The following is a 55,265-nucleotide window of genomic DNA, read 5'->3' as shown; positions in this document are numbered from 1 at the left end:
TCCACTGTGGTCATCGTGGCGTTCGTCGCCGGGGTGGTGCCGTTCGCGTTCCACACCTGGGCGGCGCTGCACGGGAGTTTCGCGCAGGACGACTTCGTCGTGACCTACCGGGCCGCCGCGGCCGGGCCGTTCGACCTCGGCTACCTCTTCCAGGACTACCACGGGCACCTGCAGCCCGGCGGGTTCTTCCTCGCCGCGGTGCTGACCTGGTGGGCGCCGCTGAACTTCGCCCTGCTCATGGCGCCGCTGCTGCTGATGCGGGCCGCCGCGACGGTGTTGTTCTGGTGCGTGCTGGTGCGCTGCTTCGGCCGCCGGTGGGCGATCCTGGTGCCGTTCACCGTGTTCACGGCCTCGACGCTGCTGCTGGTCCCGACGCTGTGGTGGGCCTACGGCGTCCAGATCGTGCCGGTGGTGCTGGGGGCCGCCGGGGCCCTGTACTGGCACGTCCGCTTCCTGCGCGAGGGCGGCCGCTGGTGGATCGGCACCTTCGCGTGGACGCTGTTCGGCCTCGCGTTCTACGAGAAGGCCGTGGTGGTCCCGGTGCTGCTGGCCGGCGTGACCGTCCTGCTCGGACAGTCCTTCCGGGAACGGTGGCGCTACTGGGCGGGGCACGCGGCGCTGCTCGCCGCGTTCGTCGTGGGCTACCTCGCGCTGACGTCGAGCCAAGTGGCCTCCGGCGGCCCGCCGATGACCGCCGGGACCGTCGCCGACCTGACCGGCCGGATGCTCGGCGACACCTTCCTGCCCGGCCTGGCCGGCGGGCCGTGGTCGGGGCCCGGGCCGGGGGCGACCTGGGCGCCGTCGCCGTTCGCCGTCGTGGTCCTGCTGTTCGCCGCGGCACTGGGCCTGCTGATCGCCGGCGCGCGCGTGGGCGGCCGCCGGGCGTGGCGGGCGTGGGCGCTGCTCGGGCTGCTGCTCGCCCTGGACGTCGGGCTGCTGGCGTTCACGCGGCTGCGCGAAGTCGGCCCGGCCGCCGGGGACGACCCGAGGTACCTGGCCGAGCTGGCGTTCGTGGCCGCCCTTTGTGGAGCGTTCGCTTTCCTGCGGCCGGGGGAAGTTGCGCCGTCCGGCGGAAAGCGTGAACGGCCGATCGCGCTAATCGCGTGCGTGCTTCTGCTCGTCAGTTCCGTGATCGGGTTTTCAAGGCTCGCCCCGGCCCTGCGGTTCGAGCATTCCGGGCAGTACCTCGCAAACGTCCGGGCGGCCGTGGCGGAGGACCCGGATCTGGTCTTCTACGACACCTTCGTGCCGTCCGATGTGGTCCACGAGTGGTTCGGCGTCGACTCCCAGGCGTCCCGGGTGGCCGGCCTGATCCCCGGCACGCACTTCGACCAGCCGACGAACCGGATGCACCTGCTCGACACGACCGGCACGCCGCACGCGATCACCGGGGTGGCCGCGGAATCCCGCGGGGTCCAGGGGCCGGTGCCGAACTGCGGCTACACGGTCGGCGAGACGCTGGTGCGCGTCCCGCTGGACAAACCGGTGCTCGGCAGGCACCTGCTGAAGATCGACTACTTCACCTCGGACGGCGGCGAAGGCCTGGTCGACCGGACGCCGGTGTGGTTCCAGGCCGGGCTGCACTCGCTGTACCTGCCGGTCGACGGCCTCTTCGACCACATCGGACTGCGGCTGTCGAGCCCGGGCGCGCCGGTGTGCGTCGCGAAGGTCGAGGTCGGGAAGCCGGTGACTCAGTAGGGGTCGTACGGGCTGTCGTGCCCGAGCAGCCGCGCGACCGGCCGCAACCGCAGGCGCAGCAGCACCTTGATGACGACGTTGCGCAGGAACCACGGCAGTTGCGCGAGCACGCGCACGCGGTCCGCCGTGGACGGTGGCTTCAGCGTGAACCGCGCCAGGGACGTGGCTCGGTCCACATAGGTGTACCGGCGTCCGAAGAGGACTTTCGCGATCGTGCCGAGCGTGACGCCGATCGAGGAGAAGCAGTCGTGCACCAGGATTTCCGCGCCCGGCGGCAGGTGGTCCGACCAGCGCAGGTCGTCGGTGTAGGTCCAGTAGTCGTGCTTGCCGTCGATGTAAAGCAGCTGTAGGGGCCGGTCCCAGTCAGGGCGCAGTTCCGTGCTGTAACCGGCGACGAGCTCGACGACGTCGTCCAGCCCGGCCTGGCGGATGTTGCGCTCGAACAGCTGCCGCGTCGGCGATCCGCCGAACAACCGGCCGTCGACGAAGGGGTCGACGGCGATCACCGTCGCGCCGGCCGTGCGGGCCGCCGAGCCGAGGACGATCGTGGATCTGCCCTGGTGGCTGCCGATTTCCAGGACGACGTCGCCCTTCTCCAGGCGGCACACGGCGTTCCACAGCGCTTCGCCCTGCGCACGCGTCATCCAGCCCTTGACGGGTTCGGCCAGAGCCCAGGCGTCTTCGAACGAGATGGCGCACCTGCCAGGGGTTCGGAAATCGGTTGGCACATGGTAGCCAGGTTTCGGCCTAGTATCTACCGGATGGTAACCGCCACCCGCGAACGGTCCCGGGACGACGCCCCGCCCTCGAGCGGCGCCCGGAAGTTCTCGGTGGGCGCGTTCGTGCGTCGGCCGAGCACGTGGATCGTGCTGGCGCTGACCACGTTGTCATTCCTGCAGATGCCGGGGAAGACGACCTTCGACACCAAGCTCGACCTCGCCGTCGATCCGCTCGCGTTCCTCGGCCGCGCGCTGCACCTGTGGAACCCGCAAGCCACGGCGGGGGAGCTGCAGAACCAGGCGTACGGCTACCTCTTCCCGATGGGCCCGTTCTTCGCGCTGTGCCAGGCCGTCGGCGTGCCGGCGTGGATCGCGCAACGCCTGTGGGGCGCCATCCTGCTCTCCGCCGCGTTCGGCGGCGCGCTGCTGCTGGCGCGCGCGATGAAGCTCGGCACCGAACGCACGCGGCTGATCGGCGCGCTCGGGTACGCGCTCGCGCCGCGGATGCTGACCGAAATCGGCGGTCTGTCCGCGGAAATGCTGCCCGCGGTGCTGCTGCCGTGGGTGCTGGTGCCGCTGGTCCGGGCCGGGACGATCGGTTCGCCGCGCCGGGCCGCCGGGTTGTCCGCGCTCGCCGTGCTGTGCATGGGTGGGGTCAACGGCGCGATGGTCGTGATGGCACTCGTCCTGCCCGGGCTGTGGCTCCTGACGCGCAAGTGGACACGACACCACGTGCGGCTCGTCGTCTGGTGGTGCGTCTTCGTCGCCGGCGCGACGCTGTGGTGGATCCTGCCGCTGCTGCTGCTCGGCGAGTACAGCCTGCCGTTCCTGGACTACATCGAGTCCGCGACGAACACCACCGCGCCGATGTCGCTGTTCGAGGTGCTGCGCGGGACCAACCAGTGGGTCGCCTACGTCGTGCAGGGCACGCCGTGGTGGCCGGGCGGCTGGTCGCTGATCGACAACCCGGTGCTGATGCTCGCGACCGGGCTCGTCGCCGGCGTCGGACTGCTCGGCCTGACCCGCCGCGGCCTGCCGGAACGCCGGTTCCTCGTGCTGGGTGTCCTCACCGGACTGACGCTGCTGACCATCGGGTACGTCGGCACGCTCGACAGCCCGGTCGCCGAACAGGTCCGGCACCTGCTCGACGGGCCGCTCGCCCCGCTGCGCAACGTTCACAAGTTCGAGCCGGTGCTGCGGCTGCCGCTGATGCTGGCGTTCGTGCACGGCATTTCGAGCCCGGTCCGGGTGAAGTCCGCGCGCCGGTTCCTGCGGCCGGCGCTGGGACTGCTGCTGGTGCTGGTGATGGCCGCGCCGGCGTGGCTGCTGAACCTGCGCTCGGGGCCGGGCTGGGACGAGGTTCCCGGTTACTGGTACGACGCCATGGGTTACGTCGCCAAGGCCGACCCGAACGCGCGGACGCTGCTGCTGCCGGCCACCGGGTTCGGCGAATACGACTGGGGCCGCACGGTCGACGAACCCGCGCAAGCCATCGCGAGAAGCCCGTGGGCGGTGCGCAACCAGGTGCCGCTGGGGTCCGAAGGCAACACGCGGCTGATGGACTCGGTCGACGCGGCGCTGGCCGACGGCCGCGGCGACCCCGGCCTCGCCGCTTTGCTCGCGCGCTCGGGCTACCGGTTCTTGCTGCTGCGCAACGACATCGACCGCGACCGGACGAACGCACCGCCGATCGCGACCCTGCGGGCCGGCCTCGCCGGCTCGCCCGGGATCGGCAAGGCGGCGGAGTTCGGGCCCCTCGAGATCTACGAGGTCCGCAAGGCCGTGCAACTCGCCACGGCGACGGCCACCACGGACGTCCCGACGGTCAGCGGCGGACCGGAAAACCTGTTGCCACTCATCGATTCCGGCCAGCTGGACCCCTCGACGCCGACAGTGCTGACCGGTGACGGCGGCTCGCCAGGCGGGCCGCGGCTGGTCACCGATGGGCTTCGCCGCGCCGAACGGAACGTAGGCGGCGTAAGGGACAACCTGAGCCAGACCCTCACCGCCGGCGAGGCGTTCCGGCAGCAGCGCGCGGCGGGGGACGTGCTGCCGTTCCCGGGCGAGGAGCACCAGACCGTCGCCGCCTACCGCGGCATCCGCGCGGTGACGGCGTCGACGGCCGCGTCGTTCGCCGACGCGTTCGGCGGGTCCGACCCGGGCCACCAGCCGTTCGCCGCGATCGACGGCGACCCGCGCACGTCGTGGCGCTCGTCGTCGTTCACCGGCCCGATCGGCCAGTGGCTCGAGGTCGAGCTGGACACGCCGCGGCTGGTGAACTCGGTCAACCTGGAGATGGTCGACGACCTGCGCGTCGGCTGGCCGGCGACGCGGGTCCGGATCACCACCGACAACGGCTCGGTCGACCAGCAGGTGATCCGCGGCGCCGGGCCGCACACCTACTCCGTGGCCGCGGGTGTGACGCGCAAGGTGCGGATCACGTTGCTGTCGCTGGTGGTCGGGCGGCAGGACGGGAACGTCGGCATCGCAGAGCTGAAGATCCCCGGCACGGAACCCCAGCGCGCGCTGGAAGTCCCGGCCGACCTGCCCGCCGGGCCCGCGCCCGGGTTCGCGTTCACGCGGGGTGCCGCGCCGCGGTACGCCTGCCTGCCCGCCGAGGGCGCGGTGCGGTGCGACGCGTCGACGGTGCGTGACGGCGAGGAACCCGACGGCATCCGGCGCCTGTTCAGCACCCCGGCCGAGCAGACGTTCCTCGTCGGCGGCACGGTGCTGCCCGCGGGCGGCGGCAAGAACCCGGTCGCGCTGCCGGGGGTCACGGTGGCGTCGACGTCCCAGCTGGGCGGCGACCCGGCGGCGGGCGGCTTCGCGGCGGTGGACGGCGACGCGGGCACGACGTGGCGCCCCGACGTCACCGACCTGCGGCCGACGCTCACCCTGAACTGGACGGCCCCGAAGCGGATTTCGGGGCTGCACATCGGAGTCGCGCCGGCGAGCGGGGCTCGCGCGCCGCGTCAAGTGGAACTGGTGGGCCGGTCCGGGTCGCGCACGGTCGAGCTCGACGCGAGCGGGTCGGCGTCCTTCGAACCCCTGGACACCGACCAGCTGCAGCTCGTGCTCCCGGGCGACGACGACGATCCCGCCGCGCGGGCCGTGGTGGGCATCGGGAGCCTGGAACTGTCCGGCACCGAGGGACTGCTGCCCGGGCCGGACCCGGCGTTCACGGTGCCGTGCGGGTCCGGGCCGAACGTCCACCTCGACGGGCTCGACTACCGGACGTCGGTGCAGGGAACGCTGTCGGACATCATCGCGCACCGGCCTCTGGAGCTGCGGATGTGCCGGGATTCGGAGGGCGGGATCTCGCTGCCGTCCGGCGGGCACGAGCTGCGGACGGACCGCTCGGACTCGTTCGTCGTCCAGGACCTGTGGCTGCGGCCCGCGGTCGAGCCGGCGCCGCCGGTGCACCGCGCGGTGCAGGTGGGGAAGTGGGACGCGGCTTCGCGGTCGGTGACGGTCGCGCCGGGCGCGGAGGCGGTGCTGGCGGTCCCGGAGAACGCGAACGCGGGCTGGGTGGCCACAATGGACGGTCGCGAGCTGGCCCGCACCAGAGTCGACGGCTGGCAGCAGGCGTGGATCGTCCCGGCCGGCGCGGGCGGCGTGGTGTCGCTGTCGTTCACCCCGGACTCGGCGTACCGGCTCGCGCTGCTGATCGGCGCGTGCGCGGTGCTGGTGCTGCTGGTGGGAGTGTTCTGGCCGGCGCGGCGGCGGCCGTTCGCGGTGCGTCCGGGCGGGTCGCTGGTGCCGGTGGTCCTGATCGGGCTGCTGGTCGCGCTCGGCGGGATGCTGCCGGTGGTGCTGCTGATCGCGTGCCTGCTGGCCCGCCAGTTCTGGGACCGCGCGCCGAGGTACCTGGCGTTCGGCGGAATGGCCGTGGCGGCGGTGGTGTCGGTGACGGGCCGCGTACTGGGCCACGGCCAGGAGTGGGCGTACGGCCCGGTCACGCAGGCGGCCCTGCTGCTGGCGGCGGCCGCGACGGTGGCGACGTGCGTGGACTGGTTCACCCGTGGGGACAACCCGACCGAACCGGCGACCTAGGCACCGGAAAGTGTCGGTGCTCCCCGGTAGCGTGGAAAACGGGGGCTGCTCAGGCCGGGAACGTCATGAAAGGGTCGTTCATGGCGTCTGGTGACATGAAAGGGTCGTTCATGGCGTCTGGCGCGCCCGCAACTCCAAAACCGCGCCGGCCACCGCCAACCCACCCGCGCAACAGGCGGCGACCGTCACCACCTGCGTCGCCGACCCGTGCAGCCAAGCCGTGATCAGCAACGCTTCCACCCCGACAGCCGCCCACATCAGCACCGCGACCCGGCGATCCCCATCAGCCAACCGCGCGTACAACAGGATCTGCACCAAAGCCAGCATCGACCCCGCCACCGCGAACGGCCACACCGGCATCGTGCTCCCGGAGTACCGCGCACCGCCGATCACCACGAGCAACGACGGCCCGAGCACCACCGAAACCAGCACCACGAAGGCATCCAGAAAAGCGCAAACCGCCAACGCCACCGGCAGTGCCTGCCGACGTCCGGAAGAAGCCGCGAACCGCGGCAACACCAGCACGCCCACCGCCTGCGGCAGCCAATAAGCGATCTTCGTGACGATCGCCCCGAGCGCGTACTCCCCGGCGGAAGCCGACGGCAGCGTGTGCCGTGCCAGCACCAGATCCAGGTTCACCAGCAATACCAAAGCCAGCATCGCCTGCGCCGTGTGGAGTACTTCGACGCCGTGCCGGTCGGCCCAGCGCGGACGCGGCCGGCCGCACACCCACCAGCCCGCGACGACCACCGCCAGCGACCCCAGAGCCGTCCCGGCCAGCGCGCCCGTGGGAGAGCCCGACACCAGCAGGCCCACCAGCGAACCACCGACCTTGCCCGCTCCCTCGAGCGCGATCAACCCGGCCAGCAGCGCGAACCGGTGCGCGCCCTGCAGCAGCCCGTGGAACACGCCCAGCAGCGTCAACGGCCCGAGCGCGGCCGTCACCAGCAGCGCCGGCGTCAGCGACCCCAGGTGCAGCAGGAGCACCAGCAACGGGCTGAGCGTCAACGCCGCCGTCGCGACGATCGCGCTCGTCATCAGCCCCAGGGCGAACAGCGAACCCTGCGTCAGCGACGGCGAACGCGCGACCCGCAGCGCCACCACCGTCTGCAGCCCCATCGCCGGGACGACGCCGACGACCAGCACCGCCAGCAGCGAGCTCAGTTCCCCGAACGCCCCCGGCGCGAGGATCCGCGCGGCCGCGAGGCTCAGCACGTAGCTGCCCGCGTTGTTGCCCGCGAGCGCGAGCGAGACGAGGATCGCCGCGACCCGGTTGCCGGTCCGGGCCGGCGCTTCGGTGGCTACGCTCAACGGCGGGCTCCCATTACCGGCGGGTAATTTCCAGGGACCCTAACCGCGCGGACACCGGAAAGGAAGGGCCGTGGACACCACGGGCAGACGGCTCGCGCTCCCCGTGGTGTCCGTCCTGCTCGCGTTCGCCGTCTGCGCCCCGCTGCTCGGGCGCGGGTTCGTCCTGAGCTACGACATGGTGTTCGCGCCCCGCCAGTACTTCGTGCCGGACGCGTTCGGGATCGGCAGCACACTGCCGCGGTCCGTCCCCGCCGACGCCGCCGTCGCGCTCGCCACGACCGTGCTGCCCGGCGACATCGTCCAGAAAGTCGTGCTGCTGCTGGCGATCTTCGCCGCCGCGCAGGGCGCCGGCCGGCTCGTCCCGACCGAACACCTCGGCACGCGGCTCGTCGCCGCGATCGCGTACGCCTGGACGCCGTACGTCGCCGAGCGGCTCTTCATCGGCCACTGGCCGCTGCTCCTGACGTATGCGGCGCTGCCCTGGATCGTCCGCGCCGGACTCGCCGCGCGGAAGCACGAACCGAACGCGCTGCCGAGACTCGTGATCGCCTGCGCCCCCGCCGTCCTGACGCCGCCGGGTGGCGTGCTCGCCGCCGTCGTGATGGCCGTCGCCGGAGGTTCCCGCCGCCTGTGGCAGACCCTCGCCATCGCGATCGTGCTCAACCTGCCCTGGCTGGTCCCCACGTTCCTGAACGCCGGCGGCACGTACTCCGACCCGGCCGGCGTCACGGCGTTCAGCGCCCGCGCCGAAAGCTGGGGCCCCGCGCTGCTCAGCGTCCTCGGCCTGGGCGGGATCTGGAACGCCGAAACGGTTCCCGGCAGCCGGGCCATGCCGCTCGTCCCGGTGCTGACGCTCGTGGTCGTCGCCATCGCGGTCGCCGGACTCAAGCCGCTCACCCTGCGTTGGGGGAAAGCACCGGCACGGTCCCTGTTCGCCCTCGGGGCCGCGGGCGTGCTGCTGGCGTCACTGGCGACGCTGCCGGGCGGGGACGCGCTGCTGACCGCCGCCACCCGTCACCTGCCCGGTGCGGGACTCCTGCGGGACGCCCAGAAGTGGGTCGCCTGGTGGGCGTTGCCGCTCGCGCTGGGTTTCGCGCTCGCCATCGAAGTCGCCGCGGCCAAGCTGAAAACCGAACGCGGGCGCGTCGCGCTCGTGACCGCGGCGGCCGTCTTCCCCCTGCTCACCCTGCCCGACCTGGCGTGGGGCGGCTGGGGACGGCTCGCCACCGTCCGCTACCCGGCGGACTGGCAGGCAGTGTCCGAAGTGCTCGGTGACCGCCCCGGCGATGTCCTGACGCTGCCGCTGTCGGCGTTCCGCGGGTTCGCCTGGAACGACGACCGCACGCAGCTCGACCCGGCGCCGCGCGTCCTCCCGAAACCCGTGCTGATGGACGACACCCTCCAAGTGGGAGCGGACCGCGTCGCCGGCGAAGACCCGCGCATCGGCGACGTCCGCGCCGCGACGTCCGCGCGTGAGCTGACCGAGGCGGGCATCGGCTGGATCCTCGTCGAGCACGGGACACCCGGCGACGTCGACGAGCGGTTGCTCGCCGGCGCGACGCCGGTGTGGTCGGGTGACTGGCTGACGCTGTACCGGACCCCGGGTGAGCCGGCGGTGAAACCGATTTCGTGGGCGCCCGCGTTGGTGGCGAACGGAGTAGCGCTCGCGTCGCTGTGCGTCGCACTGTTGTGCCGCATGTTACCGATGCGTACATTGGGCCGCGGCAGGAATTCCCCGCCGCGGAAGGAGTGACACGTGGGCACGGTCATCGGCGTGGTCGCCGCCGTCATCCTCGGAGGCGGTCTGGCGACCGGAGCGGGCTTCGCCCTCACCAAGAGCGCGGACCCGGACAGCTCCGCCCAGGTGCAGGAAAAGCTGAACGCGCAGGTGAAGTACAACCCCGCCGACCACCCCGGCAAGATCTACGGGAACCGCTGACGCGTGACCCGGCTCGCCTCCGACCACGCCCACCGCGTCGTCGGGCTCTACGGCGACCCCACCGTTTCCTGGAGCATCCTCCTCGAAGCGGAACTCGGCGTGGCCGCACCGGAACCGGAGAAGCTCCGCGCCCGGCTGGCGGCCGCCGTCCAGCAGTACCCGCACCTCGGTGCCGTGCCGGACATCGAGCAGGTCACCGACCTGCCGTCCACACGCGACCACTTCGCTTCGGCGCCCTACGAACGCGGTGCGCCGCTCCTGCGGGTCGCGGTCGGTGAACCGACCCTTCTCGTGGCCGCGCACCACGGCGCGCTCGACGGCCTCGGCCTGCTGTCGGTGCTCGGCATCCTCCTCGACGTCCCGGTTTCTTCGGGTGCGCGGGGGATCGGGGAGCGCGCCGGCGGGAAACCCTTTGCGCTTTCGGCCCTCCAGCGGCTCGCTGAGGCGCTTTTCGCGCCTCCCGGCCGGATTGCGCCCGATCGGGCCGTGCCGGACGCGGGTGACGTGTTCTGCGCCCGGCACGAGCCACGGCTGCGGCTCGGGGCCGCGGGATTCGTCTCGGCTGCCGTAGCTGCCACTGAAAGCTGGAACCGCGCGCACGGCGCCCGCACTGCGCGGGTCGTGGCTGCGCTGGGTGCGTCGTGGCGGTCCGGGGCCGCGCCGGAACCGGTGCACGACAGCGCGTTCTTCCGGCTGCGGCTGCGTCCGGGTGTCGACGCCGCCGCGGTATTGGCGGCCCAGCCGCCGGAACCCGATTTTCCGGCGCGCAGCAGCAGGCTGGCCCGGCTGGGTACGCGGCTGCTGGCGAGCCGGCTCGGCTCGACGTTCCTGGTGTCCAACCTGGGTGTGGTGTCCACGGGGGATTCCGTGCGCTGGCTGGCGTTTTATCCGGCGGCGAGTGGGCGGTCCGGGGTCGCTTTTGGGGTCGCGACCACTGGGGACGTTACAACTGTGACGGTGCGGGCTCGTCGGCGGGACTTCGACGCGGCGGCGGCGGAGCGGTTGCTGGAGGAGTTCCGGGCCGCGGTTCACGAGGCCAGCGCTTCACCCCGCTCCACTTGACCCAGCACCCGCGGCCGGGGCGCCGGAAGCCCGGAGACCTCCCTGACCAGGGCCTCGAACTGCCCCGCACTCGCGTCCCAGCTGTACGTCCCGGCCCGCTCGGCGCCGGCCAGCCCCATCTCCGCGCGCCGCAGCCCATCGGCCAGCAGACCGTCCACCTGGGCCGTGAAGTCCTCGAAGTCCTCGGCCAGGAGCCCGGTGCGGCCCTCCACAATGGACTCCGCCACCCCGCCCGCCGCGCGGTAGGCGACCGACGGCACGCCGTGCGCCGCCGCCTCCATGATGACGATGCCCCAGCCCTCCTTGACCGACGGGCACAGGTGCAGCCACGACCGCGCGAGGATCTCGTGCTTGGCCCGCTCGTCGACCCAGCCGTGCAGGACCACGCGGTCGGCGACCCCGCGCGAAACCGCGTGCGCGCGCAGCACTTCGTCCCACGGCCCCTGCCCGACGACCTCGAGCCGCAGCTCCGGCCAGCGCCGCGCGAGCCGCGCCACGACGTCGATGGCGTGCTCGATCCGCTTGTGCGGCACCAGTCTGCTCACCGCGACCAGCGTCGGCGTGGCGTCCCGGTCGGACACGCACGCCGGCGGCGCGTCGAGCCCGTTCGGCACCACGGTCACCCGTGCGCGCTCGACGCCCAGCCCGGCCAGCTCGGCCTTGGTGACCTCGGAGACCGTGACGTACCGGCACTTGCGGAACAGCCACGGCGCCAGTCGCGACTCGATCCACCAGCCGACCCGGCCCAGTGTCTCGCCGAGCGCGCTGATCCACTGTTCCTTGTGGACGTGGTGCACGAGCACCAGCACGGGACACCCGGCGACGAGCTTGGCGAAGAAGGGCATGCCGTTCTGCACGTCGACCACGAGGTCGGCGCGGGCTCGACGAATCGCGCGCAACGCGTGCGCGTACACGCCGAACTTGTTGCCGCGGCGCCGGTAGCGGACGCCGTCGCGCCACTCGCCCGCGGTCGCGCCCGCGTAGGCGGCGCACTGGATCTCGACCCGGTACCCGGCTCTCGCGAGCCCTTCGGCCATCCGCTCGACGTACCGCTCCGACCCGCCGCCTTCGGGGTGGCCGGTGTCGCGCCAGTTGACGAGGAGCACACGAGGACGTTCCATCGGGTTATCCAAACTGTAGCGACGATGCTAGGTTACCGGTGCGTACACAGTAGAGGAACGCAATCGGGAAAGCGACGGTTCAATGGTGGGTAATTCTGTTGTCGACTTGCCGCATCGCGCCACGCTCGGCCGTTCCGTGACGCTCTTCCGCACGTTCCTCACCGAGCAGAGCGACCCGGACGGCTTCTATTCCGCGCTGGCCGCCGACTCGGTCCGGCAACTGGCGGCGCACACTCCGCTGTCCGGGCGCACGGTGCTCGACGTCGGCGGCGGGCCCGGGTACTTCTCCGACGCGTTCCGCGCGGCCGGCGCGGTCTACCTCGGCCTCGACCCGGACGTCGGCGAACTGTCCGCGCGCGGCGAGCCCGGCGAGAACATGATCCGCGCCAGTGGCACGGAACTGCCCGTGCGCAACGGATCCGTCGACGTCTGCTACTCGTCGAACGTGCTGGAGCACGTCAGCCAACCGTGGGTGATGCTCGAGGAGATGTGCCGGGTGACCAAGCCCGGCGGCACGGTCTTCGCGTCGTTCACGCCGTGGTTCTCCCCGTGGGGCGGCCACGAGACCGCGCCGTGGCACTTCCTCGGCGGGTACTACGCCCGGCAGCGGTATTCCCGGAAAGAGGGGAAGCAGCCGAAGAACAAATTCGGTGAAAGCCTGTTCCCCGTTTCGGTCGGCGCCGCGCTCCGCTGGGCGAAGACGACGCCGATCGCCGATTTCGTGGCCGGGTACCCGCGTTACCACCCGAGCTGGGCGATGTGGATCGTGCGGATTCCCGGCCTTCGCGAAATCGCTTCGTGGAACCTGGTCCTGGTCTTGCGGAAACGGTGATCAGGTGCGGGCGAAAACCACCTGGCGCCGCTGCCGCGGGGCCGGCGGCTCGGCCGGACGGCGGCGGACCAGCAGGAAGATCGCGACGACGATCAGCACGCCACCGCCGATGCCGAGCCAGAGCGGGCCGGTGCTCGACAGGAACTCCAGCTTGCCCTTGTTCGCGTTCACCTGGTCGACCATCTGCGAGATCGTCTTGCCGTTGTAGGCGAGCGTCCCGTCGAACACGACCGCCGCGCTGGTCAGGGTCCGCAGCTCCTGGTGCTGCTGTTGCTGCTGCTTGACCTCGATCCCGGTGACCGGCTCCACCCACAGCGTGTTCACGCCGCGGTAGTAGAGGTCGGCGTCCACAGAGGACTGGGCGGAGCCGACCAGCGCGCCGGGCACCTTCTTCGAGTCGAGCTTCGTGTCCGGGATCTCCTGGACGAACTTGTAGGTCTCGATCCCGTTCACCGTCTCGGTGCCGAGGTAGCGCGCGGTGACGGCCGCGCCGGTGTTGTCGTCGTAGACCTTGTAGTCCTTCTGCTCGGTGCCGAAGGGGAACTTGAAGTTCAGGCCGGGCTGCGCCTTCTCGATGTTCGTCTCGGGCGGCTTCTGGCCGTCCTTGTCGGCCTTGTCCTTCAGTTCGGTGACGTAGCTGCTGTTCGCGGCGCACGACGGGTCGGTCGCACCGCGCGGGTCGTAGCCCTCGCCGGTGCGCCGGTCGAAGCAGACCTGCCGCTTGCTCGCGCTCAGCACCGTGCCGTCGGCGTCGTCGGTGACCTGCACCGCGAGCAGCCAGACCGCGTAGTCGGTGTCCTGGTGCATCTCGGGCGCGGCGAAGTTCGCCTGCACGTGCGCCACCGCGGTCAGCTTGGCGTTCTCGCGGATGTTCGAGACCGGGCCGGAGCCGTCGTCGGTGACGGCGAGGACCTTGCTCGCGGTGCCTTCGAGCACCGACGTCGAGTCCTGGTCGAGGGGCACCTTGGCGAGTTTCGGGTAGACGTACGTGGGGAGGAGCACCGCCCCGGCGACGGCGAAGACGCCCAGTGCCAGCAAGATCAGGCCGAAAGCACGTCGCAACGGTCCTCCTGGGTCGTCCTCGTCGACAGCACAAATTACCCGGCGGTAATCAGTGCTGCGGATAGTGGCCCGCGCCACGCCGCGCGTCAAAGTGTGACCGGCGGTCACAGACACCCGGTGCCACCGGAAGGTCGCATGTACGCGGCCGTTCGGACCAAGGGACCAAACATGTTTGTTCCCGGGCACAACGGGCGCGGGCCCACCATCGGACGATCCCCAGTCCGCCGCGCCGTACCGCGAAGGAGCGAATTCCTTTTGCCCCAGGACCCCTCGATGGTCGCGATCGCGGCCACCGCGCGCTGGCGGGCCCGGATCGTGGCGGCGGCCGCGAGCGCGGGGATCACGCTGACCGACCCGCTGGCCGGCGTGCCCGGCATCCGGCCGCTCGCCTGCACGCTGGGCGACCTCGGCGTGATCGTGCCGAGGCTCGGCGGCGAGCCCTCCCGGGCGGCGATCGGCGCGCATTCGGACTCGATCGCCGACCGCGAGCTGAGAGACGCGGTGGCGGACGTGGCGGCACTGCTTTCCCTACACGGCAACGTCGTCCTCGACCTCGACGCGGGCGGCCGCCGCGGCCCGGCGGCCCGTGCGGACGTGGTCGTCTCGGCCGGTGTGGACCGTCCCCAGTGGACGGAGCCGGCGGTGACCCTCCCGGTGGGCACGGACCGGCGCGGGGGTCCGCTCACGGTGGCGCTCACCGCCGGTCCCGGTTTCGAAGGGACGTTGCTGGAACTGGCGAGGTTGGTGGAGGCCGACGCGGCTTGACGCACTGGTCCGACCAGGTGACGCTCCGGCCGGCGGCTCAACCGGCCCGTCCCGGCGGCGTGGACGTCGGGTACCCGTCCACGACGCCAGGAGGCAGGAACGATGAAGTCCCGCACCGTGAAGACCTTGTTCGCCGCGACGCTGACGGCCGTCGGGCTGGCTGTGCCGATGGCCGCACCCGCTTCCGCTGCGCCTGCTTACTGCAGCGCCTCGCAGTCGGGCAACGGCGCGAAGGCCTACTGCTACGCGTCGGCTTCGGGCACGCAGTTCCGGGCCGTGGCCTACTGCAAGTACGTGACACCGACCGGCAGCGTCGACTACTCGAACTTCTACGGCGCTTGGCGGGTCCAGGGCGACCCCAGCTGGTCCACCGCGCCGTGCGGTCTCGGCTGGAGCTTCCTGTCGCCCAACGCCCAGACGAGGTGACGCCCCGCCCGCCGCGGACCCCGATCCGCGGCGGGCTATTCGTCCACCCACTCCAGCAGGTCGCCGGGCTGGCAGCCGAGGACCCGGCACATCGCCTCCAGCGTGCTGAACCGGACCGCCTTCGCCCGGCCGTTCTTCAGCACCGCCACGTTCGCCGGTGTCAGGCCGACCTTCTCGGCGAACTCCCCGACGCTCATCTTGCGCTTCGCCAGCTCGACGTCGATGCGCACGACGATCGCCATCAGATGACCGCTTCCATGTCGGACCGCAGCGTCGTGGCCTGGCGCAGCAGCGCGCGCATGACCACCATCAGCAGGCCCAGCACCGTGATCCCGACGGTCACCAGGAACAGCAGCATCGGCATCCCCGGGTCGTCCGCATTGAACCCGACGAACAGCAGCATGCCGACGAACACCAGCCACGCCGCGCCGATCGCCCAGACGATCGCGTCGACCCACTTCAGCGACGCCGTCGTGAAGATGCGGTCCTTCTTGACCAGCGTCAGCAGCTGCCAGGTCGCGACGAGCACCACCTGGACGCACAGCACGAGGAACACCGCGATGGCGGTCAGCGGCCAGCGCAGCGGAGCGTCGTGCGGGTTCTGCTGCGTGTGGTAGGCGATGCCGCCCGGCAACGACAGCGTCTGGAAGACGACGAGGACGCCGAACAACACGACGAGGAACACTCTGAGCGCGCGAACGGCCCACTTCTCGGAAACCATGCGATGACTATCGCTCGATATCTATCGAAAGTCAATCGGTCGAGTCAGGATCGAGACGTACCGACTCCAGCGCGACGTACAGCTCGCCGATGTCGGCGGGGTCGGTCAGGTCCCTCTTGGTCAGGTCCTGCACCCGCCGCAGCCGGTAGCGGACCGTGTTGGGGTGCACGAACAAGCGGTCCGCGGCTTCCTTCGCCGAGCCGTGGCCGGCGAACCACGCGAGCAGCGTGTCGAGCAAGACCTTCCGTTCCGCGCCGGGCAGCGCGAGCACGCCGGCCAGCGCCGAGCGGACGACGTCGCGGGCCATCCCCGGCGCCGCGGCGACCAGCGTCGTCACCGGCGAATCGCCGAACACGACGACACCCGCCGTCGCCGACGGGAGCGAGCGGCGCGCGATCCGGGCGCGGTGCAGGGCGTCCGGGACGTCGGGGAAGCCGCTGAACGGCTTGCTCATCCCGGCCGCGACCGGCAGCGAGCCCAGCACTTCGCGCAGGCGCCGGACGTCCTCGATGCGGTCGATCGCGACCAGGCCGGCCTCGCCGCCCGGCCGCCACGCCGACCGCCAGCGGCGTGCCCGCAGCAACGCCTCGACGGTGTCGTGCTCGTCGGGTTCGACGCGCTCGGTGACCACCGCGACGAACATGCCCGCGGTCGGCAGGCCCAAATCGCGGGCGGCCGCCTCCATGTCGGCCTGGCTCGTGAGCCGGCCGCGCAGCAGGTCGTCGAGCAGCCGCACGTTGGCGTGCGACGGCTCGGCCGCGACCTGTTCGTACGCCGTCGTCAGTGCGTCGGAGTAGAGGTCGATCGCCTTCCAGACGTAGGAGTTGATCTCGATCGTCCGGGTCGGGTTGAGGAACTCCGGACCGGCCAGCTCCAGCAGGGCTTCGTAGACGAACGTGCCGCCGATCCGGAAGGCGCGCAGCACCGCGGGCAGCGGGATCCCCTGGCGTGCCTGGACGAGCCCGGTCTTGCGGGCCGCGTCGAGGGCGAGGCCGCGGCCTTCGGCCAGTGCGGACAGCGCGCGTTCGAGGTTGGCGTGGCAGACCTGCCGCAGCTCGTCCGGCGCGACGTGGTCGACCTGCCGGTAGAACTCGTCCTCTTCACTCAGCAGCCGGGCCAGGCGATCGGCGAACTCCGGCAGCCTGGCCAGCATCTCGCGCACGAGCACGCGGTGTTCGCGAGGTACCGGCCTGGCCAGAGCTTCGATGCCCATCCCTCACTTTAGCTCGGGTCCCCGGCCCGGGACATGCACGAACTTGAGCAAAATTCATGTCCATCGGGTGATCGTCCCGGTGACCGGTTGACGCCACGATCGACTCACGAAGGGCGGCGCGCGGTGAGGTAGACGTGCGGCTCGGGCCCGGCTTCCGGGTGGTCCGGGACGAACACCGCCTGCTCCTCGCGGACGATCTCCAGTCCGGCGGCACCGAGCTTTTCCTTCAGTACCTCGGCGGTGAAGCTGCTCGCGCGGACCGGGTGTCCCATGAAGACGATGTCGACGCCGTCCACGTCGGTGGGCACGGTCGCGAAGACGAGCAGCCCGCCGGGCTTCAGCCACGCCGCCATCCGGCCGATCATCGTCTCCTGGTCGGCGCGGGGGAGCTGCAGCATCGAGAAGAACGCCGTGATCGCGTCCCATGAGCCGTCCTCGAAGGTCAGTTCGCGCATGTCGCCGGCCTCGAACCGCGCCGACGGCACCTGGGCGCGCGCGATCTCGACCATCTTGGGCGCGACGTCGTACCCGGTCACCGCGTAGCCGGCGGCGGCGAGCGCATCCGCGGCGGGGCGTCCGGTGCCGGAGCCGAGGTCGAGCACGGTCGCTCCGGCCGGCAGCCGTTCGGCTAGCGCCGTGAGCGCGGCTTTTTGCTCGGCCAGGTTCCGGAAGGCGTGTTCGTAGTCGGTGCCGAGGGCGTCGAAGACTTCGGCGGCGGTTTCGGGACGCGTCATGCGCCCACCCTGCCAGACGTCCGGTTGCGCAACTTCCGTATCGAAACGCGCAAGTACAGAGTAAGTTCGCGAAAAACCTTGTGGTGTGCGCGAGCGGCGACCTACTCTTCCGCGGCACTCCTTCGAGAATCGAGGTCCGCGATGGCGCGCCGCACCTTCGGAACCGTGCTCGTCGCGGTCGTCACCCTGCTTTCGGTGGCGGCCCCCGCGTCCGCCGCCGCCGCGCCGGTGGTGACGCGGGCCGCGCTCGACCCGGCACTCGTCGCCGGCCGCGGCGCCGACGTCCCGTTCCTCGAGCAGGAGGCGGAGAACGCGCGCACCGACGGCGTCGTGATCGGGCCCGACCGCTCGGCCTACACGCTGCCGTCGGAAGCGTCCGGCCGCCGGGCCGTGCAACTGGCGCCCGGGCAGTACGTCGAGTTCACGCTGCCGGCCGCGGCGAACGCGATCACCGTCCGCTACAGCATCCCGGACGCCCCGCGCGGCGGCGGGATCACCGCGCCGCTCGACGTTACCGTGAACGGCGCGCACCGGCAGCGGATGACGCTGACCTCGCAGTACTCCTGGCTGTACAACCAGTACCCGTTCACGAACGACCCCGACGCGGACCTGCTGCACCCGGACTGGTGGATCACCGAGTGCTCGTGCGTGCCCGCGGCGACCACGCCCGCGCCGGTGATCGCGAAACCGTTCCGCCCCAGCCACTTCTACGACGAGCAGCGGCTCCTGCTCGGCCGTTCGTACCGGGCAGGGGACAAGGTGCGGCTCACGGCGTCGGCCGGTGCCGCGTGGACGGCCGTCGACCTGCTCGACTCCGAATCGGTCGCGCCGCCGCGCGTGCTTCCCTTCGCGGCCAACGCACTGCTCTTCGGCGCCGACCCGACCGGCCGCCGCGACTCGGCCGACGCCTTGGACCGCGCCATCGCCTTCGCGCGGCGCGCGCACCTGAAGGTCTACCTGCCGCCCGGCACCTACCGGGTCGACCGGCACGTCATCGTCGACGACGTCACGATCGAAGGCGCGGGCAGCTGGTACACGATCGTCAAGGGCCACGGCGTCGGCATCTACGGCAAGGAAGCCAGCGCCGGCGGCAGCCACGACGTCCACCTCTCCGGGTTCGCGGTCGAAGGCGACGTCCGCGAGCGCGTCGACACCGACCAGGTCAACGCGGTCGGCGGCGCGCTCAGCGACTCCACTGTGGACTCCCTGTACCTGCACCACACGAAGGTCGGCCTGTGGTTCGACGGGCCGATGTCCGGCACGCGGATCACGAACAACGTCATCGCCGACCAGATCGCCGACGGCCTGAACTTCCACACGGGGGTGACGGACTCGGTGGTGGCGAACAACTTCCTCCGCAACACCGGCGACGACGGCCTGGCCATGTGGTCGGAGAAGGCGCAGGACGCTCGCAACACGTTCGACCACAACACGATCCAGACGCCGGTGCTGGCCAACGGGATCGCGCTCTACGGCGGCGTGGACAACGTCGTCTCGGGGAACCTGGTCGCCGACCCGATCCGCGAGGGCAGCGCGATCCAGGTGGGCTCGCGGTTCGGCGCGGAACCGTTCGGCGGGACGCTGCGGATCGCGGACAACACGACCGTCCGCGCGGGAACGTTCGAGCTGAACTGGAAGATCGGGCTCGGCGCGATCTGGTTCTACGCGCTGGAAAAGGACATCGCGGCGGACATCTCGGTGACCGGCGACCACTTCCTCGACAACACCTACAACGCGATCATGCTGGTCAGCGACTTCCCGGTGAAGGACGAGTACTCGATCACCGGGCTGCGGTTCGCGGACCTGCGCGTCGACGGGACGGGGACGTCCGTGGTCAGCGCGCGGTCGGCGGGGTCGGCGTCGTTCCGGAACGTGGCCGCGCGGGGTGTCGGCGCGGTCGGCGTCAACAACTGCGGGTCGTTCACCTTCCCGGCGACGGGGTCGGAGTTCGCGCTGACCGACCTCGGCGGCAACGGGAGCTGGCTGGCGCCGTGGCTGCTGCCGAACACGATCACCTGCGACGACCGGCCGCCGGTCGTGCCGCCCCCGGCGCCGTCGAGCTGGTGACCGCTAGGGTTTCGCCGTGGCTGGTTTGCGGGGTGTCTTCGCCGGGTTCGGCAAGAGCAGGGCGTTCGCGGTGCTCGGGCGGGCGCTCGTGCCCGCCGACCGGGTGCTGCTGCGGGTGACCGGGGGCCGGGTCGGGGTCGGCGCGGCCGTCGGGCTGCGGACGCTGCTGCTCACGACCGTCGGCCGGCGCAGCGGCGAGCCGCGGCAGGTGCCGCTGCTCTACGTCGAGCGCGGCGGCGGGTACGTCGTCATCGGCTCGAACTGGGGCGGCGAGGCGCACCCGGCGTGGTCGGCGAACCTGCTGGCCCAGCCGAAGGCGACGGTCGCGATCGGCGGCCGGACCGTCGAGGTCGCCGGCCGGCTCCTGACCGGGGACGAGCGCCAGGAGATGTGGGACGCCGTCGCGTCCTACTGGCCGGCGTACGACCGCTACGCCGTGCGCGCCGGCGACCGCGAGATCCGCGTTTTCCTGCTGGAGCCGGTCAGTCGATGAGGTCGGTGTGCCGGATCCGGTACACCTGCAGCCGCAGGTTGTAGTACTTCTCGGTTTCGCCGACCCACTGCATGCCGAGCCGCTTGGCGACGGCGATGGCGCGCGAGTTGTTCGGCCGCGCGACGGCGAAGAGCTCTTCGGTGTCCTGGGTGAACGCCCACTCGATGAGCGCGGTCGCCGCTTCCGAGGCGTAGCCCTGACCCCAGACGCCGGGGGCGAGCTGCCAGCTGAGCTCGAGGTCCTCTTCGAACGGCGGCAGCAGCCGGATGCCGAGCCCGCCGATCACGACGCCGTCTTCCTTGCGTTCGACGGCCCACCGCCCGCGCGGCGGCGGCAGGTTCGGCTGAGCTTCCTGCCAGGCCGCCAGCACCGAGCGCATGGCGCCGACGTCGCCGACGCGGTCCATGGCCGGGGTGAGCCAGTGCGTGACGTCTTCCGCGCCGTAGATGCCGTACGCGGCTTCGGCGTCGTCCGGCGTCCAGTCCCGGATCACGAGCCGGTCGGTGCTCAGCGGGGTCTCCATACCAGGACGCTACGCCGGGCAGGCCGCGATTGTTCCCGTTGCGGACGGACGTCACTCCCGGCCTACAGTCACCCCGTGGACGAACTGCGTGACCTCCTGGCCCGCGCCGCCGAACTGGCCGCCGACCACCGCGCCGGTCTCGACGATCGCCCGGTTGCCCGGCCCGTCGACCCGGCAACCCTGCGCGCGGCCTTCGGGGAGCTCCGCGACGCCCCCACCCCGCCCGCCACCGTCCTCGAAGAACTCGCGGAAGCCGCCGAGCCCGGGCTGGTCGCCACCGCGGGCCCGCGGTTCTTCGGGTTCGTCGTCGGGGGTGCGCTGCCCGCCGCCACCGCCGCCGACGTCCTCGCCGCCGGGTGGGACCAGAACGCCTTCAACGCCGTTCTCTCACCCGCCGCGGCCGCCGCCGAACGGGCCGCCGGGGACTGGCTCAAGGACCTGCTCGGCCTCCCCGCCACCGCGTCGGCCGGCTTCGTCACCGGTGGGCAGGCCGCGAACACCGTCGGCCTGGCCGCCGCCCGGCACCACGTGCTGGCCGAAGCCGGCTGGGACGTCGAGCGCGACGGGCTCGCCGGCGCCCCGCGCGTCCGCGTCGTCGCGAGCGAAGAGCGGCACGCCACCGTCGACCGCGCCCTGCGGCTGCTCGGCTTCGGCACCCGGGCCGTCGTTCCGGTGAAGGCCAAACCGGACGGTGCCATCGACGTCGACGACCTGGCGACCAAAGTCGACGGACCCACCATCGTCTGCCTGCAGGCGGGCAACGTGAACACCGGCGCCTGCGACGACATCCGGGCCGCCCGCGCGGTCGCGGGCAACGCGTGGATCCACGTCGACGGCGCCTTCGGGCTCTGGGCCGCCGCCAACCCCGGCACGAAAGCGCTCCTCGACGGCGTCGAGCTGGCCGACTCCTGGGCGTGCGACGGCCACAAGTGGCTGAACGTCCCGTACGACTCGGGGTTCGTCTTCTGCGCCCGCCCGGACATCCACGCCGAGGCGATCTCCTACCGCGCCGCCTACCTGACCGGCGCCGGCGAGGTGTCCGGCATGGGCGACCTGACACTGGAATCCTCGCGCCGCGCCCGCGGCTTCGCGGTCTGGGCCGCGCTGCGCGAGCTGGGCCGCGACGGCGTCGCCGAGCTCGTCGACCGCTGCTGCCGGCTGGCCCGCCGCTTCGCGCGCACCCTCGAAGAAGGCGGCGCCGAAGTCGCGAACGACGTCGTTCTCAACCAGGTCCTGGTGTCCTTCGGCGACGATCGACGCACCGACGCGCTCATCGAGCGGATTCAGCGCGACGGCACCTGCTGGCTCGGCGGAACCACCTGGCGTGGCCGCCGGTACCTGCGGATTTCGGTGTCCGGCTGGACGACCACGGAGGCGGACGTCGACCGCTCGGCGGCGGCGATCCTCCGGCTGGCCGCTCAGTAGCCTTCGCGCACCGAAAGCGGGTCCGTCCGCCAGCCGATCTGCTTCTCCGCACCGGTCGGCCAGCTCGACGACAGCCGCCGCCGGACGCTGCCGAGCGCGCCCAGCCGCACGAGGTCGACGCGGGAACCCTGCGCCGCCAACGATGTCACCTCGGCGGGGGTGAGCGGCACGAAGTCGAAGTACTGCGCGTCCTCGCCGCCGGACCAGTCGACGAACTCGGTGAAGATCGCGGCGAACCCCTGGCGGCATTCCGGGCATTCGCGCAGCGAGATGCCGAAGTGGGACTGCTCGACCAGGCGGTGGGTTTCGCGCAGGCGGGTCGTGCAGAAGGCCAGCGCGGTGAGGGCGTCTTCGCCGCAGCAGCGGGCGCAGCCGAACTCGGTCATCGTCCGATCATGCCACGTCGTGAATTCGCGCCGGGCTGCGGTGCCATCGCGAAACCTTTGCCCACAACGTTTCGCCCTGGTCCGCAGTGGTCTGGACCTGTTAGCCTCACCGCGCCACCCAGTCCGCAGGCCGGAAGGGAATGTCGTGCTCCGCATGAGAAAGAGCATCGCCGTCGCCGCACTCGCGCTCGCCGGGGCCACCGTCGTGGTGCCGTCCGCCGAAGCGAGCCAGCCGCCGGGCAAGGTGATGGCCTACTTCGCCGATTGGGACGTCTACGCCCGCAACTACCACGTCAAGGACATCGAGACGTCGGGGTCGGCGGCGAAGCTGACCCACATCAACTACGCGTTCGGCAACGTCACGGGCGGCGGGTGCGCCGTCGGCGACCCGTGGGCCGACCACGACATGCCCTACGACGCCACGATGAGCGTCAACGGCCAGGCCGACAGCGGCACCCTGCACGGCAGCTTCAACCAGCTCCTCGAGCTGAAGAAGCTGCACCCGAAGCTGAAGGTGCTGTGGTCGTTCGGCGGCTGGACCTGGTCGGCCGGCTTCCCCGAGGCGGCCAAGAACCCCGAGGCGTTCGCCGAATCCTGCTACAACCTGGTCAACGACCCGCGCTGGGCGGGCGTCTTCGACGGCATCGACGTCGACTGGGAGTACCCGAACGCCTGCGGCGACACCTGCGACACCAGCGGGCCGAAGGCGTTCACGGCACTGGTCAAGGCGCTGCGGGCGAAGTTCGGGCGCCAGCTCGTCACCGCCGCGATCACCGCGGACGGTTCGAAGGGCGGCAAGATCGACGCCACCGACTACGGCAGCGCGAGCCGGTACCTCGACTGGTACAACGTGATGACCTACGACTACTTCGTCGCGGGCGGCCAGCCGACCGGGCCCACCGCGCCGCACTCGCCGCTGCGGTCCTACCCGGGCATTCCGCACGCCGGGTACTACGCCGACGCGGCCGTCCAGAAGCTGCGCCACCAGGGCGTTCCGTCGTCGAAGATGTTGCTGGGCCTCGGGTTCTACGGCCGCGGCTGGGACGGCGTGACGCAGAAGCAGCCCGGCGGCACCGCCACCGGCCCGGCGCCGGGCACGTACGAAGCCGGCGTCGAGGACTACAAGGTCCTCAAGACGACGTGTCCCGCGAACGGCAAGGTCGCCGGTACGGCGTACGCGAAGTGCGGTTCGCAGTGGTGGAGCTACGACACGCCGGAGACGGCGTCGGCGAAGGCCGGTTACGCGAAGTCCCAGGGGCTCGGCGGGGTGTTCGCCTGGGAGCTGTCGGGTGACACCGCGAACGCGGAACTGCTGCGGGCCATCGCCGGCCGCTGCTGAACCCGCTGTTCGAAGAAGCTGGAGGGCCCGGGCGCGAACCCGCCCGGGCCCTTCGTCCACTCAGGATGCCCGCGGGAAGCCGTGCCGCCGCGCGCCGAGCACCACGGCGAGCACCGGCAGCAGGAGCAGCAGGAGCGTCCAGGGGAAGGACGCGGGGCCGGCGGCGTCGAGCAGGACGCCGCCGAGCACGCCGCCCGCGGCCATCGCCGCGTTCCACAGCGTGACGAGCATGGCCTGCGCGTTGTCCGCCGCGTCGCCGCCTGCGTTGCCGGCGGCGGTCTGCAGGAGCGTCGGGACGCCGCCCCAGCCGAGGCCCCACAGCGCGACGGCGGCGTAGACCAGCACCGCGCTGCCCGCCGCGGTCGCCAGGATCGTCGCGGCCACCGCGACCAGGATGGTGCTGAGGACGGTCAACGTGCGCAGCGCACGGTCGATCCGCGCGCCGACGAGCCAGATCCCGGCCATCGACGCGATGCCGAAGACCAGCAGGACGACGTCCACCGCGTCGCCCATCCCGGCGTGGCCGAGGAACGCGGCGACGTAGGTGTAGAGCACGGTGTGGGCCAGCACGAACACCAGCGTCACGGCCAGCACCGGGGCGACGCCGGGCACGGACAGCGTGCGCAGGACCGGCAGCCTGGTGCCCGACTGTCCCGGCTGGTCCGGGACTTTGAGGACGATCCAGGGGAGGAGCGCCACGGCGATCGCGGACATGACGCCGAACGCCGAGCGCCAGCCCAGCAGGCCGCCGAGGAACGTCCCGGCCGGGATGCCGAGCGACAGGGCCAGCGGGATGCCCGCCATCACGACGGCGATCGCCTTGCCCTGGTCGTCGGGCGCGAGCCGCCGGGCGTACCCGGCCAGCAGCGCCCAGACGACGCCCGCGGCCACGCCGGCGACGAACCGGGCGACCATGGTCAGGGGGTAGTTCGCGGACAGCGCCGTCACGGTGTTGGCGACGGCGAAGCCCGCGACTCCGGCCAGCAGCAAGCGCTTGCGTGACCAGGTCGCGGTGGCCGCGGAGAGCGGGATCGCGGTGAGGGCCGTGCCGAGGGCGTAGATCGTCACGGCCTGACCGGCCGCGGACTCGCCGACACCGAGACCGGCGCTCATGCCGGGCAGCACGCCGGCGGGCAGCGCCTCGGTGAGCACGGTGACGAACGCGGCGGTGGTGAGGGCGAGGAGGGCGGGGGTCTGTCGGCGGACTTCGGTGCTCGTCATGCCGCTATGCTCGAACCTTCACATACGTGTGAAGGTCTACGTGAGGTGGGGCACATGCGGATCGGCGAGCTCGCGGAGCGGACGGGGACAGCGCGGAGGCTGCTCCGGTACTACGAAGAGCAGGGCCTGATCATCGCGTCCCGCGGGGCGAACGGCTACCGCGACTACGACGAGCCGACGGTCGACCGCGTGATCCAGGTGCGCGGGCTGCTCGACGCGGGGCTGCCCACGAGGATCATCAAACAGATCCTGCCGTGCCTGGACAAGCCCCGCGCGATCTACTTCCCGGACGCGACCCCGGAGATGATCGCGACGCTGGAGGAGGAGCGCGACCGCATGGCCCGGCGCGCGGAGTGCCTGCTGCGCAACCGCGACGCGATCGCCGAGTACCTCGACGCGGTGCGCGAGTACGACGGGGTCTAGTCGGGATCGTCGGGGTTCCGGACCCAGTGCAGGGTGTCGGCTTCGGGCCACCACCCGACGGGTTCCGGCCGGGGACGCGCCCCTTCTTCGGCCCACCACCGCGTGTCCTCGCCCATGGGCCCGACGGTAGGAGGGCGGCGGGCCGAGCACACCGGTCGAGGGCGGCCAACGTCCGGTTCCGGCCGGTGCACGGGGCCGTGGCCGCGTGCTCACCGGTGGCCGGAAGCGGACAGTGGCCGAACCCGCCCCTGCCGGTGCGCGGTGCTCCGGCCCTAGGTTGGCGTCGGGAAGAAGATCACTTCGCGGGGAGCAACGACATGATCAAGCGAGCGCTGGCCGGATTGGCCGCAGTGGCGGCGATCGGCACGCTGATCGCGCCGGCGGCGGCCGCGGCCTCGGGCAACGGCGGCCCGGCGGTCCGGCCACCGGGAAACGTGTGCGTCTGGATCTGGACCGAAGGCCCGCCGGAGTGCCGGAAGCTGGAGTAGCCCCGGCAGGGGAGGCCGGCGGGCTCGCCGCGGGTGGGGCCCGGCGAGCCCGGTTGAGCGCGGTCGGCAGGGGAGGCCGGCCGCGCTCAGCCTTCGCTCGGGCTCAGCCCAGCCACCCCAACCTGGTCGCCGCGAAAACCGCCGCCACTCGGTTGTCCGCCTGCAACGCCTCCAGCAACCCTTGCACGTGCCGGCGCACCGTCCGCTCGCTCACGTCCAAGTGCCGCGCGATGGCTCCGTCCGTCATCCCCGTCGCCAGCAAGTCCAAGACCTTCGCCTGCGTCGGCGTCAACCCGTGCCGCGGCCGGGACGCCGGGCCGTGCACCGCCACCGCCTGGCTCCACACCAGCTCGAACAGCATCCGCAGCGCCGCCACGATCGTCGGGCTTCGCACGAACAGTGCGCCCTCCATGCCGCTCGGGTCCAGCGGCACCAGCGCCGAATGGCGGTCGGCGATCACCATCTTCATCGGCAGCTCCGACGCCACCCGCATGGTCCAGCCGGCCGCGACGCTCGCGTCGACGACCTCCTTCGCCCCTTCGAACTCCAGCGCCGCGCGCTCGTACACGTTGCGCAACGCCACTCCGCGCTCGGTCACCGCCTCGGGCAGGCGCATCACCGTGCCCGCGTCCGGCTTGCGCTTGAAGTGGTGCGTCGTGAACGTCAGGAAGTCCTCGCGCGCGGACAGGCACAGCTCCAGCGACAGCGAGCCGATGCGCCGCGGGTCCGTCAGGACCTCGACGGCCGAGTCGCCGCCCGCACCGTTCGCCGCCCGGTACACCGCCTGCAGCACGTCCAGCTGCTGGCGCGCGGCGACGATCTGCCGCTGCTGCTCCAGCAGCTGCTGCTGCGCGCCCAGGATGGCGTGGTCGACCGCGCGCACCGGCTCCATCGGCGCGATCACCGGGTCTTCGCGGTAGTCGCGGCGGACGAACCCGCGTTCGAACAGCTCCCGCATCTCCGGGCTCTCGGCCCGCGGGTCGTCCAGCGGTAGCGGCCCGGTGCGCACCATCGCGTCGTACAGCGCGCCCGCGCCGGGTGTCAGCAGCCCCTCGAGCATCCGTGTCCCCTTCCGGCAGCGCGGGCGGGCCCGGCCGGATCCGGACACCGCCGCTCTGCCGCCTACCCCACGCGCCGGACGGGGGAAAGGATTAGGCCGGTCGCGAAAAAGGGCCGGACCCGTCGAGGGGGCGGGTCCGGCTCGTCACCAGCGTCGCGACGGGTCGATCACGTGGACGGCCGCTTCCTCCGCCGACGCCGCTCCGCCGTCGATGCCCGCGTCGGACGCGTACAGCTCTTCGTCGGCGTCTTCGCCGAAGCCCTCGTCCGTCGCCACGAGACGGCCCGCGCGGACGTCGCCGACCTCGTCGTCGATCAGCTCGCCGTCGGTGTCTTCGCTGTCGCCGAGGCCGTCGCCCTCTTCGTCGGCCACGTCCGGGAGTTCACGCGCCAGCCGGCCTTCCCAGCTTTCGCCCTCCGCGGTCTCCCGCGCGGTCGTGCCCCACTCCTCGGTCTCCCGCGGGCGTTCCGGCGGCGAATAGCCCTCCGCCAGTTCGTCCCGGTCGTCCAACGTGTCCTCGGGGTCGAGGATGCCTTCGTCGGCGTGGTCTTCGATGTCGTCGTTCATGCGTCCATCCTCGCTCAGCTCCTTGGCCCCGCGGGTCCCGGGTGATATCACCGTGCAGGCGCACCGCACGGGCGGTGTTTCCGGTGAAAGGGGATCCCCATGCCGATGAGACGCAGGGTGCTGGCCGCGGGCCTGGCCGGGGTGTTCGGCGCCGCGCTGCCCGGGCGGACCGCCCAGGCCGCGACGGCGCCGCCGGTGCGGCTCGACCAGCTGAACCTGGTCAACCTGTCGCACGTCAACGATCCCGCCACGACGAACGTCTTCCCGGGCGACCCGGCCTTCGAACTGGAGACCATCGCCACCATCCCGGACGACGGCTACTACCTGCAGTTCGTCCGCGAAGGCGAGCACACCGGCACGCACTGGGGCGCGCCCGGCCACTTCAACACCGGCGAACCCCTCGCCGACGACATGGACCCGGCCGATCTATTCCGGCCCGCCGTGAAGATCGACGTGAGAGCGAAGGCCGCGGGCAACCCGGACTACGCCGTGACGGTCGACGACCTCAAGGCGTGGGAGAAGCGCCACGGCCGCATCCCCGACGAGTCCGTCGTGGTGCTCTGGACCGGCTGGGACGCGAAGTGGGGCACCCCGGCCTTCCCGAACACCGGCGCCGACGGCGTGCTGCACCAGCCCGGGTTCTCGATCCCGGCGGTCAGGTGGCTGATCGACACCGGACGGCTCGGCCGCCGCGGCGGGACGGGCACCGACACGTTCAGCCCGGACGTCGGCCTCGACGAGACGTACACGGTCTCGAAGCTGGTCTACCGGCGCCACCGGATCAGCCTGGAGATCCTGGCGAACCTGAAGGCGCTGCCGACGACGGGCGCGTGGGTGCTGGCGGGCGGCCCGATCAACCGGAAGGGAGCGGGCTCGACGGCGACGATCTTCGGTGTCCTCCCACCCGGAGTGCACTAACCGGCGGGGATCGCCGACAGTCTCAGTGCCGACAGCGGCGCGGGGCGGCCGTACCGGTAGCCCTGCGCCGTCGTGCAGCCCGCGCGCGTCACCAGCGACGCCTGTTCGGCCGTCTCGATCCCCTCGGCGACCACGTCCAGCTCCAGCTCCGCGCACAGCCCGACCAGCGACCGGCACAACGCCGCGTCCCGCTCCGGCTGCACCCCGGTCGTCAGCGCCCGGTCCAGCTTGATCAGGTCTACCGGCAGCGCGTGCAGCACCGTCAGCGAGCTGTACCCCGCCCCGAAGTCGTCCAGCGCCACCCGGACGCCCAGCTCCTGCAGCCGCCGGATCGCCGCCGCGCCCGCGGCCAGGTCGGGGACCGGGACCGTCTCGGTGATCTCGACGACCAGCCGGGACGCCGGCAGCCGGTAGCGGGCCAGCGCGGACCCGACGCTCTGTTCCAGCGCGGCCGCGCCGAGGCGGCTCGCGCACACGTTGACGTGCACCGTCAGGTCCAGCCCGGCGGAAGTGATTTCGCGGCACGCCAGGTCGAGCACCAGCGCGTCCAGTTCGGCGCCGAGCCCGGCCCCCTCCGCCGCGCGGACGAACGTCTCGGGCGACACCACCGTGCCGTCGCGCGTGGTCCAGCGGGCCAGCGCCTCCACCGCCACCGGCGTCTCGTCGGCCAGCCGGACGATCGGCTGGAACACCAGCCCGAAGCCTTCCGGGATCCCACCCGACGCGCGCCGCAGCGCGGACGGGAAGTCCGGGGGCCCGTCCTGCGACGGCCGGTAGACGACCGTCGTGTCCTTGCCGAGCCGCTTGCCCGCGTACATCGACGTGTCCGCGCGGCCGAGCAGCACGTCCGACGTCACCAGCGGCTCGGCCGGGTCCGGCACGACCAGGCCCATGCTCGCGCGGACCGAAACGAGCGTGCCGTGCACGGCGAACGGCCGCCGCAGCACGCCCTGGATCCGGTCGGCGACGGCCTGCGGCGCGTCCAGCTCCCCTTCGAGGAGGATCGCGAACTCGTCGCCGCCCAGCCGCGCGACGGTGTCGCCCGCGCGCACGCAGCTCAGCAGCCGCTGGGCGACGGCGTGCAGCAGGACGTCGCCGCCCGCGTGCCCGAACCGGTCGTTGACCTCCTTGAAGTCGTCGAGGTCGACGAAGATCAGCACGAGCGGCGCCTCGACGGCCTCGACCGCGCGGTCCAGCCGGTCGGCGAACAGGGCGCGGTTGGCCAGGCCGGTCAGCGGGTCGTGGTAGGCCTGGTGGGTCAGCTGCTGCTGGCCTTCGTACACCCGGCGCAGCAGCAACCTGTTGTCCAGCAAGGAAAGCAGCTGCCGGGCGAGCACGAGGAACACGATGAGCACGCCGACGACCACCTCGACGCCGTCCGGGCCGGCGCCGGCCAGCAGCTGCCCGGTGATCAGCAGCGCGACGGCGGTGACCGGGACGTACGGCAGCGCGAGCTGCCACCAGTCGACGCCGGCCGCCGGGCCGGTGTCCTCGCGGTGCCGCGGCCCGGGCGTGGCCAGCAGCGCGAACGCGATGAACAGCGGCCCGAGCACGAACCCGCCGTCCGACCACGGCTTCATGCTCTCCGCGCCGATGCTGACGAGGTAGGCGAAGACGCTGTCGGACGCCGCCAGCGCGACGATCCCGACCGCGGCGAGCAGCAGGTTCGCCCGGTAGGGCCGGTCCACCCGGTCGAACACGACCAGCAGCACGGCGACGACCACGATCACCAGGTCCGACAGCGGGTAGGAGATGGCGACGGCCCAGGTCAGCTTGTCCGGCGCGGTGGCCCGGACCAGCTGCCCGAGCGCCGCGGTCCAGGTGAGGATGAACAGCGAGCCGGTGACGATCAGTCCGTCGAGGACCACCGCGACGCCGAAGTGCGCGGTCCACTGGGCGGGCTGCCGGCGTTCGCGATCGGGCCGGATCCGCGCCCGCGCCAGCACGAACAGCGCGGCGAGCGCGAACAGCGGGAAGCTCAGGTAGCCGACGTCGGCCAGTGACGGCGACGGCAGCCCGCGCCCGTCGATCAGCTGGTACCACGACCAGGCGCACTGGCCGAGCGACCAGCCCGCCATCCCGATCGCGACGAGCACCCGCCACCAGCGCTGGTGGCCGCGGGCGCGGCGCGCGGCCAGCACGCCGCAGACGACCGCGCCGACCCCGGCGCTCAGCTGCATGGCGTCGTCGATCCACAGGGCGAAAGTGTCGCCCCAGAACGCGAAGCCGTTGACGACGACGAGGGCCACCGTGAGGAAGACGAGCAGGGCCGCGACTGGGTACCGCCGCACTGTCATGGCACCTCACGTGGGTCACCCGCCGGTCGGACCGGCAAACACTACACCGGACGGACGCGTGCACCGGCTCACCGCACCGGTGGCCGGTACCCCCGCGTCAGGCGATGTCGCGGCGGTGCAGCAGCCAGCCGCCGAGCACGGCGAAGCCGACCAGGTACGCGGCCAGCACGGCGGCGGCCTGACCCGATCCGACGATCGCGTCGACGCCCGGTGCGTTCGCCCCGAACGCGGCCGCCAGCGCGCCCGCGTTCGGCCCGGGCAGCGCCTTCTGCAGCTGCGCGACCCAGTCCAGCAGCGGCGCGGCGATCGACGCGAGCAGGTTCTGCACGGCCAGCAGCCAGACCAGGCCGAGCCCGATCGGCAGCGCGACCGACCGCAGCCCGACAGCAAGCAATACGCCGAGCGCGCCCCACATCGTCGTGACGAGCCAGCCGGCGCCGAGGCCGAGCAGGACGTCGGAGAGCGCGGGCCAGTCCAGCGGCCGGTCCTTCAGCGACGCGACGAGCACGCTCGCCCCCGCCGTCGCGGCGAACAGCGCGAGCACCGCGGCCAGCGCGCCCACCGCGACGGTGACCAGCTTCGCGGCGAAGACGGCGACGCGCGAAGGGTGTTGCACCAGCACGGTTTTCCACGTGCCGTAGCCGTATTCGCTGCCCGCCACGAGCACGCCGAAGATCAGCGCGAGGGCGCCGACGAAGATCGGCAGGCCGCCGAGGGCACTGCCGACGAACGCTCCGGGCAGCAACGCGTCGAGGCCGCGTCCGGAACCGGGCGGCCCGGCAGCACCGCTCAATCCCGCGTAGGGAACGGCGTAGCCGAACGTCAGCGACAGCACGACGGCGACGGCGAGCAGCAGCCAGCTCGCGGGGCGGCGGGCCTGCTTGGTCAGTTCGGCGCGGATGTCACGCAGCACGGCCGCTACCTCCGGTGAGGGTGAGGAAGGTCTGTTCCAGGTCGGGTTCGCGCCAGCGCAGCTCGGTGACGGTCAGCCCGGCGCCGACGAGTTCGGCGTTGACGCGCCCGGCTTCCCCCGGGTCGACGTCGAGTTCGAGGGCGTCACCGTCGACGCGAACGTCGGCGTAGAGCCGTCGCAAATGGTCACGAGCGCGGTCGAGGGGGTCCGCGACGACGCGCAGGGCACCGCCCGCCCGCAGGTCCGCGACCGTCGTTTCGGTGACCAGGCGGCCGTGGTCGAGCACGCCGACGCGGTCGCAGATCTGCTCCACTTCGGCCAGCAGGTGGCTGGACAGCAGCACAGTGCAGCCTTCGGCGGCGAGCTTGCGCAGGGTGACCCGCATGTCGGCCATGCCGGCCGGGTCGAGGCCGTTGGTCGGCTCGTCGAGCACGACCAGCTCGGGCTCCTTCAGCAGGGCCGCGGCGAGCCCGAGCCGCTGCTTCATGCCGAGCGAGTACGCCGAATACCGGTCCTTCGCGCGGTCGGCGAGGCTGACGACGTCGAGCACGGCGTCGACGCGGGTGCGCGGCACCCCGGCGTGGTCGGCGAGGACGCGCAGGTTGGCCCGGCCGGACAGGTACGGGTAGAAGGCCGGGCCTTCGATCAGCGCGCCGACGCGGGCGAGGCTGCCGGGCCCCGGTTCGGCGCCGAGCACCCGGACGCGGCCGGCCGTCGGCCGGATCAGGCCGAGCAGCATCCGCAGCGTGGTGGTCTTGCCGGCGCCGTTCGGGCCGAGGAAGCCGTAGACCTCGCCGGCGCGCACCGAAAGGTCGAGCCCCTCGACGGCGGCGGTGGGTCCGTAGCGCTTGGTCAGTGCGGTGGTTTCCACCGGCTGGATCATGGGTCGCCTCCTTCGTGGCGATACCCATGGTCGGGTTTCCGGCGGCCGCGGTCGTCCGCCGGCGTACGGCAATCGCGGCTACGCCGGCGGACGTACGCCGGGCTACTTCGTGTAGTTCTTGCCCAGCGGCTTGCCCGGCACCGGCTTGGCGATCAGCGCGACCGGCAGGAAGAAGCACATCTGGCTCAGCGCCAGGGTGAGCGTCCACAGTGCCTTGTCGTCGTAGCAGGCGCTCGCCCGGGCGAACAGCTCGTCGGAAACGCGCTCGCCCAACGGGTTCGGCGTCAGGACGGCTTCGGCGAGTTCCAGCGCGACGCGTTCGGCGTCGTCGAAGTACGGGGACGTCGGCCAGGACGCCACCGAGTCGAGCTCCTCCTGGGTCGCGCCGGCCTTGCGGAGCAGGTCGGCCTGCCGCACCGTGTGGTAGGTGCTGCCGGCCAGCTGCCCGAGCCGCAGCTGCGCGAGGTGGATGGTCTTGCGCGGGATCGCGTCGTTGCGCGTCACCCTGATCATGGTGGCGGCCAGCTCGCCCATCTCGGGGAAGAGCTCGGAAGCGTCGGGCAGGCGGGACTTGTCGGTCATCGGATTTCCTTCCGGTCGGTTCGGTGGTCCGACGACGCAGGCGGCTCCGGTGTGAGGTCGTGTCACAGATCGCCGGCCCGGCTCGTCGAGAAGGGGTGAGCGAGAACGACGTGCTGACCGAGCGGCCGCAGTTGCTCGGGATCGCCTACCGGTTGCTGGGTTCCTTGAGCGACGCCGAGGACGTCGTCCAGGAGGCGTACGGCCGGTGGTTCGCGCTGTCCGGGCGGCAGCGGGAGTCGATCGAAAAGCCGGGGGCGTGGCTGACGACGGTCGCGAGCCGGATCTGCCTGGACCTGCTGGGCTCGGCGCGGGTCCGGCGGGAGCGGTACACGGGCGAGTGGCTCCCGGAGCCGCTGCCGCCGGACTGCCTGGCGGACCCGGCCGAGGCGCTGGTGCTCGACGAGTCGGTCACGATGGCGTTCCTCGTCGTGTGCGAGTCGATGACCCCGGCGGAGCGGGTCGCGTTCGTGCTGCACGACGTGTTCGGCTACCCGTTCGCCGAGGTGGCGGCGGTACTGGGCCGGTCAGCGGCGGCGTGCCGCCAGCTGGCGACGTCGGCCCGGCGCCGCGTCCGGCCCGCGCCGGCTCCGGCGGTCCCGGGGGACGCCTCGGTCGTCCGGGCGTTCAAGGCGGCGTGGGAGGCGATGGACATCCCCGGGCTGATCGACCTGCTGGACCCGGCGGCCGTCGCGGTCGCCGACGGCGGCGGGCTCGCCACCACGGTGCCGCGGCCGGTCGAAGGCGGGGAAAACGTGGCGCGGTACACGGTCGGGATCACCCGGCGCGTGCCGGCCATGACGCTGGTCGAGCGGGTGGTGAACGGGCGGCCGGGGCTCGTGGCGGAGCGCGGCGGCGTCGTCGAGTCGGTGCTGGCGTTCGACGTCGCGGACGGGGTGATCCGGCGGATCTGGGCGGTGCGGAACCCGGAGAAGCTGCGCCCCTGGCAGCAGGTTGAAAAGGAAAAGCTGGTCAACTGCCCGATAGACTGAACCCGGCAGCCCCCGACGTGACGGACGGTGCAGGTGACTGAGGCGAAGGAGCGAACCCGGGACCGGATTTCGCGCCGTCAGGTGGACAAGTTCGCCGACCGCCGGGCCCAGCTGGCCGAGTCGGCGCTGCGGACCCTCGCCGAGCTCGGCTATGCGCGCACCAGCCTGCGGGAGATCGCGCAGAACTCGGAGTTCTCGCACGGCGTCCTGCACTACTACTTCGCCGACAAGGTCGACCTGCTGACCCACTGCGTGCGGCGGTTCGAGGAAGTGTGCGTCACCCGGTACGACGAACTCGTCGCCCGCGCGCGGACGGCGCAGGAGCTGGAACGGGACTTCGCGGCGGCGATGGCCGGCACGCTGCGCGCCGACGCGAAGATGCACCGGCTCTGGTACGACCTGCGCAACCAGAGCCTGTTCGAGGAGTCCTTCCGCGCCGACGTGCTCGAGATCGACCGGCGCCGCGAGGAGATGATCGACCACGTCGTCGCGCGCTACGCCGAGCTGGCGTCGGTGCCGGCCGGCGTGCCGCGGGCCGTCGCGTACGCGTTGTTCGACGGCCTGTTCCAGCAGGCCCTGCTCCGGCACCTGGCCGGCGCCGGGGACGCGGCGGCCGAGCTCGAACGGGCGGTCCCGGCCGTGCTGGCGCGCGTCGTGGCGGCTTAGGGGCCCAGCCGCTCGTGCAGGGTCCGCGGCGCCGGCACGACGAACGCGATCACCGTCGCCACCACCCCCACGAACAGGGACAGGTGCGCCGCGGCCGGCACGGCGCTGATCAGGAACAGCCGCAGCGACCCCGAGATCAGCAGGCGCCACATCTTCGGGTTCATGATCAACAAGTACCCCCGCCCGCCCGGAGCCACCCCTCGATCACCCGCCGGGGTGGCGCGCGGGAGTTCGACGCTTTCGACACCCGGGCGCTTCGACGGGCGCGGGGTTTATCCGCGCGAAAACGGTGCGGCCCGCCAAGAATGCGGCGGATAACGATCCGTTTGCCGCCGCTTGATCGACTGGACATATGCGTCGGCGCTGACGAATATTGATCCCCGTGCGGGAAGGGCGAGGGAGGAACGGGTGGACCTCAGTGCGGCGGACGTGGTCGGTGAGCTGAAAGTTCTGCGCAAAGGGCGGGGAATTTTCACCACACCCCTCGCGGATCGCGTCGGACCCGCTTTGCGCGCCGCATGCGGCATTTTGGAAGATGACGACTCGGTGGAGGTGCGGCGTAAACTCACCGACCGATTGCGGCCGCTCGTCGAGTCGTTGCCGGAGGACCTGAAGATCGCCCTGCGGGCGGCGTTCGCGCTGGACGAGCGGGCGCGAAAGCCGTTCTACCAGGAACGGGTGCATTGGGCGGCGGTCACGCTCGACCGCGACGACCGGACGGTCCGGCGCCGGATCGACGAAGGAATCGAGCAGGTCGCGGCAATGGCGGTCGCGGGTGGCGGACCGGATCCGCGGCCGCGCTATCCGAGCCGCAGTTGGCACACCGAAGAACTGCGCGTGACACTCGCACTCGACCAGCCGGTGGCCGAGGCGTTCGAATTCCGCCGGGTCGTCGCCGACGCCGACGAAATCGCCGAGCTGGACCTGGCGCTCACGCTCACCTCGGCCGCCGAATCCGGCGATTCGGTGCGCGAGTCCGATCTCGACGTCGACGTGTTCCACGGCGGCGCGCTCGCCGGCCGCGCGATGGAGTCGAGTGACCGGATCGGGCTGGCGCTGAGGTTGCCGGAGCCGCTGCGGCGCGGCGAGCGGCACGACATCGGGCTGCGGTTCCGGGCGAACATGCGCCAGCCCCACTACATCTGCGTGCCGCGGCACCCGTGCGACCTGTTCGACCTGCACGTCCGCTTCGGCGAGCGCGTGCCGGACCGGGTCGTGCTGCTGGAGAAGGCGTTCCAGAACGACACGCGGTCACCGCGTGGTGAGGTGCTCAAGCCCGACGACGTGGGCGAGGTGCACGTCCGGTTCCGGCACCTGGCGCCGGGCTTCGCGTACGGGATCCGCTGGCAGTGCGGGTGAGGCTCAGGGCCGCACCAGCCGCACGACCTGCTGGGCGACCCGCGCTTGGGCGGCCAGTCCGGGCCCGGCGTCCCGGGCGGCGGCGTCGACCAGTCTGATGGCCCGATCGAGCGGGCCCCGACTGCTGAGGGCGAGCGCGACCCCGAGGTCGAGCCGGGTTTCGACGGTGTCCGGGTGCGTCCGTCCGAGCAGGCGCAGCTGCGGGCCGGCGATGCCGCAGAGCAGGTCGGCCTGGCGGTCGAACTCGCGCAGCCGGGCGTGCGCGAGCCCGGCGGCGTACCGGAGCCGGAGGTGCAGGGGGTGGTCGTCGCCGAGAACCCGCCGGACGACGGGCCCGGCCCGGGTCAGGGCGGCCAGCGCGTGCCGGGGTTCGCGTGCCCGGGCGGCGTGCACCGAGGCGGTCAGGGTGAGGGGACTTTCGATGCCGAATCGCTGCGCGTAGGCCTTTTCGAGATCGGCGGGATCGTGGTCGACGAGGGCGGCTTCGGCGCGGATGACGTCGGCGTCGGGACTGTCCAGCGTCGCGGCGACGTCTTGTGCCTGCTGTGCGTGGCCGGCTTGGAGGAGGTTGCGGGCGTATTCGAGGGTGGGTTCGCCGGGTTCGAGGAGTGCGATGGCTTCCTCGGGGCGGCCGCGCAGCCGCCGGGCTTTTGCGGCGTGGAGCCGGTCCTCGGCGGTGACGGGGCGGTGGGCGAGCCAGAAGAGGCGGTCGGCTTCGGCGTAGTCGCCCCGGCTGTCGAGGGCCTGGGCGAGGACGCGGGCGGCGGGCTGGTGGCCGGCGGCTCGACGGGCGTGGTCGAGGGCCTCGGGGACCAGTCCGCAGGCGAGTTCGACCCGGGCGGCGGCGGTGAAGTCGGCGGGGGTCGCTTCGCCGGTGGCGAGGATGGTGGCGTGGATTTCGCCGGCGGTGGCGGGGTCGCCGAGGGCTTCGAAGGTGGCCGCGACGGGTCGAAGGAGGGCGAGGCGGTGGGCGGGGCTGTGGTCGGCGAGGGTGCGGGCGTGCTGGATGAGGTACGAGTGGGTGATGGTGGGCACGCCCGCCAACTCGTGAGCTGACTCGCGGGGCGCCCTGCGGGCCGGCTCGTGGGCAAGCTCGGTGCCCGACCCGTGGGCCGGCTCGCCGGTCGCCCCGTGGGCCAAGTCGCTGGGCAGCCCGTGCGCCAACTTGGTGGCTGGCTCGCCGGTCGGCCCGTGGGCCGACTCGCTGGGCAGCCCGTGCGCCAACTTGGTGGCTGGGTCGCCGGTCGGCCCGTGGGCCGGCTCGCTGGGCAGTCCGTGCGCCGACTTGGTGGCTGGGTCGCCGGTCGGCCCGTGGGCCGACTCGCTGGGCAGCCCGTGCGCCAGCCTGCTGGCTGGCTCGCCGGTCGGCCCGTGGGCCGGCTCGCTGGGCAGTCCGTGCGCCGACTTGGTGGCTGGCTCGCCGGTCGGCCGGTGGGCCAAATCGCCGGGCAACCCGTCCGCCAGCCCATCGGCCACCCCACCCGCCAACCCGTTCAACACCGCCGCAACCGCCCCATCGGCAGCCGGCTCCCCGAACACACCGCGAGCCACCTCCACCGCCAACCCCTGAAGCCGCAAGCCGCCATCCGCCCGCGCCGCGAACCCCAGCGACACCAGTTCCTCCACCGCGGCCTCGACCTCCCCGCCGACCGCACTGACCACCACCTCGACCGGAATCGGCGAAGGCGCCAGCACCGACCCCAACCGCAGCACCTCGCGCGCCGGCCGTTCCATCCGCAACAGCACCTCGCGGATCGCGTCCGGCGCGGTGTCCGGCACCGAGTCCCCACGCGAACGCAGAACCGCCGCCGCCCGGAGGGTCATCGGGTGGCCGAAGCAGCGGGCGACGAACTCCGGTGACGGCACCAACCGGAGCCCCTCGGCGACCGTCAAGCCCGGCACCTCCACCGTCGCCCCGTCCCAGTGGGCCGCTCGGCTCGTCAGCAGTGTCCGGACCGCCCCCGACGGCACCAGCACCCGCGCCAGCTCACCCGGGGGCACCCCCGCCGGGACGTCGTCGACCAGCACCAGCACCCGCGAGCCCGCCGCGTCCATGCGGGCCGCGAGCCGCGCGCGCAACCGGTCGAACCCACCCATGGCCGTGCCCGCGGCCGCCGCCAGCGCGAGGTGGAACTGCGGAAGGAACTCGTCCGGGTCGAGGTGGCCGAACGGCCCCGTCCGCAGCACCCGGCCGCCGAACTCGCCGGCCAGACCCGCGTACTGCTCGGCCAACGCCGTCTTGCCCGCGCCCGGCAGGCCGTGGACCAGCACCGACCCCCGCGCGACCAGTGCACTGTGGACGGTCCACAGCAGCGAAGACCCGGGAACGGCGGCCCGGCGCACCCGCCGGACCAGGTCCGGCAGCGGTTCCCCCGGAACCAGCGCCAGGACGCGGTCGGAAAGCACCGAATGGTCGGCGAGCACCACGCGAGACCCCGCCAGCTCCGGCGCGATCTTGTCGAAATCGTCGAAAGGCGAACTCCGGAAAACACGCAGCCCGTCGGCGCGCAGGGCTTTTTCCACGTCGGCGGAAGCCGCGGGACACAGGAAGACGTCGAACCGGTCGGCGGTCAATGGGTGATCATGGCTTCGGTTCCCGGGAAGGCGGATTCGGTCACGCGCCAAGGATCGGAACGGCCCGCGGATTCGCTACGGACGGCAGGATCTGTCCACTGATTGACCTGTCCGGCGGGCATGACCGCCCGGTAAGCCCGGTGGGCCGTTTCTCATTAACGGACAATATCTGGACAAGAACCACCCTGGTGCAACGTTGCTGGTCAGCGCCTCGATTACTCCGGTTGTCGGACCGGGAACCGGCGGATGCGGCAGAGGACCAGTGTGGTCCATTGTGGACGAACGGGGACCCGGTCCGGTGGACGATGCGAGGAGGGAACCCGTGGACACCATGATGGCGGAGACGGCGGTCGACGGCTACGTCGTGCTCGAGGAGCTGCCGCGCCCGGACGGGAAGCTGACGAAGGAGCAGCTCGACCCGGTCGTGGCGGCGGCGCGCGCCGGTGACGCGGACGCCGTCCAGGCCCTGCTGCGCCTGATCAAGCCGACGGTCGTGCGCTACTGCCGCGCCCGGATCGGCGGGCGCGACCTGTCCTACCTGTCGGCCGACGACGTCGCGCAGGAGGTCTGCCTGGCCGTGCTGAAGGTGCTGCCCGGCTACCAGGACCGCGGCGGCTCGTTCCTCTACCTGGTGCGCGCCATCGCCGCGAACAAGGTCGCCGACGCCTTCCGCTCGGTGGCGCGCGACCGGTCGAAGCCCGTGCCGGAGCTGCCGGACCGGCCGCTGGGCGGCAACGAGCCGGAGAGCCACGTGCTCGACCTCGACCTCGGCGCCCGGCTGGGCCGGCTGATGGCGACGCTGCCGCCGCTGCACCAGGAGATCCTGACCCTGCGCATCGTCGTCGGCCTGTCGGCGAACGAGACGGCGGACGCGCTCGGCATCTCGGCCGGCAACGTCCGCATCACGCAGTACCGCGCCCTGACGAAGCTGCGCGGCATGATCCCCGAGGGCGGGCTCTGAGCGTCACTCCAGCCATTCGGTGATGAAGTGGTCGCTTTCGTGGATGTGCACGGCCTCGTAGACGCCGGGGCCGAGCACGGCGAACTTGTGCGGCGTGCCGGCCGGGACGACCAGCACGTCCCCGGCGCCGCCGTCGCGTTCGGTGTCGCCGACGGTGAACCGCGCCCGCCCCCGGATGATCACGAACGTCTCGGTGTAGGGGTGCTTGTGCAGGCGCGGCCCGGACCCGACGACGTCGCTGCTTTCGCGGATGACGGAGATCCCGGACCCGACATCGCGGCCTTCGAAGTTCTCGCTGTCGCTCACCCGGCCAGGGTAGCGCCGGATCAGCCCCCGACGACCTTCCGCAGCTGGCTGAGCGCCCGGTGCTGGGCGACGCGGACCGCGCCCGGCGTCGACCCCACGACCTCCGCCGTCTCTTCGGCCGACAGCCCCACCGCGACCCGCAGCACCACGATCTCGCGCTGCTTCTCCGGCAGCACCTGCAGCAGCTTCGCCATCCGCTCGCCCAGTTCGCGGCGCAGGGCGTGGTGCACCGGGTCCAGCGAAGCGTCGACCTCGTCGGGCAGCTCCGCCACCGGCTCGTCCCACTGCCGCGCCGCCGCCTTGCGGGCCGCCGCGACCTTGTGGCGGGCGATGCCGCACACGAAGTTCGGGAACGGCCGGTCCGGCGGCCGCGTGGTCAGCGCCTTGAACACGGCGACGCACACGTCCTGCGCGACGTCGTCGGCCTCGGGTCCCGCGCCCAGCCGGGCCCGGCAGTAGCGCACCACCAGCGGCCGGGCCGCGGCCAGCAGGCGGTCCGGAGCTTCTTCCACGGTTGTCATGGGTTCCCCTCCACGTCCGGCCGGGGACTACCCGTTTTCGCCCGAATCGGACCCGAACCGGGCAAAGTCCCCGTCATCCCGGGTGAACACCGCCCGCGACGGCGGTTCCGATGGTCATCGGGCGAGATGACCATCGACCACCGGGGTCCTCAGTCCCGCGCGACCGTGTTGTGGAACGCGAACACCCGCCGCTCGCGCCGCGTCACCGCGGCCATCACCGCCGCGCGCGCTCGCGTGCTCGTCGCCTCGCGGTACTCCGCCGTCTCGAACAGCCCGACGTCCGAGATCTCGTGGAACGCCAGCAGCGCCGGGCCGTCCCCTTCGGACAGCCGGTAGCGGCGGGTGCGGTACCAGCCCGGCAATCGATGCAGCAACGGCACGTGCTCGTCGCGGTACCACGCGTCCAGCGCCGGTTCGTCGTCCGTGGACAGCGCCACGCACACGACGACCGGCGCCGCGGGCCCGGCGGGTCCGGCGGAGTCGATCTGCTCGTAGACCCGCCGGTCCAGCGTCGCCAGCCGGCGGACGACGTCCTGCTCGCGCGGGCTCCGGCGCCGCACCGACGAGTAGGCCGGACTGCGCAGCGCGTCGGTGTCCAGCTCGTACCAGGCCAGCCACGTCGGCGCGGCGCCGTCGAGCGCCCGGTAGCGGTGGCCGGTGCGGATGCCGGGCACGCGCAGGCGGGCCGGGGCGTGCTCGTGGTCGTACCAGTCGTGGAACTCCGCCTCCGGCACGTCGCCCGGCTCGGCGAACACGAACAGCAGTCCTTCGGTCATCGGGTAGTGTCCCCGGGGTGTCGCGCGAAGATCCGGACGTCATCGATTCGGTCGAGAAGGCGCTGCGGCTGCTGCAGAGCTTCTCCGGCGAGGCACCGGCGATGAGCGTCAGCGAAGCGGCCGCGGCCACCGGCCTGACCCGCGCGACCGCGCGCCGCCTGCTGCTGACCTTCGAACGGCTCGGGTTCGCCGAGACCGACGGCCGCCGCTTCCAGCTCACCGCCCGCGTCCTGCGGCTCGGCTACGGCTACCTCGCCGCGCTGCCGTTCTGGGAACACGCCCAGTCCCACATGCGCGCGCTGTCGGACGAGGTCCGCGAGTCCAGCTCGCTCGCCACGCTCGACGGCGGCGAGATCGTCTACGTCGCCCGCGTGCCGGCGTCGCGGATGATGACCATCACCTTCAACGTCGGGTCGCGGCTGCCCGCCTACCCGACGTCGATGGGCCGCGTGCTGCTCGCCGCCCTGCCGCCGGCCGAGCTGCAGTCCTATTTGGACCGCACGGACCTGGTGCGGCTCACGGCGAACACCATCACCGGCCGCGCGAAGCTCGAGGCCGAGCTGGCCCGCGTCGCCGAGCAGGGGTACGCGCTGGTCGACGGCGAGCGCGAGGAGGGCGTCCGGTCCGCCGCCGCGCCGGTCCGCAACGCGAGCGGCGGGGTGATCGCCGCGCTCAACGTCTCCGCCAACGCCGCCCGCGTCTCCGTCGAAAAGCTGCGCGACGAGTTCGTGCCCCGGCTGCTCGAGACGGCCGACGCGATCACCAAGGACATCGCGGGCCTGCACTAGGACCCGAACCCGAAGCAGCGGGCGGGGTTCTCGACCAGCAGCCGGCGCCGGTCTCCGTCCGAAAAGGACTCCAGTACGTCCACCAGGTCGGCGTCGTCGGGATCGAACCCGTGGGTGTTCGGGTGCGGGGAATCGGTGCCCCACAGCACACGCTCGGGTGCGTGCGCGATCAGCAGGCGCATGAGCTCGACGGAGTCGGCCAGCGACGGCGGCGCGGTCGCGAGCCGGTCCGCGCCGCTCAGCTTGACCCACACGTCCCCGGTGTCGAGCAGGCGCCGCAACGCCGTCACCGCGGCGCTGCCGAGGCCTTCGCGGAGGTCGACGCGAGCCATGTGGTCGACCACGACGGTCAAGCCGAGCCCGCACACCCTTTCCCCGTGTTCGGCGATGCCGTTGCCGGCCACGTGCAGCGCGATGTGCCAGCCGTACGGCACGATCTTGCCGACGATCGCTTCGATCGTCCCGGCCGAGGGCGCCGGGCCCAGGTGCGGCAGGAAGTGCAGCCGCGCGCCGCGCACGCCGGCCTCGTGCAGCCGGGCGATCTCGGCGTCGGGCGTCTCCGGCGTCACGAGCGCGACGCCGCGGTAGTCGCCGGAGGCGAGGGCGTCCAGCAACGCCGAGTGGTCCGTGCCGTGGCACGCCGACTGGACGAGCACCGCACGCTCGAACCCGAAGCGCCGGTGCAGCCGCTGGAGGTCCTCCTTCGGCGCCTCCGGCGGCGTGAACGTCCTGTCGGGAGCGTAGGGGAAGACGTCGGTGGGGCCGAAGATGTGGCAGTGCGCGTCGCAGCTGCCCGCGGGAAGGACCATCAGTCGCACCTCGCCGTCATGCCGCCGTCGACGACGATCTCGGTTCCCGTGACGAACCGGGCTTCGTCGGAAGCCAGGAACAGCGCGGCGTACGCGGTGTCCCGGCCGTCACCCATGAATCCCAGCGGAATCCGGGCCTGGCGCTTCTCGAGCAGTGTGCCGATGTCGCCGCCTTCGCGCTGGTTCGCCAGCCGCGCCTCGACCATCGGCGTGTGCAGCTGCCCGGGGACGACGGTGTTCGCGCGGATCCCGTCGGGCGCGTGCTGCACCGCGAGCACCCGCGACAGCTGGATGACACCGGCCTTCGCCGACGCGTACCCGACCTGCGCGGAGCCGGTCCACCGGAGCCCGGACGTCGACGCGGTGTTCACGATGGACCCGCCACCCTGCTCCCGCATCACCGGGACGACGTGCCGGCAAGTCAGGTAGACGCTGGTGAGGTTGTAGTCCAGCTGCGCCGCCCAGTCCTGTTCGGACAGTTCCGCCGGGCCGCCGGGGCGCGAGCCGCCCACGTTGTTCACCAGGACGTCCACGCTCCCGAACGCGTCCCAGCAGGCCGCGACCGCTTTGGCGACTGACGCGCTGTCCGTGACGTCGCACGTGTGCGGGTGGACGGTCCCACTGTCCGAAGTGATCAGCGAGACGGTCTCGGTCAGCGCGTCCGGGTTCAGGTCCACAGCGAACACTTTCGCACCTTCGCGCGCGAACAGCACCGCGGCCGCGCGGCCGTTGCCCCAGCCGGGGCCGACGCTGCCGGCACCGGTGATCAGCGCGACCTTCCCGGCCAGCCGCCCGGTCATTCGCGCCCCACCTCCAAGGCCACGAGAAACCGCGAAACCATGTTGTACGCGGCGACCGTGACACTCAGCTCGACGACCTGCTGCTCGTCGAAGTGTGCGGCCAGCGCGTCGAACACCGGCTGCTCGACGGCGATCTTCTCGGTCATCGCGTCGGTGTAGGCGAGCGCGGCGCGCTGCCGTCCGTCCAAAGCGGACGGATCGCCGCCGCGCAGGGCGGCGAGCTGCTCGTCGGTCATGCCGGCCTCCCGGGCGACCGGCTCGTGCGCCGTCCACTCGTAGGCGGCGCCGTTGAGTTCGGCGACGCGCAGGACGGCGAGCTCGCGGACGTCCGCGGGCAGGGTCGAGGCCCCGCGGACCGCGCCGAGCAGGCTGTTCCAGCCGTCGGCGAGGGCCGGGCTGTGCAGCAGCATCCCGTCGAGCGGGGTGAGCCGCCCGCCGCGCCGCCGCCGGATGCGGTCGGCGACGCCGCCGCCTTCGGTCACGTAGCCGAGCCTGGCCAAGGTGTCTCCCTTCTCAGACCGCGACGGAGGTCGCGGGTTCGGTGGCGGGCGTTTCGCCGTCGAGGACCGCGCGGGCCCTGGTGAGGTCGAGCACGCCTTCCCAGCGGCTCACGACGATGCTGCCGAGCAGCTGCCCGCACAGGCTGACGAGGCCGCGCATGGTGGACAGGAACCGGTCGACGCCGAGCACGAGCATGATGCCCGCGACCGGGACGACGCCGGTGGTGGAGAGCGTCGCGGCGAGGATGACGAACCCGGCGCCCGCCACCCCGGCGCTGCCCTTCGACGTGATCATGAAGACCGCGAGCAGCCCGATCTGCTGCCACAGCGAGAGGTTCACGTCGAAGGCCTGTGCGATGTAGAGGGACGCGAAGCCGAGGTAGAGGCAGACGCCGTCGCCGTTGAACGCGTACCCCGACGGCACGACCAGCCCGACGATCCTCTTCGGACAGCCCAGGTTCTCGAGCTTCTTCATCAGCTGCGGCATCACGACCTCGTAGTTCGCGGTGCCGAGCGTGATCAGCAGCTCGTCCTTGAAGTACCGGTACAGCTTGAGGACGCGGATGCCGCACAGCCGCGCGACCGCACCGAACACCAGCAGGCAGAACAGGATCCCGGTGGCCCAGAACAGGAGCACGACCCCGCCGAGGCTGGCCAGCGTGGCCGCGCCGAACTTGCCGGTGGTGTAGGCCATCGCGGCGAACGCGCCGACCGGGGCCAGGTACATCACCAGCCGCACGACGCCGAACGTGGCCTCGCCGACGCGCTCGATCCCGCGCAGCAGCGGCGCGCCGCGTTCGCCGAGCGCCTTGACCGCGATCGCGAACAGGATCGACACCAGCAGCACCTGCAGGACGTTGCCCTCGGTGAACGCGCTGACCACGGTCTTCGGGACGATGTTGACCAGGAAGTCGTACCAGTGCTGGTTTTCCCCGGTCTGGACGTACTGCTGCGCGCTGCCGGACAGCTTGAGCGACGCCGGGTCGGCGTGGATGCCGGCGCCGGGGCGCAGCAGGTCCATCACGACCAGCCCGATGAGCAGCGCGATCGTGGTCAGCACCTCGAAGTAGACGAGGGCCTTGACGCCGACTCTCCCGACGCTGGCCAGCTCGCCCGCCGACGCGATGCCGGTGACGATCGTGCAGAACACGACCGGCGCGATCAGCATCTGGATCAGCGCGATGAACCCGGTGCCGACCGGCTGCAAGGCCGCTCCGACGCCGGGCGCGGCGAAGCCGAGGGCCGCCCCGAGCACGATCGCGACCAGCACGGTGACGTAGAGCTTGGTGGTGAAGGCACTGCGCAGGACCGATCGCGTCGACATCGTCGTCTCCGTCTGTTCGTCTGGCGTACACTTGCGCGACTGACGAACACATCCTGAGTCAAGACGGCCGCGAGGTCAACCCCTCGAATTGCCTGCGGTGCGTTGTGTTGCGAATGACTCAATTTCCCGCGCCGCGTGTAGTGAATGACTCATTCCTGTCGCCAGGCGACAGGAATGAGTCATTCACTACACGGTGAGGCTCAGAACTCCTGCTGCCGGAACGCGTCGAGCACGCGTCGCTCCCTTTTGGTCGGACGGCCCGCGCCGCGGTCGCGCCGGGCGACCGGGATCGCGGTCTCCGGCGGCGGCTTCGGCGTCCGGTCCACGTAGCACGTCACCGCGTCCGGCGCACCGACGCGCTTCTGGATCACCCGTACCACGTCGAGGATTCTGGTCGTGCCGCCGATGCGCAGGCGGACCTCGTCACCCGGCACGACGGTCGTCGCGGGCTTGGCCGGCTTGTCGTTGACGCGCACGTGCCCGCCCCGGCACGCCGCCGCGGCGTCCGGACGGGTCTTCGTCAGCCGGACCGCCCAGAGCCAGCGGTCCACTCGGGTCGACTCCACAGTCGTCCATCATGGCCCATTCAGCGGAATCCTCGCACAACCCGGGGAGGTTACTCGCGGGTATATGTCGACTTGTCTGCACCACTGAGTTATAACCTGTTCTAATATACCTCAACGGTGAGGACTATCACATGCGTGACGAATCCGTATGGAGAACAGCTTCTGGGCAAGTTTCCCGACGTCTCTTCATCGCTGGAACTGGTTCTATCTTGGCGGCCGCGGCTGTGGGGAGTCAGGCGGCCGCCGCCACCATCGCCGACGCCGCGCGCGTGCCCGCGCTGGTGATCGGCTCGGGCTACGGCGGCTCGGTCGCCGCCCTGCGCCTGGCCCAGGCCGGCATCGACGTCCAGCTCGTCGAAATGGGCATGGCCTGGGACACGCCCGGCTCGGACGGCAAGATCTTCGCGAACACGACCACCCCGGACCAGCGCTCCTTCTGGTTGCGCACCAGGACGAAGCAGCCGCTGTCCAACTTCCTCGGGTTCCCCATCGACAAGGACATCCCGAAGTACACCGGCATCCTCGACGCCGAAGAGTTCAGCGGCATCACCGTGTACCAGGGCCGCGGCCTCGGCGGCGGCTCGCTCGTCAACGGCGGCATGGCCGTCACGCCGAAGCGGGAGAACTTCGGCGCGATCCTGCCGACGGTCAATGCCGACGAGATGTACAACACCTACTACCCGCGCGCGAACGCCGGCCTCGGCGTCGGCCTCGTCGACCCCACGTGGTTCGACTCCGCCGAGTGCTACCAGTACGCGCGCGTCGGCCGGAAGCAGGCGCAGCGGTCCGGGTTCCCGTTCGTCTTCGTCCCGGACGTCTACGACTGGAACTACATGCAGCAGGAGCAAGCGAACACCGTGCCGCGGTCGGCGCTGGCCGGGGAAATCCTGTACGGCAACAACTACGGCAAGAAGTCGCTGCAGAAGACGTACCTGCCGCAGATCAAGGCGACGGGCCGCGTCACCATCTCGCCGCTGCACCGGGTGACGACGGTGACGCCCGCGGCCGGCGGCGGCTACTCGGTGACGCTGGAGCAGCTGAACACCTCGGGCGCGGTGATCGCGACCAAGGGCGTCACCGCGGACAAGGTGTTCTTCGCCGCGGGCAGCGTCGGCACGAGCAAGCTGCTGGTGAAGCTCAAGGCCACCGGCGCGCTGCCCGGCCTCAACGGCGAGGTCGGGAAGGGCTGGGGCGACAACGGGAACGTGATGTGCGGGCGCGCCAACCACCTCTGGGACCCGACCGGCAGCCTCCAGTCGTCGATTCCCTGCGGCGGCATCGACAACTGGAACGCGGGCGGCGCGTTCGCCGAAGTCGCGCCGCTGCCGACCGGCATCGAGACGTGGGCGTCGTTCTACCTGTCCATCACGAAGAACCCGAACCGGGCCCAGTTCTCGTGGAACCCGGCGACGCAGAGCGTGGACCTCAACTGGCAGACGGCGTGGAAGCAGCCGTCGATCGACATGGCGAAGTCCATCTTCGACAAGATCAACTCGAAGGAGGGGACGATCTACCGGACGGATCTGTTCGGCGTGTACAAGATCTGGGGCGACCACCTGACCTACCACCCGCTCGGCGGCGCGGTGCTCGGCAAGGCGACCGACAACTACGGCAGGCTGGCAGGCTACCCGGGCCTGTACGCGATCGACGGCTCCCTGATCCCGGGCAACACGAGCGTGAACCCGTTCGTGACGATCACGGCACTGGCCGAGCGCAACATCGAGAAGATCATCGCCACCGACTTCTAGCCCGGTGCAAGCGGTCGTGAGTGAGAAACAGGGTTAGAACACTGTTTCTCACTCACGACCGGTGGGACGGCAGGACGCAGACGGTGTCGAGGCCGAGGACGTGGTTCAACCGTCCGAACGCGAGCCACGAGCCCAGGCTCATCGACAGCTCGACGATCTCCTTCTGGCTGTACTGAGAAGACATCCGCTTCCAGAACTCGTCGTCCAGGTTGTGGTGGTCGGTCGCGTACCGCTCGGCGTACTCCGCCGCGAGCCGCGTCCGCTCGTCGAAGAGGTCGGTCGTGCGCCATTCGGTGACCGCGTCCGCGAACTCCGGCTCGACCTTCACGCCGTCGCGCTCGGTGCGCCAGTCCAGGCAGAAGACGCACCCGTTGATCTGCGCGATCCGCAGGCGCGCGGCCTCGAACTCCCGCAGCCCCAACGTGGTGTGCGAGTACACCGCCAGCGAGAACTGCGACGCGGCGATCCCGATCCCGGGCACCATCTCGCCCCACACGTACCCGATCGGGTCCTTGCCTTCGGGGATGTCGATGTTCACGAGCGCCTCCTTCCGAGCTTGCCGGCTGCCGGGCGCAGCGGGACGTCGAGTGCGTCGTAGAGACCGGGTTCCGCCTCGGCCAGCCAGTCGATCGCGCCGACGAGCCGTCCGACGGCGGTGGCGTTCCCGCCCGCGGACCGGTTTTCGCCTTCGTCGGAAGCCTCGACGCTGACCTCGATGCGCGGCCGGCCTTCGATGATCACGCGGTGGGCGCCGTCGCCGCTGGGCGGCGTCGGCCAGTCCGGCGCGCACGACGGGTGGATGCGCGTGACGTGCTCGATGACGATCCGCGGCTCGCCGCCGACGATGCCCTGCACCTCGAACCGCACCGCGCCCTGCGTGCCCTTCTCGAAGTCGCCCATCGTCCGCGTGGACACGGTTTCCTCGAGGGGACGCCGATGCAGCGTCTCGCGCAGCTCGTCCACCTCGACGCCGAGACCGCGCGCGATCAGCCGGACCTGCCCGCCCCACACCATCGACGGCACGCCGGTCATCAGCATCGGCGGGTCGTAGTCCATCGGCTGGCCCATGCCGACCAGGTACCGGACGGAGTCGGGCTGCTCGTAGGTCGAGTAGTCGAAGATCTCCTGGCAGCGGATGACGTCGACGTCCGTGCCGAGCCCGCTGATCAGCAGCGGCAGCACGTCGTTGCCCCAGCCGGGGTCGACGCCGGAGACGAACAGCGAGCCGCCGCCGTCCGCGATGGCCTTCAGGATCGGATCGCGCAACTCCGGGGGCGCGTTGCGCTGGTCGTAGAGCGGGTAGAGCGCCGGGGTCACGACGACCGCGCCCGTCCCGACCGCGCGGACGATGTCGGCGAGCGCGTCGTCGAACCGGACGTCGCCGGAAGCGGCGTAGACGACGGCTCGCGGGTTCGCCGCCAGTACGGCGTCGACGTCGTCCGTCGCGGCGACGCCGAGGTCCTCGACGCCCGCGAGGGCGCCCGCGTCCTTGCCGACCTTCGCCGGATCGTGGACGAGCACCGCGGTCAGCTCCAGCGCCGGATGGGCGTCGACGGCCCGGATTGCCGCACGGCCGACGTTGCCCGTGCCCCACACCACTGTGCTGATCAAAGACGCGGCGATCATTTCGCCGAGTTTTCGCCGGTTCGCCCGGGTCCGGGAAGCTCGCCGTTCCGGCCAGCGGACCGCGCCGAGCCGAGTAGGCTGCAGTGCGTCCGAACGTCGTATCGGAGGGCCCCGCGATGACGATCGATCCGAAACCCCGCAGCCGCACGGTCACCGACGGGATCGAGGCCGCGCCCGCCCGCGGCATGCTCCGCGCCGTCGGGATGGGCGACGGCGACTGGCGCAAGCCGATCATCGGCGTCGCCAGTTCGTGGAACGAGATCACGCCGTGCAACCTGTCGCTGGACCGGCTGGCGCAGGCGTCGAAGGAAGGCGTGCACGCCGCCGGCGGGTACCCGCTGCAGTTCGGCACGATCTCGGTGTCCGACGGCATCTCCATGGGCCACGACGGCATGCACTTCTCGCTGGTGTCCCGCGAGGTCATCGCCGACTCCGTCGAGACGGTCATGCAGGCCGAGCGGCTCGACGGCTCGGTACTGCTGGCCGGCTGCGACAAGTCCCTGCCCGGCATGCTGATGGCGGCGGCCCGGCTCGACCTCGCGTCGGTGTTCCTCTACGCGGGCACGATCGCCCCCGGGTGGGTGAAGCTGACCGACGGCACCGAGAAGGACGTCACGCTGATCGACGCCTTCGAGGCCGTCGGCGCGTGCCGGGCGGGCCGGCTCGGCACCGCGGACCTCGACCGCATCGAACGCGCCATTTGCCCTGGTGAAGGCGCCTGCGGCGGCATGTACACGGCGAACACGATGGCGTCGGCGGCCGAGGCGATGGGGATGAGCATGCCCGGCTCGGCCGCGCCGCCGTCCGCGGACCGCCGCCGCGACCACTACGCGCACCTTTCGGGGGAAGCCGTCGTCGGGCTGCTCGAAAAGGGCATCACCGCGCGGGACATCCTCACGCGCGAGGCGTTCGAGAACGCGATCACCGTGATCATGGCCCTCGGTGGTTCGACGAACGCCGTGCTGCACCTGCTGGCCATCGCGCACGAGGCGAAGGTCGAGCTGACGCTGGACGACTTCAACCGCGTCGGCGACCGCGTGCCGCACCTGGGCGACCTGAAGCCGTTCGGCAAGTACGTCATGAACGACATCGACCGCCACGGCGGCATCCCCGTGCTGATGAAGGCGCTGCTGGACGAGGGCTTGATTCACGGCGACGCGCTGACCGTCACCGGCCGGACCGTCGCGGCGAACCTCGCCGAGCTGGACCCCGACCCGATCGACGGCGAAGTCCTGCGCCGCCTGGACAACCCGCTGCACCCGACCGGCGGCATCACCATCCTGCGCGGCTCGCTCGCGCCCGAAGGCGCCGTCGTGAAGTCCGCGGGCTTCGACACGGCCAACTTCGAGGGCCCGGCGCGCGTGTTCGAGCGCGAGCAGGAGGCGATGGCGGCGTTGAACGAAGGCCGGATTTCCGCAGGTGACGTCGTGGTCATCCGGTACGAAGGGCCCAAGGGCGGGCCGGGCATGCGCGAGATGCTCGCGATCACCGCGGCGATCAAGGGCGCCGGGCTCGGCCGCGACGTCCTGCTGCTGACCGACGGCCGGTTCTCCGGCGGCACGACGGGACTGTGCATCGGCCACGTCGCGCCCGAGGCGGTCGACGGCGGCCCGATCGCGTTCGTCCGCGACGGCGACCGCATCGCCGTCGACATCAAGGGCCGCAGCATGGACCTGCTGGTCGACGCCGCCGAGCTGGCGCGGCGCCGCGAAGGCTGGGAGCCGTTGCCGAACAAGTTCCCGGAAGGGGTGCTCGGCAAGTACGCGAAGCTGGTCCGGTCGTCGTCCTACGGCGCCGTCACGAGCTGAGGGCGCGCTTGTCGACCTTGCCGACCGCGGTGAGGGGGAGCGCGTCGGCGAAGTCGATGTTCGCCGGGACGTAGTGGTCTTGGCCGAAGATGGCTTCGGCGTGCGCTTTCAGGTCGGCTTCGGTCACTTCGCCCGTGGCGACGACGACGGCGTGCAGCAGGTCGCCGTCGCCGTCGCCGTCGCCGTCGTCGCCCGGCCGGCCGAAGACGGCCGCGCTCCTGACCGCCGGGTGCGTCTCCAGCGCGTGTTCGACGACGGTCGTGGGGACCTTCGTGCCGTGCTCGCCGACCACGACGACGTCGTCCGCGCGGCCGAGCAGGAACAGGTAGCCGTCGTCGTCGAAGCGGCCGAGGTCGCCGGTGCGCAGCCAGCCGGCGCCGACGTCCGGGCCGCCGAGGTAACCGTCCATCATGGACAGTCCGCGGACCACGACCTCGCCGTCCTCGATGCGCGCTTCCATCCCGGGAACGATCCGGCCGACCGAGCCGAGCAGCTCGGGGCGCGGGATCAGTTCGGCGGCGGAGATGCTCGCGATCATCGGCGCTTCGGTGAGGCCGTAGCCCTGGCCGACGACCGGGCCGAAGACGTCGAGGGCCTGCGCGAGCCGGTGCGGCGGCAGTGGCGCGGCGCCGAGGGAGAGGGACCGGACGCTGCTGAGGTCGGTGCTGTTTCGTCTCGGGTGGTCGAGGAGCGCCGCCAGCCGGGGCGGCGTCAGGGAGAGGGTGTCGATGCGGTGCTCTTCGATGGCTCGGAGCACCGCGCCGGCGTCGAAACCGTCGTGGATGACGAGGGTGTCGCGCCGGAGCAGCGTGCCGAGGACGGTGGCGTTCCCGGTCATGTGCGTCATCGGGGCGACGAGCAGGGTGCGGCCCGGGCCGTCCGGGTTCGGCGTGAAGATGTGGGCCATGCCGTCGTAGATGCCGCTGTGGCGGATGAGCTTGGGGGTGCCGGTGGTGCCGCCGGTGGGGAAGAGGAGGTGCACGGTGTCCGGCGGGTCGAGCGGTTCGGGTTCGCCGTCGACGTCGGTTCTCGTGTCGGCGCCGGGCCAGTCGCGGGGCCGGTCGGTGACGACGGTGAAGCCCTTCGCGGCGGCGAGCCGGTCCTGGGTCGGCGCGGAGGCCGGGACCATGAGCACGGTCGCGCCGCGCAGGAGGGCGGCGAGCTGGACGAGGACGGTTTCGGGGCGGTTCCGCAGGTCCACGGCGACGTTCTTGGCGTTGCCGAGGCCGCCGTGCAGCCGGCGGAGGCGGTCTCGGGCCTGGTGGTAGGTGGTGACGCCGTCGTGGACGAAGAGGGGGCGGTCACCGCCGTCCTCGAGGGCGGCGAGGACCTTCGTCAGGAAGAAGCTCACCGCGTGGACGGTACTCAGTCCTGGTAGGAGAGCTTCTCGAGTTCCTGGTCGAAGTCGAACCAGTCGCTCTCGCTCCCGGCGGGCACGACGTCGTAGGTCCGGTCCAGGAAGGCGGCGACCTCCTTGGCGGGCGCTTCGAGCACGGCGGCGCCGTCGGGGGAGGTCAGCTCCACGACGATCAGGGAGGGATCCCCGGCCGGCCCGACGCGGACGTCCCCGTCGCCGCAGCGGCCGAGCAGGCCGTCGGCGAGCAGGTCGCGCCCGAAGAGCCACCGGACGGCGTTCGCGCCGGCGTGCAGCACCACGGCGACCGCGTAGGGGTCACGGGTGTCGTACTCCAGCTCGGCGGGCACCGGCCGCGGCCCGGCGCCGAAGGTGCGCAGGGCGAAGTCGATGCTGGCGCTGGTCACGTTGTGCGGGTCGGCCATCGGGACTGCCTTTGCTACTCGTCGGTTAACTTCGTCTTGTTCCAGGGATAACCCATGGTGAGTTCAACGCCCAGCGTTCCGAAAAACTTTCACACTCTGGGGTGATCAAGAAGTGTCCGACGTCACCGCCGGCGTGGCCTTACGGGCAGTTTTTTCACTCTGGGTGAGCAGTCGATTTGGAGTGGTTGCATAGGTGCAGTCGTTCCACCTTCGACGTCGTTACTTCCACGCGGCCGGTGCGCGACTGGAGTCGCTACCTAAGTGAAGTGACTCAATCTTTTGAGCGAGTGAGCGGTTGAAGTCGCTCCGACTTTTGAGCCGCTGCGCATCCGGAGCGCGTGCAGGTTGTCTCGCGGCGGCTCCGGAGCCGCTGGAGCGAGCGCGCGAGCGGCGCCAAGTGCCGCCGGGCCGCGCCAAGTCCCTACGGGCCTCGCCGGACCCCGCCGAGTCCCGCGAAGCTCACCGAGCGCCGCCAAGTGCCGCCGAGCGCCGCGGGCCGCGCCAAGTCCCTGCGGGCCTCGCCGGACCCCGCCGAGTCCCGCGAAGCTCACCGAGCGCCGCCGAGTCCCGCGAGGTTCACCGAGCGCTGCCGGGCCCCGCGAAATTCACCGAGCACTGCCGAGACCCCGCGAGGCTCGCCGAGCGCTGCCGAGACCGCGTGAGGCTCGCCGAGCGCCGCGAAGCCCCACCGGACCCCGCCAAGCCTGCCGGAGAGTGTCCGTCCACCGGCGCCCCCGCGGAGCAGCTGGACCGGGCCCACCAAGCCCCGCCAAGCTCGCGAGCGCCGCCTCAAGCCCGCCAAGCGTCGCCGAGGTTGCCGTCCACCGGCGCCACCCCCTGGGGAGCCGCTGAACCGAGCGTGCGCGAGTGCCGCCAAGCTCCGTCGAGTCCCGCCGCGCCGCCGACGTCGCCGTCCACCGGCGCCCCCGGGAGCGACCGAACGCACACAGACATCGCCGAGCCCCACCGAACCGACCTCGACACCAGACTTTCGGAGCCACCCCATCCCCGGATGGGTCCCGGCCCCCGAGTTGCACCGTCCGGGTGGGAACCCCCACCCCGCACCAGTCCGCACCGCCTCCCGGCCGCGAACCCCTCGCACAACCAGGGTGAGGCGGAGGGTGCCGGGCATGGGTGAGCGAGGGCGGCTGCGGCTGCAACCGGACGAGGCTCCGGTGCCCGCGGCGAGCGCCGAAGAACTCCTGAGACGGGTCGCGGCGGGGGACGAAACCGCCTTCGCAGCCCTCTACGACGTCATCGCCGGGCCGGTTCTGGGACTCGTGACGCGCGTGCTGCGCAACCACGCCCAGGCCGAGGAAGTGGCGCAGGAGGTGCTCGTGGAGGTGTGGCGCAAAGCCGCGCGGTTCGTTCCGGACCGGGGGAGCGCCCTGTCGTGGGTGCTGACCATCGCCCACCGGCGGGCCGTCGATCGCGTGCGCTCGCACCAGGCCGTGCTCGACCGTGAGGAAAAAGCCGGCCGGATGGACGTGCGGCGGCCCTTCGACGACGTCACCGAGTCCACTTTGGCCACGCTCGACCAGCAGCGCGTCCGGCAGTGCCTGGCGCAGCTGACCGATCTCCAGCGCGAGTCCATCGTGCTGGCGTACTACAACGGCTACACCTATCCCGAGGTCGCCGAGGTGCTGAAGGTGGCGCCCGGGACCGTCAAAACCCGCATTCGGGACGGCCTGATCCGGCTGCGTGACTGCTTGGGGGTGGATCGATGACCGCCGAGCTGCACACGCTGACCGGGGCCTACGCGCTGGACGCACTGTCCGATGTGGAGCGTGCCGGGTTCGAACGGCACCTCGGCGAGTGCCCGGCGTGCCGCCAGGAAGTGGCCGAGCTGCGCGCGACGGGTGCCCGTCTCGGCGCGGCCGACCCGCTGACGCCGCCGCCCGAGCTGCGGCTGCTGGTGCTCGCCGACGTGGCCCGCACCCGGCAGCTGCCGCCGCGGATCCCGGCCCAGCGGGACGGCGAACCGAAGCGGGGCGGCGAACCGAAGCGCGGCAAAGTCTTCCGGCTGCGCGTCGCGCTGGCCGGGGCCGCCGCGGCGGCCCTCGTCGCGGTCGGGGTCGGCGTCGTCACCTCGACGCCGCCGGCACCCGTCGACTCCGTGCTGTC

55 protein-coding genes (2 of these 55 running past the window's edge) are annotated in these 55,265 nt (G+C 71.8%); 24 read left to right on the top strand and 31 right to left on the bottom strand.

Annotated features, from left to right (window positions below; translation table 11 throughout):
* Window positions 1-1,698 carry the 3' portion of a hypothetical protein gene (locus tag ACIQWX_RS31730; protein ID WP_400878848.1) on the top strand. Its footprint begins 45 nt before the window's first position, so the window shows 1,698 of its 1,743 coding nt (coding positions 46-1,743); the start codon falls outside the window, past its left edge; its stop codon occupies window positions 1,696-1,698.
* Here the strand turns inward: ACIQWX_RS31730 and ACIQWX_RS31725 are convergent.
* Window positions 1,692-2,342: a class I SAM-dependent methyltransferase gene (locus ACIQWX_RS31725; protein WP_400878845.1), complete on the bottom strand. Its 651-nt coding sequence runs from the start codon at window positions 2,340-2,342 to the stop codon at window positions 1,692-1,694. The genes ACIQWX_RS31730 and ACIQWX_RS31725 overlap by 7 nt on opposite strands.
* A 117-nt stretch (window positions 2,343-2,459) precedes the next feature.
* Here ACIQWX_RS31725 and ACIQWX_RS31720 point away from each other — a divergent pair, with 117 nt between their 5' ends.
* Window positions 2,460-6,470, top strand: coding sequence for an alpha-(1->3)-arabinofuranosyltransferase family protein (locus ACIQWX_RS31720; protein ID WP_400878842.1), 4,011 nt, complete (start codon window positions 2,460-2,462; stop codon window positions 6,468-6,470).
* A 108-nt stretch (window positions 6,471-6,578) separates the two neighbouring features.
* Here the strand turns inward: ACIQWX_RS31720 and ACIQWX_RS31715 are convergent, their stop codons facing one another.
* Window positions 6,579-7,781 carry a lipopolysaccharide biosynthesis protein gene (locus ACIQWX_RS31715; protein ID WP_400878839.1) on the bottom strand — a complete coding sequence of 401 codons (1,203 nt, stop codon included), beginning with the start codon at window positions 7,779-7,781 and terminating at the stop codon, window positions 6,579-6,581.
* A 70-nt stretch (window positions 7,782-7,851) separates the two neighbouring features.
* Between ACIQWX_RS31715 and ACIQWX_RS31710 the strand changes: the two genes are divergently transcribed.
* The 3 genes from ACIQWX_RS31710 to ACIQWX_RS31700 are packed head-to-tail and all read left to right on the top strand — an operon-like array spanning window position 7,852 to window position 10,782.
* Window positions 7,852-9,534 (top strand): hypothetical protein, encoded by a 1,683-nt coding sequence (locus ACIQWX_RS31710; protein ID WP_400878837.1) that lies wholly within the window; start codon window positions 7,852-7,854, stop codon window positions 9,532-9,534.
* A gap of 3 nt (window positions 9,535-9,537) precedes the next feature.
* Window positions 9,538-9,720: a hypothetical protein gene (locus tag ACIQWX_RS31705; RefSeq protein WP_400878834.1), complete on the top strand. Its 183-nt coding sequence runs from the start codon at window positions 9,538-9,540 to the stop codon at window positions 9,718-9,720.
* A 3-nt stretch (window positions 9,721-9,723) separates the two neighbouring features.
* Window positions 9,724-10,782: a hypothetical protein gene (locus ACIQWX_RS31700; RefSeq protein WP_400878832.1), complete on the top strand. Its 1,059-nt coding sequence runs from the start codon at window positions 9,724-9,726 to the stop codon at window positions 10,780-10,782.
* Here the strand turns inward: ACIQWX_RS31700 and ACIQWX_RS31695 are convergent.
* Window positions 10,749-11,888: a glycosyltransferase family 4 protein gene (locus tag ACIQWX_RS31695; RefSeq protein ID WP_400879790.1), complete on the bottom strand. Its 1,140-nt coding sequence runs from the start codon at window positions 11,886-11,888 to the stop codon at window positions 10,749-10,751. The two genes, ACIQWX_RS31700 and ACIQWX_RS31695, sit on opposite strands and share 34 nt — an antisense overlap.
* Window positions 11,889-12,039: 151 nt before the next feature.
* On the opposite strand from ACIQWX_RS31695, the gene ACIQWX_RS31690 reads away from it, so the two are divergent.
* Window positions 12,040-12,735, top strand: coding sequence for a class I SAM-dependent methyltransferase (locus ACIQWX_RS31690; RefSeq protein WP_400878830.1), 696 nt, complete (start codon window positions 12,040-12,042; stop codon window positions 12,733-12,735).
* Here ACIQWX_RS31690 and ACIQWX_RS31685 read toward each other — a convergent pair whose 3' ends face one another.
* Window positions 12,736-13,797, bottom strand: a complete 1,062-nt coding sequence (locus ACIQWX_RS31685) for a DUF3068 domain-containing protein (protein ID WP_400878827.1) — start codon at window positions 13,795-13,797, stop codon at window positions 12,736-12,738. It abuts the gene before it with no gap.
* 255 nt (window positions 13,798-14,052) lie between these two features.
* On the opposite strand from ACIQWX_RS31685, the gene ACIQWX_RS31680 reads away from it, so the two are divergent.
* A complete protein-coding gene (locus ACIQWX_RS31680) occupies window positions 14,053-14,562 on the top strand; it encodes a hypothetical protein (protein ID WP_400878824.1) in 510 nt (169 codons plus the stop codon).
* Between the two features lie 102 nt (window positions 14,563-14,664).
* Window positions 14,665-14,988 carry a hypothetical protein gene (locus tag ACIQWX_RS31675; RefSeq protein ID WP_400878821.1) on the top strand — a complete coding sequence of 108 codons (324 nt, stop codon included), beginning with the start codon at window positions 14,665-14,667 and terminating at the stop codon, window positions 14,986-14,988.
* 35 nt (window positions 14,989-15,023) lie between these two features.
* Here the strand turns inward: ACIQWX_RS31675 and ACIQWX_RS31670 are convergent, their stop codons facing one another.
* The 4 genes from ACIQWX_RS31670 to ACIQWX_RS31655 form a co-directional block, all read right to left on the bottom strand.
* Entirely contained in the window at window positions 15,024-15,230 is a 207-nt protein-coding gene (locus ACIQWX_RS31670) for a helix-turn-helix domain-containing protein (protein WP_372664394.1), read from the bottom strand.
* On the bottom strand, window positions 15,230-15,709 hold the full coding sequence (locus ACIQWX_RS31665) for a DUF2975 domain-containing protein (protein WP_400878817.1): 480 nt from the start codon (window positions 15,707-15,709) through the stop codon (window positions 15,230-15,232). The genes ACIQWX_RS31670 and ACIQWX_RS31665 overlap by 1 nt, the downstream gene beginning before the upstream one ends.
* 31 nt (window positions 15,710-15,740) lie before the next feature.
* Window positions 15,741-16,922 (bottom strand): PucR family transcriptional regulator, encoded by a 1,182-nt coding sequence (locus ACIQWX_RS31660; protein ID WP_400878814.1) that lies wholly within the window; start codon window positions 16,920-16,922, stop codon window positions 15,741-15,743.
* 104 nt (window positions 16,923-17,026) lie between these two features.
* On the bottom strand, window positions 17,027-17,656 hold the full coding sequence (locus tag ACIQWX_RS31655; RefSeq protein ID WP_400878811.1) for a class I SAM-dependent methyltransferase: 630 nt from the start codon (window positions 17,654-17,656) through the stop codon (window positions 17,027-17,029).
* Window positions 17,657-17,797: 141 nt separating this feature from the next.
* Here ACIQWX_RS31655 and ACIQWX_RS31650 point away from each other — a divergent pair, with 141 nt between their 5' ends.
* The gene (locus tag ACIQWX_RS31650; protein WP_400878809.1) at window positions 17,798-19,723 is read left to right on the top strand and encodes a glycosyl hydrolase family 28-related protein; all 1,926 of its coding nucleotides are present in this window, start codon (window positions 17,798-17,800) and stop codon (window positions 19,721-19,723) included.
* Window positions 19,724-19,748: 25 nt separating this feature from the next.
* A complete protein-coding gene (locus ACIQWX_RS31645) occupies window positions 19,749-20,216 on the top strand; it encodes a nitroreductase family deazaflavin-dependent oxidoreductase (RefSeq protein WP_400879787.1) in 468 nt (155 codons plus the stop codon).
* Here ACIQWX_RS31645 and ACIQWX_RS31640 read toward each other — a convergent pair.
* Window positions 20,206-20,739, bottom strand: a complete 534-nt coding sequence (locus tag ACIQWX_RS31640; RefSeq protein WP_400878807.1) for a GNAT family N-acetyltransferase — start codon at window positions 20,737-20,739, stop codon at window positions 20,206-20,208. The genes ACIQWX_RS31645 and ACIQWX_RS31640 overlap by 11 nt on opposite strands.
* Before the next feature lie 84 nt (window positions 20,740-20,823).
* Between ACIQWX_RS31640 and ACIQWX_RS31635 the strand changes: the two genes are divergently transcribed.
* Complete coding sequence (locus tag ACIQWX_RS31635; RefSeq protein ID WP_400879784.1) at window positions 20,824-22,164, top strand: pyridoxal phosphate-dependent decarboxylase family protein; 1,341 nt, start codon at window positions 20,824-20,826, stop codon at window positions 22,162-22,164.
* Here the strand turns inward: ACIQWX_RS31635 and ACIQWX_RS31630 are convergent.
* The gene (locus tag ACIQWX_RS31630; RefSeq protein WP_400878804.1) at window positions 22,158-22,550 is read right to left on the bottom strand and encodes a hypothetical protein; all 393 of its coding nucleotides are present in this window, start codon (window positions 22,548-22,550) and stop codon (window positions 22,158-22,160) included. The two genes, ACIQWX_RS31635 and ACIQWX_RS31630, sit on opposite strands and share 7 nt — an antisense overlap.
* A gap of 154 nt (window positions 22,551-22,704) precedes the next feature.
* Here ACIQWX_RS31630 and ACIQWX_RS31625 point away from each other — a divergent pair, with 154 nt between their 5' ends.
* A complete protein-coding gene (locus ACIQWX_RS31625) occupies window positions 22,705-23,889 on the top strand; it encodes a glycoside hydrolase family 18 protein (protein ID WP_400878801.1) in 1,185 nt (394 codons plus the stop codon).
* Between the two features lie 60 nt (window positions 23,890-23,949).
* On the opposite strand, the gene ACIQWX_RS31620 is transcribed toward ACIQWX_RS31625, so the two are convergent.
* Window positions 23,950-25,110 (bottom strand): MFS transporter, encoded by a 1,161-nt coding sequence (locus tag ACIQWX_RS31620; RefSeq protein ID WP_400878798.1) that lies wholly within the window; start codon window positions 25,108-25,110, stop codon window positions 23,950-23,952.
* A gap of 54 nt (window positions 25,111-25,164) precedes the next feature.
* Between ACIQWX_RS31620 and ACIQWX_RS31615 the strand changes: the two genes are divergently transcribed.
* Window positions 25,165-25,533, top strand: a complete 369-nt coding sequence (locus ACIQWX_RS31615; protein WP_400878795.1) for a MerR family transcriptional regulator — start codon at window positions 25,165-25,167, stop codon at window positions 25,531-25,533.
* A 317-nt stretch (window positions 25,534-25,850) separates the two neighbouring features.
* Entirely contained in the window at window positions 25,851-26,021 is a 171-nt protein-coding gene (locus ACIQWX_RS31610) for a hypothetical protein (protein ID WP_400878792.1), read from the top strand.
* Between the two features lie 103 nt (window positions 26,022-26,124).
* Here the strand turns inward: ACIQWX_RS31610 and ACIQWX_RS31605 are convergent, their stop codons facing one another.
* Window positions 26,125-27,081 (bottom strand): LuxR C-terminal-related transcriptional regulator, encoded by a 957-nt coding sequence (locus tag ACIQWX_RS31605; protein ID WP_400878789.1) that lies wholly within the window; start codon window positions 27,079-27,081, stop codon window positions 26,125-26,127.
* A 144-nt stretch (window positions 27,082-27,225) separates the two neighbouring features.
* On the bottom strand, window positions 27,226-27,648 hold the full coding sequence (locus ACIQWX_RS31600) for a DUF5709 domain-containing protein (RefSeq protein ID WP_400878786.1): 423 nt from the start codon (window positions 27,646-27,648) through the stop codon (window positions 27,226-27,228).
* A gap of 99 nt (window positions 27,649-27,747) precedes the next feature.
* On the opposite strand from ACIQWX_RS31600, the gene ACIQWX_RS31595 reads away from it, so the two are divergent.
* On the top strand, window positions 27,748-28,566 hold the full coding sequence (locus ACIQWX_RS31595; protein ID WP_400878783.1) for a cyclase family protein: 819 nt from the start codon (window positions 27,748-27,750) through the stop codon (window positions 28,564-28,566).
* On the opposite strand, the gene ACIQWX_RS31590 is transcribed toward ACIQWX_RS31595, so the two are convergent.
* The 4 genes from ACIQWX_RS31590 to ACIQWX_RS31575 all read right to left on the bottom strand — a co-directional run bounded on the left by ACIQWX_RS31590 (window position 28,563) and on the right by ACIQWX_RS31575 (window position 33,241).
* A complete protein-coding gene (locus ACIQWX_RS31590; RefSeq protein ID WP_400878780.1) occupies window positions 28,563-30,863 on the bottom strand; it encodes a putative bifunctional diguanylate cyclase/phosphodiesterase in 2,301 nt (766 codons plus the stop codon). The genes ACIQWX_RS31595 and ACIQWX_RS31590 overlap by 4 nt on opposite strands.
* 97 nt (window positions 30,864-30,960) lie before the next feature.
* The gene (locus tag ACIQWX_RS31585; RefSeq protein ID WP_400878777.1) at window positions 30,961-31,776 is read right to left on the bottom strand and encodes an ABC transporter permease; all 816 of its coding nucleotides are present in this window, start codon (window positions 31,774-31,776) and stop codon (window positions 30,961-30,963) included.
* Window positions 31,766-32,659 carry an ABC transporter ATP-binding protein gene (locus ACIQWX_RS31580; RefSeq protein ID WP_400878774.1) on the bottom strand — a complete coding sequence of 298 codons (894 nt, stop codon included), beginning with the start codon at window positions 32,657-32,659 and terminating at the stop codon, window positions 31,766-31,768. The genes ACIQWX_RS31585 and ACIQWX_RS31580 overlap by 11 nt, the downstream gene beginning before the upstream one ends.
* Window positions 32,660-32,761: 102 nt before the next feature.
* Entirely contained in the window at window positions 32,762-33,241 is a 480-nt protein-coding gene (locus tag ACIQWX_RS31575; RefSeq protein WP_400878771.1) for a carboxymuconolactone decarboxylase family protein, read from the bottom strand.
* A 95-nt stretch (window positions 33,242-33,336) separates the two neighbouring features.
* Between ACIQWX_RS31575 and sigJ the strand changes: the two genes are divergently transcribed.
* Both sigJ and ACIQWX_RS31565 read left to right on the top strand, forming a co-directional pair.
* Entirely contained in the window at window positions 33,337-34,230 is an 894-nt protein-coding gene (sigJ, locus tag ACIQWX_RS31570) for an RNA polymerase sigma factor SigJ (protein WP_400878768.1), read from the top strand.
* 33 nt (window positions 34,231-34,263) lie between these two features.
* The gene (locus tag ACIQWX_RS31565) at window positions 34,264-34,896 is read left to right on the top strand and encodes a TetR/AcrR family transcriptional regulator (RefSeq protein WP_400878765.1); all 633 of its coding nucleotides are present in this window, start codon (window positions 34,264-34,266) and stop codon (window positions 34,894-34,896) included.
* Here the strand turns inward: ACIQWX_RS31565 and ACIQWX_RS31560 are convergent.
* The gene (locus tag ACIQWX_RS31560; protein WP_400878762.1) at window positions 34,893-35,060 is read right to left on the bottom strand and encodes a hypothetical protein; all 168 of its coding nucleotides are present in this window, start codon (window positions 35,058-35,060) and stop codon (window positions 34,893-34,895) included. The two genes, ACIQWX_RS31565 and ACIQWX_RS31560, sit on opposite strands and share 4 nt — an antisense overlap.
* Before the next feature lie 382 nt (window positions 35,061-35,442).
* Between ACIQWX_RS31560 and ACIQWX_RS31555 the strand changes: the two genes are divergently transcribed.
* A complete protein-coding gene (locus ACIQWX_RS31555; RefSeq protein WP_400878760.1) occupies window positions 35,443-36,255 on the top strand; it encodes a hypothetical protein in 813 nt (270 codons plus the stop codon).
* Window positions 36,256-36,258: 3 nt separating this feature from the next.
* On the opposite strand, the gene ACIQWX_RS31550 is transcribed toward ACIQWX_RS31555, so the two are convergent.
* Window positions 36,259-38,829 carry a hypothetical protein gene (locus ACIQWX_RS31550; protein ID WP_400878757.1) on the bottom strand — a complete coding sequence of 857 codons (2,571 nt, stop codon included), beginning with the start codon at window positions 38,827-38,829 and terminating at the stop codon, window positions 36,259-36,261.
* A 331-nt stretch (window positions 38,830-39,160) separates the two neighbouring features.
* Between ACIQWX_RS31550 and shbA the strand changes: the two genes are divergently transcribed.
* On the top strand, window positions 39,161-39,790 hold the full coding sequence (shbA, locus tag ACIQWX_RS31545) for an RNA polymerase sigma factor ShbA (protein ID WP_400879781.1): 630 nt from the start codon (window positions 39,161-39,163) through the stop codon (window positions 39,788-39,790).
* 3 nt (window positions 39,791-39,793) lie between these two features.
* On the opposite strand, the gene ACIQWX_RS31540 is transcribed toward shbA, so the two are convergent.
* From ACIQWX_RS31540 to ACIQWX_RS31530, 3 genes are all read right to left on the bottom strand, one after another.
* Window positions 39,794-40,096, bottom strand: coding sequence for a cupin domain-containing protein (locus ACIQWX_RS31540; RefSeq protein WP_086673172.1), 303 nt, complete (start codon window positions 40,094-40,096; stop codon window positions 39,794-39,796).
* A 20-nt stretch (window positions 40,097-40,116) separates the two neighbouring features.
* The gene (locus ACIQWX_RS31535; protein ID WP_400878753.1) at window positions 40,117-40,617 is read right to left on the bottom strand and encodes a sigma-70 family RNA polymerase sigma factor; all 501 of its coding nucleotides are present in this window, start codon (window positions 40,615-40,617) and stop codon (window positions 40,117-40,119) included.
* 149 nt (window positions 40,618-40,766) lie between these two features.
* On the bottom strand, window positions 40,767-41,393 hold the full coding sequence (locus tag ACIQWX_RS31530) for a hypothetical protein (RefSeq protein WP_400878750.1): 627 nt from the start codon (window positions 41,391-41,393) through the stop codon (window positions 40,767-40,769).
* A gap of 17 nt (window positions 41,394-41,410) precedes the next feature.
* Between ACIQWX_RS31530 and ACIQWX_RS31525 the strand changes: the two genes are divergently transcribed.
* A complete protein-coding gene (locus ACIQWX_RS31525; protein WP_400878748.1) occupies window positions 41,411-42,181 on the top strand; it encodes an IclR family transcriptional regulator C-terminal domain-containing protein in 771 nt (256 codons plus the stop codon).
* On the opposite strand, the gene ACIQWX_RS31520 is transcribed toward ACIQWX_RS31525, so the two are convergent.
* The 5 genes from ACIQWX_RS31520 to ACIQWX_RS31500 all read right to left on the bottom strand — a co-directional run bounded on the left by ACIQWX_RS31520 (window position 42,178) and on the right by ACIQWX_RS31500 (window position 46,180).
* Entirely contained in the window at window positions 42,178-42,990 is an 813-nt protein-coding gene (locus ACIQWX_RS31520) for an amidohydrolase family protein (RefSeq protein WP_400878745.1), read from the bottom strand. The two genes, ACIQWX_RS31525 and ACIQWX_RS31520, sit on opposite strands and share 4 nt — an antisense overlap.
* Window positions 42,990-43,790 carry an SDR family NAD(P)-dependent oxidoreductase gene (locus ACIQWX_RS31515; RefSeq protein ID WP_400878743.1) on the bottom strand — a complete coding sequence of 267 codons (801 nt, stop codon included), beginning with the start codon at window positions 43,788-43,790 and terminating at the stop codon, window positions 42,990-42,992. The genes ACIQWX_RS31520 and ACIQWX_RS31515 overlap by 1 nt, the downstream gene beginning before the upstream one ends.
* A complete protein-coding gene (locus ACIQWX_RS31510; RefSeq protein ID WP_400878740.1) occupies window positions 43,787-44,290 on the bottom strand; it encodes a carboxymuconolactone decarboxylase family protein in 504 nt (167 codons plus the stop codon). The genes ACIQWX_RS31515 and ACIQWX_RS31510 overlap by 4 nt, the downstream gene beginning before the upstream one ends.
* 13 nt (window positions 44,291-44,303) lie before the next feature.
* The gene (locus tag ACIQWX_RS31505; RefSeq protein WP_400878737.1) at window positions 44,304-45,614 is read right to left on the bottom strand and encodes a cation:dicarboxylate symporter family transporter; all 1,311 of its coding nucleotides are present in this window, start codon (window positions 45,612-45,614) and stop codon (window positions 44,304-44,306) included.
* A 200-nt stretch (window positions 45,615-45,814) separates the two neighbouring features.
* Window positions 45,815-46,180, bottom strand: a complete 366-nt coding sequence (locus tag ACIQWX_RS31500; protein WP_364462582.1) for an RNA-binding S4 domain-containing protein — start codon at window positions 46,178-46,180, stop codon at window positions 45,815-45,817.
* Window positions 46,181-46,389: 209 nt separating this feature from the next.
* Here ACIQWX_RS31500 and ACIQWX_RS31495 point away from each other — a divergent pair, with 209 nt between their 5' ends.
* Window positions 46,390-47,928, top strand: a complete 1,539-nt coding sequence (locus ACIQWX_RS31495; protein ID WP_400878734.1) for a GMC oxidoreductase — start codon at window positions 46,390-46,392, stop codon at window positions 47,926-47,928.
* A 52-nt stretch (window positions 47,929-47,980) separates the two neighbouring features.
* Here the strand turns inward: ACIQWX_RS31495 and ACIQWX_RS31490 are convergent, their stop codons facing one another.
* Window positions 47,981-48,466 (bottom strand): carboxymuconolactone decarboxylase family protein, encoded by a 486-nt coding sequence (locus ACIQWX_RS31490; RefSeq protein ID WP_400878731.1) that lies wholly within the window; start codon window positions 48,464-48,466, stop codon window positions 47,981-47,983.
* Window positions 48,463-49,539 carry a dihydrodipicolinate reductase gene (locus ACIQWX_RS31485; protein WP_400879778.1) on the bottom strand — a complete coding sequence of 359 codons (1,077 nt, stop codon included), beginning with the start codon at window positions 49,537-49,539 and terminating at the stop codon, window positions 48,463-48,465. Before ACIQWX_RS31485 ends, ACIQWX_RS31490 begins: the two co-directional genes overlap by 4 nt.
* A gap of 131 nt (window positions 49,540-49,670) precedes the next feature.
* On the opposite strand from ACIQWX_RS31485, the gene ilvD reads away from it, so the two are divergent.
* Window positions 49,671-51,362, top strand: coding sequence for a dihydroxy-acid dehydratase (gene ilvD / locus ACIQWX_RS31480; RefSeq protein WP_400878728.1), 1,692 nt, complete (start codon window positions 49,671-49,673; stop codon window positions 51,360-51,362).
* Here the strand turns inward: ilvD and ACIQWX_RS31475 are convergent.
* Both ACIQWX_RS31475 and ACIQWX_RS31470 read right to left on the bottom strand, forming a co-directional pair.
* A complete protein-coding gene (locus tag ACIQWX_RS31475; RefSeq protein ID WP_400878726.1) occupies window positions 51,352-52,713 on the bottom strand; it encodes a class I adenylate-forming enzyme family protein in 1,362 nt (453 codons plus the stop codon). The genes ilvD and ACIQWX_RS31475 overlap by 11 nt on opposite strands.
* A gap of 14 nt (window positions 52,714-52,727) precedes the next feature.
* On the bottom strand, window positions 52,728-53,141 hold the full coding sequence (locus tag ACIQWX_RS31470; protein WP_400878723.1) for an SsgA family sporulation/cell division regulator: 414 nt from the start codon (window positions 53,139-53,141) through the stop codon (window positions 52,728-52,730).
* 1,130 nt (window positions 53,142-54,271) lie between these two features.
* Here ACIQWX_RS31470 and sigK point away from each other — a divergent pair.
* Together sigK and ACIQWX_RS31460 are read left to right on the top strand one after the other, a co-directional pair.
* Window positions 54,272-54,868: an ECF RNA polymerase sigma factor SigK gene (gene sigK / locus ACIQWX_RS31465; RefSeq protein WP_400878720.1), complete on the top strand. Its 597-nt coding sequence runs from the start codon at window positions 54,272-54,274 to the stop codon at window positions 54,866-54,868.
* Window positions 54,865-55,265 carry the 5' portion of an anti-sigma factor domain-containing protein gene (locus ACIQWX_RS31460; protein WP_400878718.1) on the top strand. Its footprint extends 298 nt past the window's final position, so the window shows 401 of its 699 coding nt (coding positions 1-401); its start codon is at window positions 54,865-54,867; the stop codon falls past the right edge of the window. Before sigK ends, ACIQWX_RS31460 begins: the two co-directional genes overlap by 4 nt.

The sequence above is a fragment of the Amycolatopsis sp. NPDC098790 genome (assembly GCF_044759945.1).
In the GTDB taxonomy this organism is placed as follows: domain Bacteria; phylum Actinomycetota; class Actinomycetes; order Mycobacteriales; family Pseudonocardiaceae; genus Amycolatopsis.
Note: the sequence above shows the minus strand (reverse complement) of the source record. Positions and strands in the feature narration are given on the sequence as shown.

Bases quoted from the DNA above. Each gene is read 5' to 3' on its own strand.
- ACIQWX_RS31725 (WP_400878845.1), bottom strand. From the start codon at position 2,342: ATGACGCGTGCGCAGGGCGAAGCGCTGTGGAACGCCGTGTGCCGCCTG.
- ACIQWX_RS31720 (WP_400878842.1), top strand. From the start codon at position 2,460: ATGGTAACCGCCACCCGCGAACGGTCCCGGGACGACGCCCCGCCCTCG.
- ACIQWX_RS31675 (WP_400878821.1), top strand. From the start codon at position 14,665: ATGAAGTCCCGCACCGTGAAGACCTTGTTCGCCGCGACGCTGACGGCC.
- ACIQWX_RS31670 (WP_372664394.1), bottom strand. From the start codon at position 15,230: ATGGCGATCGTCGTGCGCATCGACGTCGAGCTGGCGAAGCGCAAGATG.
- ACIQWX_RS31665 (WP_400878817.1), bottom strand. From the start codon at position 15,709: ATGGTTTCCGAGAAGTGGGCCGTTCGCGCGCTCAGAGTGTTCCTCGTC.
- ACIQWX_RS31660 (WP_400878814.1), bottom strand. From the start codon at position 16,922: ATGGGCATCGAAGCTCTGGCCAGGCCGGTACCTCGCGAACACCGCGTG.
- ACIQWX_RS31655 (WP_400878811.1), bottom strand. From the start codon at position 17,656: ATGACGCGTCCCGAAACCGCCGCCGAAGTCTTCGACGCCCTCGGCACC.
- ACIQWX_RS31650 (WP_400878809.1), top strand. From the start codon at position 17,798: ATGGCGCGCCGCACCTTCGGAACCGTGCTCGTCGCGGTCGTCACCCTG.
- ACIQWX_RS31640 (WP_400878807.1), bottom strand. From the start codon at position 20,739: ATGGAGACCCCGCTGAGCACCGACCGGCTCGTGATCCGGGACTGGACG.
- ACIQWX_RS31630 (WP_400878804.1), bottom strand. From the start codon at position 22,550: ATGACCGAGTTCGGCTGCGCCCGCTGCTGCGGCGAAGACGCCCTCACC.
- ACIQWX_RS31625 (WP_400878801.1), top strand. From the start codon at position 22,705: ATGAGAAAGAGCATCGCCGTCGCCGCACTCGCGCTCGCCGGGGCCACC.
- ACIQWX_RS31620 (WP_400878798.1), bottom strand. From the start codon at position 25,110: ATGACGAGCACCGAAGTCCGCCGACAGACCCCCGCCCTCCTCGCCCTC.
- ACIQWX_RS31615 (WP_400878795.1), top strand. From the start codon at position 25,165: ATGCGGATCGGCGAGCTCGCGGAGCGGACGGGGACAGCGCGGAGGCTG.
- ACIQWX_RS31610 (WP_400878792.1), top strand. From the start codon at position 25,851: ATGATCAAGCGAGCGCTGGCCGGATTGGCCGCAGTGGCGGCGATCGGC.
- ACIQWX_RS31605 (WP_400878789.1), bottom strand. From the start codon at position 27,081: ATGCTCGAGGGGCTGCTGACACCCGGCGCGGGCGCGCTGTACGACGCG.
- ACIQWX_RS31600 (WP_400878786.1), bottom strand. From the start codon at position 27,648: ATGAACGACGACATCGAAGACCACGCCGACGAAGGCATCCTCGACCCC.
- ACIQWX_RS31595 (WP_400878783.1), top strand. From the start codon at position 27,748: ATGCCGATGAGACGCAGGGTGCTGGCCGCGGGCCTGGCCGGGGTGTTC.
- ACIQWX_RS31590 (WP_400878780.1), bottom strand. From the start codon at position 30,863: ATGACAGTGCGGCGGTACCCAGTCGCGGCCCTGCTCGTCTTCCTCACG.
- ACIQWX_RS31580 (WP_400878774.1), bottom strand. From the start codon at position 32,659: ATGATCCAGCCGGTGGAAACCACCGCACTGACCAAGCGCTACGGACCC.
- ACIQWX_RS31575 (WP_400878771.1), bottom strand. From the start codon at position 33,241: ATGACCGACAAGTCCCGCCTGCCCGACGCTTCCGAGCTCTTCCCCGAG.
- ACIQWX_RS31560 (WP_400878762.1), bottom strand. From the start codon at position 35,060: ATGAACCCGAAGATGTGGCGCCTGCTGATCTCGGGGTCGCTGCGGCTG.
- shbA (WP_400879781.1), top strand. From the start codon at position 39,161: ATGATGGCGGAGACGGCGGTCGACGGCTACGTCGTGCTCGAGGAGCTG.
- ACIQWX_RS31535 (WP_400878753.1), bottom strand. From the start codon at position 40,617: ATGACAACCGTGGAAGAAGCTCCGGACCGCCTGCTGGCCGCGGCCCGG.
- ACIQWX_RS31530 (WP_400878750.1), bottom strand. From the start codon at position 41,393: ATGACCGAAGGACTGCTGTTCGTGTTCGCCGAGCCGGGCGACGTGCCG.
- ACIQWX_RS31520 (WP_400878745.1), bottom strand. From the start codon at position 42,990: ATGGTCCTTCCCGCGGGCAGCTGCGACGCGCACTGCCACATCTTCGGC.
- ACIQWX_RS31515 (WP_400878743.1), bottom strand. From the start codon at position 43,790: ATGACCGGGCGGCTGGCCGGGAAGGTCGCGCTGATCACCGGTGCCGGC.
- ACIQWX_RS31505 (WP_400878737.1), bottom strand. From the start codon at position 45,614: ATGTCGACGCGATCGGTCCTGCGCAGTGCCTTCACCACCAAGCTCTAC.
- ilvD (WP_400878728.1), top strand. From the start codon at position 49,671: ATGACGATCGATCCGAAACCCCGCAGCCGCACGGTCACCGACGGGATC.
- ACIQWX_RS31470 (WP_400878723.1), bottom strand. From the start codon at position 53,141: ATGGCCGACCCGCACAACGTGACCAGCGCCAGCATCGACTTCGCCCTG.
- sigK (WP_400878720.1), top strand. From the start codon at position 54,272: ATGGGTGAGCGAGGGCGGCTGCGGCTGCAACCGGACGAGGCTCCGGTG.